A 55,998-nucleotide genomic window follows, 5' to 3' on the forward strand; every position below is an offset into this window, starting at 1 on the left:
GATCTCGACGCGCATGGGGTTCTCTTCACTCCGGGGTTCTCGTGCYCGCGGCGGCCCCCGCCGCGAGCACGAGAACCCCGGAGTGAAGAGAACCCCATGCGCGTCGAGATCTGGTCGGACATCGCCTGCCCCTGGTGCTACATAGGCAAGGCCCGCTTCGAGAAGGGGCTCGCCGCCTTCGCGCACCGCGAGCACGTCGAGGTCGTGCACCGGTCCTTCGAGCTGGACCCGGGCAGGCCCCGGGGCGAGGTCGCCCCCGTCGTCGACATGCTGGCGAAGAAGTACGGCCGGACCCGTGAGGAGGCGCTGGCCATGGAGGAGCACGTCGCCTCCAACGCCCGCGCCGAAGGACTCGGCTACCGCACCGAGGGCCGCGACCACGGCAACACGTTCGACATCCACCGTCTGCTGCACCTGGCGAAGGCCCGCGGCCGCCAGGACGCGCTGCTTGACCTCGCCTACCGGGCGAACTTCGCCGAGGAGCGGTCCGTCTTCGACGCCGCCGTGCTCGCCCGCCTGGGCGTCGAGGCCGGTCTCGACGAGGCCGAGGTGAACGCGGTGCTCGCCGACCCGTCGGCGTACGCGGACGACGTCCGGGCGGACGAGAGCGAGGCGGCCGGCCTGGGCGCGACGGGCGTGCCGTTCTTCGTGCTCGACCGCCGCTACGGACTCTCCGGCGGCCAGCCCGCCGAGGTCTTCACCCAGGCCCTGGAACAGGCGTGGAAGGACCGCGCCCCCGAACCGTCCGCCGCGGCGGACGCGGGCGTCTGCGGCCCGGACGGCTCCTGCGAGATCCCCGCCTGACCACCGGGGCGGGCCGGCCACCTGCCCGCCCCCCCGGGGCCGCCGGGCCCTTCGCGAGCCCGGAAGCGGGAGACCGCGGAAGCGGGAGGACCCGCGCCGGGCCGGCACGGGATCGTGCTGACACCGTGTGGAGCACGCCCTCCGGCACGGGGCGGAAACCGCCCCGGGCCGGAGGGAACAAGCCCGGGGGACGCCGTGGCCGGCGCCCCCGGGAGCCGCGTCAGAACAGGCTGGAGTAGGTGTTCCAGCCGGGACCGAGCTTCACCCTGGGCTTGAAGTTGCCCCTGCCGTCGGCGTCGTAGCGGTACATCGTGCCGTCGGAGGCCCGCGCGAGCAGGTCGGCGCGGCCGTCGCCGGTCATGTCCGACACCACGGCGAACCTGCCGAACTGCCCCCAGCCGGAGCCGATGAGCTTCTTCGCCCGGAACGGCGCCGACGAGACGCCGGTGCCCTCGTAGAGGTAGAGCCTGCCGTCCCTGGCGCGGGCGATCAGATCGCCGCGGCCGTCGCCGCTGATGTCACCGGCGCCGGTGAGGACGTTGAACTGGCCCCAGCCGGAACCGACCCTGAGCTTGGACGCGAAGCCGGTGCCGTTGCCGTTTCCGCGGTGGAGGAACAGCTCGCCCGCCGAGTTGCGGGTCACCAGGTCGCCCTTGCCGTCGCCGGAGAGGTCGCCCGCGCCGAGGACGGTGTCGAACTGGCCCCAGCCGCCACCGAGGTCGTACGGCGCGTTGTCGATGTCGTAGTTGTACAGGTGGCCGTTGTAGATCTGGAGCAGGTCGGCGTAGCTGTCGTCGTTCAGCGAGGACGCGACGGTGATCTTCGCGCCCTTCCAGCCGCCGGTGTCGCTGATCTTCTGACGCGGGGCGAGCGTTCCGTTGTTCCGGTCGTAGTACCACCACAGGGTGCCGGAGCCGTCGACACCGAACACCTCGTTCTTGCCCCACGCCGGGATGTTGCCGGCGTTCGCGAACTGGTTGCGGAAGTGCCAGTCGGAGCCGAACTTGGTGCGCGGCAGGAACTTCCCGGTGCCCGTGGAGACGTAGGTGTACAGGTCGCCGTTGGCGGCACGGGCCATCAGTTCGGCGTTGCCGTCCTCGGTGAAGTCGTCGAGGCTGAACAGCGTGTTGAAGATCTGCCAGCCGTCGCCGACCTTGACCCGGGCCTCGAAGGGACGGGAGGCGTTCCCCGTCCCGCTGTAGAAGAACAGCTCACCGGCGGGGGTGCGGGCGAAGAGGTCCGCGATGCCGTCGTTGTTGACGTCGTTCACGCCGGCCAGCTGGTCGTACTGGGCCCAGCCGCCGCCGATGCCGGCCTTGGACGCAAGCGGCGCGGAGGCGCCGGGGGTGGCGCGGTAGAGGAACAGCTCGCCGGCGTGGTTGCGGGCGAGGACGTCGCCGACGCCGTCACCGGTCAGGTCGCCGGGCGAGAACACCTTGTTGAACTGCTGCCACCCCGTGCCCGACCAGTAGGCGCTCGGGTAGGTGGTGTCGTTCGCGAAGGCGGTGAGCCGGCCGGTGGACGACAGGGTGAAGTGCACCGGACCGTCCGACCGCAGCCCGGCCACCGAGAAGATGTCCTTGTGGACGTGAGCGGACGTGCCGTCGTAGGGGTCGTGCAGACCGAGCACGGACGGGTTGTTGCCGTCGAACGTGTGCACCCAGACGCTGCCGTCCAGGCCCTGGGAGATCAGGTCGGACCAGCCGTCGCCGTTCACGTCGCTGCGCGGGGCGGCGAGGGGCGCGCCCTCGTCCTGGGCGCTGATCGCGCCGCGCTTCGCAGGGCTGCGCTTCAGCGTGCTGGTGGGCTGCTGCTCGCCGGCGCCGGGTACGGGCCGCTCCACGGAGGGCAGCGGCACCGGGGCGTCGTCGGCGTGCGCGGCGGGAGCGGCGAGCAGCATGCCCGCCGCGAGCGCCAGGGCGGTGCAGGCGGCCACGCGGGTGCGGCCGCCGGAGAATCTGTTCGGGCCGGCCGCGGGGCGGCCGGTTTCCATGGACGTCAAGGTCCCCCCTCGGGAATGTGCACGGCACGGCCGCGTCCGGGGCGCCGCGGGAGCGGCCGCCGGCGGGCGTGCGGTGGTGAGCACTGGTGTAGACATGCCGGCCGCCCCGAGGGATGTACGGAGAAGACGATCAATTCACGAACCGTCGTCGACCGGGGCCGTGCCGGCACTCGGGCGTCCGGGTCACGCGGGCGCGGTCGGTGGCGTGGCCGCTGCGTCCAGGGCGCGGACGAAGGCGATGCCGGCCCGCCCGCCGAGCACCACGGGCCCGGTGGGGGTGAAGCCGGTCCGGGTCAGGACCGTCAGGGACGCGCGGTTGTCCTCGGTGGTGGCGGCCCGCAGTTCGGTGAGCCCGTAGACGTCCGCCGCCCGTGCGCAGACCTCCCGCACGGCGGCGGTCGCGAGCCCGCGCCCGGCCGCCTCCTCGGCGATCCGGTAGCCGAGTTCGGCACCGCCGTCCGCGACGTCGACGAGGTTGACGCGCCCGACGACGCGGCCGTCCTCGACGAGGACGTGGAAGTGGCACAGGCCGGCCTCCTGTTCGGCCAGGAGCGCGGCGTGACGCTCCTCGAACCGGGTGAAGTACGCGTCGCCGCGGTCCGGTATCGACGCGGCGAACCAGGAGCGGTTGAGCAGTTCGAAGCGGAGCAGGGCGGCGGCGTGATCGGCGCGCAGGCGCTCGAGGACGGGAGCGGGCATGCGGGCACCCTATGGGCCGCGCCCCGCGCGGTGCACCGCGATTGACCCCGGGCCCGTGGCGGCGGAGGGTGTGCGCATGGAGAGCACACAGAGCGGGACGGGTCCGCACCCCCTGGCGGCCGCCGAGTTCGCGCCGTCGTCGACGTACCTGAACACCTCCGTGTGCGGCCTGCTGCCCCGCCGGTCGGTCCGGGCCGTGAACGCTCTCGCCCAGGAGCTCGCCGACGGCAGACGGGGCGGCTCGGGGGAGTGGGACGAGGTGGAGGCGGTCCGCGCGTCCTTCGCCCGGATCGCCGGGGTCGACGCGTCCCGGGTGGCCCTCGGCGGGTCCGTGTCGGTGCACGTCGGGCTGATCGCCGCGGCCATGCCGCCCGGTGCGGAGATCCTCTTCCCGGAGGGGGAGTACGCGTCGGTCATCACCCCGTTCACCGTCCGCGGCGACCTGCAACTGCGCTACGCGCCGCTGGAGAAGCTGGCCGAGGCCGTGCGCCCGCGCACCGCGCTGGTGGCCCTGTCGTCGGTGCAGTCCGCCGACGGCCGCGTCGCCGACCTCGCCGCGGTGCGCGCGGCCGCGGCCGCGCACGGGGCCAGGACCCTGCTGGACGCCAGCCAGTCGGCGGGGTGGCTGCCGTTGCGGGCGGGGGAGTGGGACTACACGGTGACGGGCGGGTTCAAGTTCCTGCTGTGCCCGCGGGGGGTCTCGTTCCTGACGGTCTCCGCGGGGGCGCAGGAGACGCTGCCGCCGGTGCACGCGGGCACCTTCGCGGCCGAGCGGCTGTGGGAGACCGCGTACGGGCCGATCGGTGAACTCGCGTACTCGGCCCGCCGCTACGACGAGCCGCCGGCCTTCCTCGCGTACCACGCCGCACGGCAGTCGCTCGGCCTGGTCGAGGAGGTGGGGGTGGCCGCGCTGCACGCCCACGCCCTTGCGCTGGCCGGCCGGTTCCGTGCGGGCCTGGCGAGCCTGGGCCGGGAGGCGGTCTCCGACACGTCGGCGGTGGTCGCGGTTCCCGGGCTCGGGGACGGCACGGCCACGGCGCTGGCCGCTGACGGGATCGTGGTCTCGGTGCGGGCGGGGCGGCTGCGGGCGGCCTTCCACCTGTACAACTCGGCGGCGGACGTGGACCGCCTGCTGGACCGCCTCACGCCCTGAACCGCCTGCGCGCGCCGCGCCACAGGCCGGTCCGGTGTCCGTCACCCGTTCCGCGGCACAGGCCCGCCCGGCGGCCGGTCACCCGTGCCGGTCCACCCGGCCCGCGCCCCGAGCCGCCCCTGCGTTCCGCGGCGCTGCCGCGCGCCCGGCCGCCCGTCAGACGCGCTGGGCGTCGCCGCCCGCGAGGCCCCGGGCCTCGGGGCAGTCGGCCGTCTCCGTGCAGAGGTTGCCCTCGACCTTGGCCAGCAGGCGGGCGAGTTCGTGCCGCTCGTCCGGGTCGAGACCGGCGAGGGTGCGCTCCTCCAGCTGCGTCCAGGCGTTCGACACGTCGGTGAGCAGGGCGCAGCTGCGTTCGGTCGCCTCGACCATGACCGCCCGGCGGTCGGAGGCGTCCGGGCAGCGGCTGACGTGGCCGGTCTGTTCGAGGCGCTGGAGCATCTTGGTCACGGTCGACGGGTCGAGCCCGACTTCCTTGATCAGCTCGGACTGGCGCACCGGGCCCGCCCCCCACAGCCGCATCATCAGGAATTCCTGGCCCGGGTAGAGGTCGAGGGCCTTCAGCAGCTTGCCGGCCGCGATGCGGTGGAGCCGGGCGACGCGGGACAGGGCGTGGCTGACCGGGCCGCCGCGGGCGGCGAGGGGCAGCGTCTCCGTACAGGCGGGGTCTGCCTGCGTCTCGGGCGCGGCGGTCATGGTGCCTCCTGAGCCGCGGGCCGAGGGCCTGCGGCGCTGTTCTGCCGGGGGAGCCGGGGGCGGTCGGGCCCCCTCGGTCCTGCTCGTCCGGATCCTGGCGGGTGCGCGGCACCGGACGGAAGACCTTCGTTCATGATGCTGCCACACAGTTTAGCTTGGTCGGCCAATGAACGGTGTGTACAGTGTCTCCCGAGCCAATTGATTGGCCGACCACATAACCGTTTGGGGAACGCTCATGACCACCGCATTCGACCCGGTCCTGCTCGGCGGCAAGCGCCTCGCCAACCGCATCGCCCTGGCGCCGATGACCCGCAGCCGCGCCTACGGTCCCGGCCTGACGCCGACGCCGTCCGTCGTCGAGTACTACCGGCAGCGGGCGAGCGCCGGCCTGATCGTCACCGAGGGCATCCAGCCCTCCGTGGTGGGCCAGGGCTACCCGGACACCCCCGGGCTGCACAGCCGTGAGCAGATCGCGGCCTGGCGCGAGGTCACCGACGCCGTGCACGCCGAGGGCGGCACGATCTTCGCGCAGCTGATGCACGCCGGCCGGATCGGCCACCCCGTGCTGCTGCCCGACGGCCTCACCCCCGTGAGCGCCTCCCCGGTCGCCGCGAAGGGCCAGGTCTACACGCACGACGGCCCGTTCGACTTCGTGACCCCCGTGGAACTGGACGCCGACGCCATCCGCGCCACCGTCGCGGACTTCGCCGCCGCGGCCCGGGCAGCCGTCGAGGCCGGCTTCGACGGCGTCGAACTGCACGGGGCCAACGGCTACCTGATCCACCAGTTCCTCGCGCCCAACACCAACCTGCGCACCGACGAGTGGGGCGGCAGCGACGAGAACCGCATCCGCTTCGCCGTCGAGGTGGTGCGCGCCGTGGTGGACGAGATCGGCGCCGAGCGCACCGCCCTGCGCGTCTCGCCGGGCAACCCGTACAACGACATCGACGAGCCGGAGCCGGACGCCGTCTACACCACCCTCGCGCAGCGGCTGGAGCCGCTGGGTCTGGCGTATCTGCACATCATCGAGTCGGTGCCCGGCCAGCGTGAACTGGTGAACACGCTGCGCAAGCTGTTCTCCGGCACGGTGGTCCTCAACGCGCTCAGCGACGGCCCCACCGGGCCCGAGGCGCTCGCCCTGATCGAGGACGGCACCGCCGACCTGATCTCCTACGGGGCGCTCTTCCTCGCCAACCCCGACCTCCCGGCCCGGCTCGCGGCCGGCGGCCCGTACAACACCCCCGACCCGGCCACGTTCTTCGGGGGCGACGACAAGGGCTTCACCGACTACCCGGCCCTCGTCTGACCGGCCCGTCCGATCGGTCCGGGTCCGTCCGGTCCGCATCCCGTCGTTCCGTCCGCGCACCCGCCGCGGCCCGGCCGCGGCTCACGGGCACACGCACGAGCGGGGCCGGCCTCCGAAGGGGGAAGGAGGCCGGCCCCGCTCGTGCGCCCCCGCGGGGCCGTCGCCACCGGGGGTGCGCCGGGCCGTCAGCGCACCGGGGTGAAGTCGCGGGCGCCGATGAAGTCGGGCCGCGGCACCGGTGCGGCGAACGGATCCACCGCGGTGTTCTCCACGCTGTTGAACACGATGAACACGTTGCTGCGCGGATACGGGGTGATGTTGTCGCCCGAGCCGTGCATCGCGTTGCAGTCGAACCAGGTCGCCGACCCCGCCCGGCCGGTGAAGAGCCGGATGCCGTGGGCGTCGGCGAAGCCGGTCAGCGCCTCGTCCGACGGCGTGCCCGCGTCCTGCATCTGGAGCGACTTCTTGTAGTTGTCCTTGGGCGTCTCACCGGCACAGCCCAGGAACGTCTTGTGGGAACCCGGCATGATCATCAGACCGCCGTTGGTGTCCCGGTTCTCGGTCAGGGCGATCGAGACGGACACGGTCCGCATGTTCGGCAGCCCGTCCTCGGCGTGCCAGGTCTCGAAGTCCGAGTGCCAGTAGAAGCCCGAGGCGCCGAAGCCCGGCTTCACGTTGATGCGCGACTGGTGCACGTACACGTCGGAGCCGAGGATCTGCCGGGCCCTGCCCACCACCCGCTCGTCGCGCACCAGCGCCGCGAAGACCTCGCTCAGCCGGTGGACCTCGAACACCGACCGCACGTCCTGGGACGTGGGCTCGATGATCGAGCGCTCGTCGGCCCGGACCGCCGGGTCGGCGATCAGCCGGTCCAGCTCGGCCCGGTAGAGGGCGACCTCGTCGTCGCCGATGAGCTGGTCGACGGTGAGGAAGCCGTCGCGCTCGAAGCCCGTCAGGTCGGCGGTGGTGATCGGCCCCGGCGTGCCCGGCGCGGACCACACGACCGGGTCCTGGCGCGGGGTGGTCACCTCGGTGGCGCCTCGGGTGGGATACAGATCGGTACGTGCGGGTGCGGTGGTCATGGTCAGCCCTCCTCCGTCAGCAGCGGGTACACACCGTTCTCGTCATGGTCCTCCCGTCCGGTCACGGGCGGGTTGAAGACGCAGACACAGCGGAAGTCGGTCTTCGGGCGCAGCGTGTGCTTCTCGTGCCCGTTCAGCAGGTACATGGTCCCGGGCTCGATCCAGTGCGTCTCGCCGGTCTCGTCGTCGGTGAGCTCGGCCTCGCCCTCGACGCACAGCACGGCCTCGATGTGGTTCGCGTACCACATCGACGTCTCGGTGCCCGCGTAGAGGATGGTCTCGTGCAGGGAGAAGCCGACCTTCTCCTTGGCGAGCACGATGCGCTTGCTCTCCCAGGTGCCGGACGCGGACCTCACATGGCGGTCGGTGTTCTCGATGTCCTTGAACGATCGGACGATCACGGTGGTTCGGTACCTCTCTGTGGTGTGCGGTCAGGCGGTCTCGCGGACGGCGCGCGCCAGGATGCGCAGGCCCTCGTCCAGTTCGTCGGCGGACACGGTCAGCGGCGGCAGCAGCTTGACGACCTCGCTCTCCGGGCCGGACGTCTCCAGCAGCAGCCCCAGCTCGAAGGCGCGGGCGCAGACCTTCCCGGCGCGCGCCTTGTCGTCGAACTCCATGCCCCAGACCAGTCCGCGGCCGCGGAAGCTCACGCCCTCGCCGCCGAACTCGTCGACGACCGACAGCAGCGCCCGCTCGACCTGCTCGCCGCGGGCGAGGGTCTGCTTCTCCATCTGGCCGTCGGCCCAGTAGGTGGTGAGCGCGGCGGCGGCCGTCACGAAGGCCGGGTTGTTGCCGCGGAAGGTGCCGTTGTGCTCGCCGGGCTCCCAGATGTCGAGCTCGGGCCGGAACAGGCAGAGCGACATGGGCAGTCCGTAACCGCTGATCGACTTCGACAGCGTGACGATGTCCGGCGTGATGCCCGCCTCCTCGAAGGAGAAGAAGGCGCCGGTGCGGCCGCAGCCCATCTGGATGTCGTCCACGATCAGCAGCATGTCCTGCCGCTCGCACAGCTCCTTCAGCGCGCGCAGCCACTCGGGCCGGGCGACGTTGATGCCGCCCTCGCCCTGGACCGTCTCCACGATCACGGCGGCGGGCTTGTTGAGGCCGGAACCCTGGTCCTCCAGCAGCCGCTCGAACCACAGGAAGTCCGGGACCTGGCCGTCGAAGTAGTTGTCGAACGGCATCGGGGTGCCGTGCACCAGCGGGATGCCGGCGCCCGCCCGCTTGAAGGCGTTGCCCGTGACGGCGAGCGAGCCGAGCGACATGCCGTGGAAGGCGTTGGTGAACGAGACGATCGACTCGCGCTGCTTCACCTTGCGGGCCAGCTTCAGCGCGGCCTCCACCGCGTTGGTGCCCGTCGGCCCCGGGAACATGACCTTGTAGGGCAGGTCGCGGGGGCGCAGGACGATGTTCTCGAACGACTCCAGGAAGGCGCGCTTGGCGGCGGTCGCCATGTCGAGGCCGTGGGTGATGCCGTCGCGCTCGATGTAGTCGATGAGGGCGCGTTTGAGGACCGGGTTGTTGTGGCCGTAGTTGAGCGAGCCGGCGCCGGCGAAGAAGTCGAGGTAGGTGTGGCCGTCCTCGTCGTGGAGGTAGCTGCCCTGCGCGCGGTCGAACACGGCGGGCCAGCCGCGGCAGTAGCTGCGGACCTCGGACTCGAGGGTCTGGAACACACTCAGGGCGGGCGGGGTGATGGTCACAGAAGTCTCCATGGGTGGGGGGTCAGGCGGCGATCGGACCGATGCGGTACAGCACTTCCGGCTGGTGCGTCCCCTCGGGGAACAGCTCGCCGTCGAAGAGGACTTCGCGGCTCAGGGGCGCGTCGTGGCGCTGTGCGTAGGAGGTGAACAACCGGTCGGACGCCGTGTTGTCCGGCGTGATGGTCGTCTCGATCTCACGGACCCCGCGTCCTTGGGCGACCTTGGCCGTCAGGGCGTCGAGCAGGATGCCGGCCAGACCCCGGCCGCGGTGCGCCTTGTCGACGGCCACCTGCCAGACGACGAGCGCCTCCGGGCGGTCGGGTCGTACGTAGCCGGTGACGAAGGCGATCGGTTCACCTCCCGGGCCGCGCGCCACGACGGAGGTGGCGGCGAAGTCACGGCACCACAGCAGATAGCTGTACGAGGAGTTGAGGTCCAGGACCTCCGAGTCGCGGGCGATGCGCCAGATCGCGGCTCCGTCCTCCACTCGCGGGGTGCCGATCTCCAGAGGCTCCGTGGACTCCATCGGTCCAGGGAATTCGTCTCGGGCTCGTACAAGGTCTTCCTGTGCGGCGGTCATGTGAATTGAATTTACCGAGCAAATTTCAAAATTGCATCGCCTGCAGGGGTTGGGCGACGGAGCGATCCGTGTTATCGCGCGGGCGCGGGCCTCGCGCGGGCCACTGGGAAATCCCCCATGTTTGTGGGGATATAACCGGGCGAAGCGAACTCTGTGTGGTGTCCATCACACCTTGGACCGTCCCGGTGACGGTCCCGGATTGCCTTCGAAACGATAGGGATCGAGGCGTTTAGGGCCCATGATCGGGGGCAGCAGAGTGTGGGGAGATATTCACCCGAATTTGCTCTGCGCGTTTATCGGCAACGCTCTGTGAATTTGCTCGCCGCGCCTTTCGGTGTGCCTTCGGCACGCGTTACCGGGGGCTTTGCGCGCGGGCCTGCGAAGCCGCCGCGCGAAAAGCCCCCGGAGGTGTCACCAGGCTTCGCCGGCGGCCCGCCGGGCGCCTTCCAGGTCCACCTCGCGGCCGTGCGCCGCCAGGGCCGCGCCCAGCGCCGCGAGAGACGACTGCACCGCGCCGCGGGTCGCGTCCACGCCGTAGTGGTTGACCCGGATCATCTCCTTCGCCAGCGCCCCTCCGCCCGCGATCAGCGGCAGCGCGGGATCGGCCGCGAGGGCCGCCGACACGAGGTCCCGGGCGTCGACGCCCTCCGGGGCCCGCAGCGTCGTGGCCACCGGCGCCGCCTCCCGCGCCTCGTGCACGTACGGGGTCAGTCCGCCGCCGAGGGCGGTCGCGCCCGCCCTGGTGGCCGCGGCGGCCGACGCGTGCCGTGCCGTCACGGCGTCCAGCCCCTCCGACTCGATCCGCTCCAGGCACGCCTCCAGCGCCAGCATCTCCAACTGGGCCGGAGCGTGCAGCAGCGCCTTGCGGCCGCCGTCGATCCAGCGCTCCTTCCAGTCCAGGAGCGAGAGGTACGAACTGCGCGGCGCGTCCGGGTTGGCGGCCATCCGCTCCCATGCGCGGGCGCTCACCGACACCGCGGAGACCCCGGCGGGGCCGCCCATCGCCTTCTGCGCCCCGATCACGCACAGGTCGACGCCCCAGGCATCGGGCAGCAGCGGTTCGGCGGCCACCGAGGCCACCGCGTCCAGCATGAACAGCGCGCCGTGGTCCCGCACCGCCTCGCCGATCTCCGCGACCGGGTTGGTGTTGCCCGTGGCGGCCTCCGCGTGCACCAGGGAGACGAAGTCGATCTCCGGGGTGGCGGCCAGCGCCTCGGCCACCATGCCGGCGGTGACCGCGGTGTGGAACGGGACCTCCAGGTCCACCACCCGGGCCCCGCAGGCGCGTAGCCAGTTGCCGAAGGTCTGCCCGTACGGGCCGGTGACCACGTTCAGCGCCGTGGAGCCGCGCCGCGCGCCGCCGCGGATGCAGCCCTCCAGCGGGAGGAGCGCCTCGCCCTGCGTGATCACCACGTCCTGCTCGGTGTCCAGCAGGGCCGCGACCCTGCGCTCGATGGCGGCGAAACGGGCTGCGGTCAGCGGGGCCAGGTCCAGCAGGGGGTGCGTCACGGCGTCGCTCGGCTCTCTCGGTCGTCCGGTCGGTGTTCGGTCTCGCGACCGAGCGTACCGAGCGCCTCGTACAGTGCCTGACATGAGCGATCACACGGTGCTGCACGTGAAGGGGCGGGTGCTCGTCGGGCCCGACGAGGCGCGCGACGAACTGTGGGTGGTGGACGGCCGGATCACCTACGACCGCCCCCGCGCCGAGGCGGTCACCGTCCAGGGATGGGCGCTGCCCGGGCTGGTCGACGCGCACTGCCACGTCGGACTCGACCGGCACGGTCCGGTCGACGCCGCCACCAGCGAGAAGCAGGCGCTCACGGACCGCGAGGCGGGCACCCTGCTGATCCGCGACGCGGGCTCCCCGTCCGACACCCGCTGGATCGACGACCGCGAGGACCTGCCGCGCATCATCAGGGCGGGCCGGCACATCGCCCGCACCCGCCGCTACATCCGCAACTACGCCCACGAGATCGAGCCCGGCGAACTCGTCGCGTACGTCGGCCGGGAGGCCCGGCGCGGTGACGGCTGGGTCAAGCTCGTCGGCGACTGGATCGACCGGGAGGCGGGCGACCTGACCGCCTGCTGGCCCGCCGGCGCCGTGCGCGAGGCCATCGCCGAGGCACACCGGCTCGGCGCCCGGGTGACCGCGCACTGCTTCGCCGAGGACTCGCTGCGCGACCTGGTCGAGGCCGGCATCGACTGCGTCGAGCACGCCACGGGCCTCACCGACGACACCATCCCGCTCTTCGCGGAGCGGGGCGTCGCCATCGTCCCCACCCTGGTCAACATCGCCACGTTCCCGGACCTCGCGGCGGGCGGCGAGGAGAAGTTCCCGCGCTGGTCCGCCCATATGCGCAGGCTGCACGCGCGCCGGTACGACACCGTGCGCAACGCCTACGACGCGGGTGTGCCGGTCTTCGTGGGCACCGACGCGGGCGGGTCGCTGGCGCACGGCCTGGTGGCGGACGAGGTCGCCGAACTCGTCACGGCCGGCATCCCGGCCGTCCGGGCGCTCTCCGCGACCACCTGGGGCGCCAGGAAGTGGATGGGCCGCCCGGGGCTGGAGGAGGGCGCCCCGGCGGACCTGGTCGTCTACGGCGAGGATCCGCGGGCGGACGTGCGGGCGCTGGCGGCGCCGCGGCGGATCGTGCTCCGGGGCCGCGTCGTCGGCTGACCGCCCGCAGGACGGGAGGCCGCAGCGCCCGCGGCACCGTGTTGACCGGCCGTGACCCCGTGCGCGCCACCGTCGTTGAAGCACCTTCCGCGTGCGCCCGCCCCGACGACCGGCGCACGGCCTCGCAGGGGTGACGGACGGGGGCGGAGGGAACGCGCGTGCCACTGGAATCGAATAGGGACGCGGAAACCCCACGTTAGGGTGAACTCACGTCAGGTGTCTGTCGGTTCACTCTCCGTGCGTAAGGATTCGGTTGTCTTCGCCGCCCGCCCACGTGTCCCCGTGGGCGGCCGCGGCACCGTGTCTCCCGTGGGGGTTCCACCACCGTGAACAGCAACACCTTCCGTACGTCCGCCCGCGTGCCCGCGCGCCGGCTCGCGGCGGCGACGGCCGCCGCCGCGCTGATCGCCGGACCGCTCGCCCTCGCCGCGCCCGCGCACGCCACCGGCGGCAAGGGCCGGGCGGGCGCGGTCGTGCTCCGTACGGGCCTGGACGTGGCCCTGCTCGACAAGACGGTCCACGTCCCCCTGAAGGCCACGCTGAACGAGGTGCAGGCCCCGGCCGGCGCGGAGAAGACCGCGCTCAGCGTGACCCTGGACGGGGTCGACAAGGGGCGGCCCGTCCAGGTGCTGCGCGCCGACGTGGCCACCGCGAAGGCGTCCGTCGAGGGCCGCAGGGCCGAGGCGTCCAGCAAGCTCGTCAAGGCGCGGGTCCATGTCCCCGGACTCCCGCTGCTGTCCGTGATCGAGGTCGAGCAGGTCACCTCGAAGGCGGTGTGCGAGGCGGGCGAGCAGCCCGTGGCCACCTCGAACCTGCTCGGGCACGTGAAGGTGCTCGGCAAGAAGGTGACGCTCGGCGCCGCCGGTCCCACCGTCGTCGAGGTGCCCGCCGTCGGCACGGTCTCCCTCGAACTGTCCACGACCCGCACCACCTCGACCACGGCCGCCGCCGCGGCCCTGAAGCTCGACGTCTCGGTCGACCCGCTGAACCTCAACGTCGCCGAGGTCACCGGCGGGATCACGCTCGCCGAGGCGACCTGCACCTCGCCCGCCGGGGCGGTCGCGCCCGAGGAGCCGGCCGAGCCGCAGGAGCCGGAGGAGGCCGCGCCCCCGGCCGAGGAACCCGAGCAGCCCGGCCGGGACATCGCGGCGCAGTCCGCCGAGGAGCCCGAGGCGAACCTGGCCGCGACCGGCGGCAGTTCGGCGACGCCCTACATCGCGGGCGGCGCGGGCCTGCTGCTGACCGCGGGCGCCGCGGCGATCGTCGTCACCCGCCGCCGCTCGCGCGCCGAGGGCTGACGGACCGCACGCGCCCGGTGCMCGKGCACCGGGCGCGTGCCGGGGCGGCCGTCCCGCCTCCGCCGGGCCCCACCGAGGGGGAGGGGCCCGGCCCGCGAGCGCGAGGCCGCCCCGGGAGTGCGGCGCGGCGTGAGGTGGCCCCTGCCCGCGCCGCGCCGCACCCCCGGCGGCGTCAGCCGACCGCGGTCAGCGCCTGGTCCAGGGCCAGCAGGAAACGATTCGTCGTGGCCCGGTCGCGCACCGCCAGCCGCAGCCACTCGTCGTCCAGCCCGGGAAACGTGTCCCCGCGCCGGGCGGCGAACCCGAGCGACCGCAGCCGCTCGCGCACCTGGCCGGCCCGCCGCACCCGGATCAGCACGAACGGCCCCGCCGCCTCCTGGACCGCCCGTACCTCCTCGAACTCCGCGAGCCCCGCCAGCAGATGGGCCCGGTCCGCCGCCGTCCGCACGGCGGCCTCCTCCGCCTCCGCCAGCGCGCCGGCCTCCATGCACGCCTGCGCGGCGACCAGCGCGGGTGTGGACACCGGCCACAGCGGCTGCGCCCGCTCCAGCGCCGCGATCGTGCCCGGCTCGGCCAGCACGTACCCGACCCGCAGCCCCGCGAGGCCCCAGGTCTTGGTGAGGCTGCGCAGGACGACCAGGCCCGGCACGTCGGTGCGGTCGGCGAGCGCCTCCGGCTCCCCGGGGGCCGCGTCCATGAACGCCTCGTCCACGACCAGGTACCGCCCGGGCCGGGCGAGCGAGGCGATCGCCGCGGCGGGGTGCAGGACCGAGGTGGGATTGGTCGGGTTCCCGACGACGACCAGGTCCGCCTCCTCGGGGACGGCGTCCGGTTCGAGCCGGAAACCGTTCTCCTCGCGCAGCAGGACACGGCCCACCTCGTGGCCGGCGTCCCGCAGCGCGGCCTCCGGCTCGGTGAACTGCGGGTGCACGACCACGGGCCGGCGGACCCGCAGCGCGCGGGCGATCAGGACGAACGCCTCGGCCGCGCCCGCCGTCAGCAGGACCCGGTCCTCGGGCAGCCCGTGCCGGCGGGCCACGGCGGCACGGGCCGCCCGCCCGTCGGGGTACGCCGCGAGCGAGCCCATGGCGTCGGCGATGCGCTCCCGCAGCCAGGGGGGCGGGGTGCCGGTGCGGACGTTGACGGCGAGGTCGACCAGCCCCGGCGCCCCGTCACGCACTTCGGCGTCCCCGTGGTGCCGCAGGTCGTGGCCGCCCGGCGGCGGGCCGGACTGCCCGGCGCGGTCGTGGTGGTCAGCGCGCGTGTACATGGCCGCCGCCGTGCAGGGTGACAGGAGGACGGAACACGGATCTCTCCTCGACATGTGGGGGGTTGAACAACACGAGCGTCATCATTCCGTCTGCCGTCCCGTCGCGGCAGATGCCCCGGGACCCCCGGCGACCCTGCGGGCGATGGCACATGTCACACCCGCCGGCCTTCCCACGGGACGCGACGTGCGCTTGCGGACCACCAGTTCACCGCCCCCGGCGAGCGCCGCCGCCTCGGCGACCGAGGGCGTGCCCACGGCCGCGAGCACCGCGGCGGAGCCGCCGGCGCCGGGCACCGCGGCCAGCCGGGCGGACGTGTACGCCGTCACGGGCACCCCCAGCCGTGCCGCGGCCGCCACGACCCCCGGCTCCGCGGCCTTCACGTCGAGCGTCGCCAGCGCGGTCACCTCGGCCGCGCCCAGCCCGGCCGCGCGCAGCGTCCCGAGCATCAGTCCGCCCGCGAGGCCGAGCACCAGATGCCGGCGGTCGGTGACGCGGTGCGCCATCCAGCCGCCGAACAGCGTCATCAGGAACGCGCCCACCAGCCCACCCCCGCCTCCGTCCGGAGCGCCGGGGAGGCCCTCGCCGTCCACCGGGCCCGCGGAGACGCCGTGGTGTCCGCCGCCGTGCGGGCCGCCGCAGCCGGGAGCGCCGGCGCCGCCGGGGCTCCCGGCAGCCGTTCCGGTCATGTCGTCAGGCGTCGCACCCATCGTCATACCGCCTCCCGGGCCGCGGAGGCCGCCGCCGAGGACGTGCCGCCCCGCGCGCAGGAGGCGCCCCCGGCACCGGCACGGCCGCCGTGCGCGGCCGAACCCGTCAACGCGCCCACCGCCGGGCCCCCGGGCGGCCGAGGTGCGCCGCGCACCGGGCGCCCGCGGCCACTTCGCGGGCAACCGGGTGAACGGGCCCGGCAGCGGTGTGCGCCGGGGCGTGCCGATGGGCTAGCAAGGGCGCATGGCGGTGTTCGTCGCGCTCGGCGCGTTCCTGATGACGCTGTTCGGCGGCTGGATGGCGCACCGCGTCACCGACCGCCGGCATCTGGTGCTCGGCCTCGCGGGCGGACTGATGCTCGGGGTGGTCGGCCTCGAACTGCTGCCGGAGGCACTGGAGTCCGCGGGGCACGAGGTGTTCGGCGTGCCCCAGGCACTGCTGCTCTTCGTCGCCGGCTTCCTCACCGCCCACCTCGTGGAACGTCTGCTCGCCGTGCGACGGGCCGCGCACGGGGCCGACCCCGGGGCGCGGGTCCCGCAGGTGGGGCTGACGGCCGCGGCGGCCATGGTCGCGCACAGCCTGATGGACGGCATCGCGCTCGGGGCCGCCTTCCAGGTGGGCGGCGGCATGGGCGCGACCGTCGCCCTCGCCGTCATCACCCACGACTTCGCGGACGGCTTCAACACGTACACGATCACCAGCCTGTACGGGAACACCCGCCGCAAGGCCACCCTGATGCTGTTCGCCGACGCGCTCGCCCCCGTGCTGGGGGCGGCCTCCACCCTGCTGTTCGCCCTGCCCGCGGAACTGCTCGGCAGCTACCTGGGGTTCTTCGGCGGCGCGCTGCTCTACCTCGCGGCGGCGGAGATCCTGCCGGAGGCGCATCACCGGCACCCCGCCCGTTCCACGCTGCTGTGCACCGTCGGGGGAGTGGGCTTCGTCTGGCTGGTGGTCGGTCTCGCCGAATGACCGTCCGGGCGGCGGCACCCCGTTCATGCCCCGGCCGCCCCCGCCACCCCGGCGCCGCCCGCGTCCCGCACGCCCGTGCCCCCCGCCCGGCGCGGTCCGGCGGAGGCGCCGGGGCGCGGCCCCGGGACGCCCACGCCCGCGCAGGCCGCCACGAAGCGCGTCGCGACGTCCGGACGCTGCGCCCAGTGGGTGTGCAGATAGCTGGCGTGCACCCCCTGCTGCGCGAAGCCCTCGACCCGCCGCTCCGGGCGCACCATGCCCCAGGCCGGGACCGGCCCGGAGCCGGGCTCCAGCACGGTGCGGTGGAACTCGTGGCCGCGCAGTCGCGTCCCGGCCGCGGCCAGCGGGCTGTCGGCGACCGCGACGGCCTCCCGGTAGCCGAGCGTCAGCCGGCCCGTCATCCGGGCCTCGGCGTCCAGGACCCCGCACATCGGCTTCCCGTCGAGGGACTTCGCCAGGTACAGCAGCCCCGCGCACTCGGCCGCGACCGGCGCCCCGGACCGCGCCAGGGCGGCCACGGCCCGGCGCAGGGGCTCGTTGGCGGACAGCTCGGGCGCGTACACCTCGGGGAAGCCGCCGCCTATGACGAGGCCGCGGGTCCCCTCGGGGAGCCGCTCGTCGCGCAGCGGGTCGAAGGCGGCCACCCGCGCGCCGGCCGCCCGCAGCAGCTCGACGTGCTCGGCGTAGGAGAAGGTGAACGCCGCCCCGCCGGCGACGGCCACCACCGGCCGCTCCCCGCCCGCGGCGGGCTCCGTGGGCGCCCCGCCCCGTGCCGCGGTCAGCGGGTCCCAGGGGGTGTCCGTGAGCGGCGGCGCGGAACGCGCCAGCGCCAGCAGTGCGTCCAGGTCGCAGCCCAGGCGCACCTGTTCGGCCTGGGCCCGCACGGCGTCCACCGCGTCGGTGTGCCGCTCGGCCACGGGCACCAGGCCCAGGTGCCGCGACGGAGTGGCCACGTCGGCGGCCCGCCGCAGCACCCCCATCACCGGTACGCCGGACTCCTCCAGCGCCTCCCGCAGCAGGGTCTCGTGCCGGTCGGTCGCGACCTTGTTGAGGATCACCCCGCCGATCCGCACCCCGGGGTCCCACGACGCGAAGCCGTGCACCAGCGCCGCCACCGACCGCGACTGCGACGAGGCGTCCACGACCAGCACCACCGGCGCCCGCAGCAGCTTGGCCACCTGCGCCGTCGATGCCAGCTCGCCCTGTCCGGCGGCTCCGTCGTAGAGCCCCATCACGCCTTCGACGACGGCCAGTTCGCAGCCGCGCGCGCCGTGCGCGAAGAGCGGCGCGACCAGGGCGGTGCCGCACTGGTAGGCGTCGAGGTTGCGGCCGGGCCGCCCGGTGGCCAGGGCGTGGTAGCCGGGATCGATGTAGTCGGGGCCGACCTTGTGCGGGGACACGGCGAGGCCACGCCCGGCGAACGCGGCCATCAGGCCCGTCGCGACCGTGGTCTTGCCCGCCCCGGACGACGGCGCGGCGATGACGAGACGTGCTACCACTCGATGCCCCGCTGGCCCTTCTGCCCCGCGTCCATCGGGTGCTTGACCTTGGACATGTCGGTCACCAGGTCCGCGAAGTCGATCAGTTTCTGCGGCGCGTTGCGTCCGGTGATCACCACGTGCTGGGTTCCCGGCCTCCCGCGCAGCACCTCGATCACCTCGTCGGTGTCGATCCACCCCCAGTGCAGCGGGTAGGCGAACTCGTCCAGCACGTACAGCCGGTGCGTCTCGGCGGCCAGGTCCCGCTTGACCTGCTCCCAGCCCTCGCGCGCCTTGTCCTCGTTGGACGGCTCGCCGTCGGCGGGCGCCCGCTGGATCCACGACCAGCCCTCGCCCATCTTGTGCCAGGCGACGGTGCCGCCCTCGCCGCTGGCGCCCAGTACCTTCAGCGCGTTCTCCTCGCCGACCTTCCACTTGGCCGACTTGACGAACTGGAACACCCCGACCGGCCAGCCCTGGTTCCAGGCCCGCAGCGCGAGCCCGAACGCCGCCGTCGACTTGCCCTTCCCGATGCCCGTGTGCACGAACACCAGGGGACGGTTGCGGCGCTGGCGTGTGGTGAGCCCGTCGTCCGGCACGACGGTCGGCTGTCCCTGTGGCATTACGCGGCCCTCCTGGCGGCGGAAACTTCTCTGACGTCCCTGACGAGACCGGCGATCGCGTCGGCGCGCAGCTCGTCCAGGGTGACGGCGGTGCCGCCGAGTTCGCCGGCGAGCGTGCCGGCCAGTCCGAGCCGTACGTACCCCGACTCGCAGTCGACGACGACGGCGGCGGTGCCCTCCGCGGCGTGCAGCCGCGCCGCGCGCAGCGCCAGCGCGAAGGCGTCGCCCCGGCCGGTGGCCCGCCCGTCGGTCACGATCACCAGCAGCGGCCGCCGGGACGGGTCGCGCAGGCGCTCGATCCGCAGCGTCTCGTGCGCCTTCAGCAGCCCTTCCGCGAGCGGTGTGCGCCCCCCGGTCGGCAGCGACTCCAGACGCGCGGCGGCCGCGTCGACGGACGACGTCGGCGGCAGCGCCAGCTCGGCCCCGCCCCCGCGGAAGGTGATCAGACCGACCTTGTCGCGCCGCTGGTAGGCGTCGAGCAGCAGCGACATCACCGCGCCCTTGACGGCGCCCATCCGCTGCCGTGCCGCCATGGACCCCGAGGCGTCCACCACGAAGAGCACGAGGTTGCCCTCGCGTCCCTCGCGGGTCGCCTGCCGCAGGTCGTCCCGGCGCACCACCAGCCCGGGTCCGGTGCGCCCCCGGGCGCGCTGATGGGGCGCCGCCGCCTGCACGGTCGCCGCCAGATGGAGTCGGGTGAGCGTGCCCTGGGGCCGGCGGGAGCCGGTGGTGCGCCCGTGCTCGGTCCGCGCACGGGACCGCCGTCCCGCGGCGCCCTCGCCGAGCCCGGGCACGCTCAGCATCTTCGTGCGGTACGGCTCCGAGGCGCCGACGGGCCGCTGCTCCCCGGGGCCGGGCGCCGGCGCGGGGGAGGGCGCCCGGTCCTCGGAGCCGGCGGCCGGGGTGTCCTGTCCCTGCCCCTGCGGCGGCACCCCGCCGCCGGGGCCGCCGTCCGGCCCCCCGTCGCCGGGGCCCCCGTCGCCCGGGCCGGGGTCGGGGTCCGGGTCGGGGTCCTCACCGGACTGCTCCAGCGCCTCGTCGAGCTTCGACTCGTCCAGACCGGGCGCGTCGAAGGGGTTGCGCCGCCTGCGGTGCGGCAGCGCGAGCAGCGCGGCCCGCCGCACGTCCTCCTCGGCGACCTCCGTGCGCCCGTCCCAGGCGGCCAGCGCCGTCGCCGTGCGGGCCATCACGATGTCCGCCCGCATCCCGTCCACCTCGAACGCGGCGCAGGTGGCGGCGATCTGACGCAGCACCGCGTCGCCGAGCACCACCTCGGGCAGCAGCGCCCTGGCCGCGACGATCCGTGCCCGCAGCGCCGCCTCGTCCTCCGCCCAGCGCGCCGCGAAGGCGGCCGGGTCGTCGTCGTACGCCAGCCTGCGCCGCACGACCTCGACCCGCTGGTCCGGATCACGGGAGGCCGCGACCTCCACGGTCAGCCCGAAGCGGTCCAGCAGCTGCGGCCGCAGTTCCCCCTCCTCCGGGTTCATCGTGCCGACCAGCAGGAAGCGCGAGGCGTGCCGTACGGAGACGCCCTCCCGCTCCACGTACGACGCCCCCATGGCGGCGGCGTCCAGCATCAGGTCGACGAGGTGGTCGTGGAGGAGGTTGACCTCGTCCACGTAGAGGATCCCGCGGTGCGCCTCGGCCAGCAGGCCCGGCTCGAACGCCTTCACGCCCTCCGCGAGGGCCCGCTCGATGTCCAGCGCGCCGACCAGCCGGTCCTCCGACGCGCCCACCGGCAGCTCCACCATCGGTGTCGGCCGGCTCACGGCGGCGGCCTGTGCGTGGGGCCCGTCCGGGCACTCGGGGTCCGGCGCCTCGGGACGGCAGGCGAACCGGCATCCCGCCACCACGTCCATGGCGGGCAGCAGACCGGTCAGCCCCCGCACGATCGTCGACTTGGCGGTGCCCTTCTCGCCCCGTACGAGCACACCGCCGATGGCCGGTGAGACGGCGTTGAGCAACAGGCTCAAGCGCATGTCGTCCATCCCGACGACCGCCGTGAACGGATAGGGGATGCTCATCGCCTGCTCACTCCTTCACTCGTTGCCTCGACGTCCCTGGGTGCCCCCGCCCGCCAGGGGCCCTGTGCCGCCCGCGACCCCGCGGCGGCCCTCCTCGCGCCGCCTGGTCCGCCCGCGGCGGCGCCCACCGCGCCTCCGGGCCCGCCCGCGCCTCTCACCGCGCCGCCGGCGCACCGGGCGGGACGAACGGCAGGCCCGCCGGGGGCCCCTGCTCGATCAGCCGCAGCAGCGCGTCCGTGTCCGCGTGCTCCTCGATCAGGTCGCCCAGCCGGTCCAGCTGCTCCTCGCGCAACGCGGCGAATCCGGTGTCGGGCGCGGGCACGAAGCGCCGCCCGGCCTGCGCCGCCACCTGTCGCAGGAACGCCCGGCGGAAGCCGTCGCTCTCCAGCGAACCGTGCCAGTGCGTGCCCCACACCGACCCCACCCGGCAGCCGTCCAGGAAGGGCTCGCCGCCCAGCACCTCGGCCACGCCGTGGTGGATCTCGTATCCCTCGACGCGCTCGCCCAGTGCCTCGCCCACCGGCCGGGCCAGCGTCTTCTCGCGGGCGAACCGTACCCGCACGGGCAGCAGCCCGAGTCCTTCGACCTCGCCCGCCCGGGACTCCACGTCGTCCTCGATGTGCGCGCCGAGCGCCTGGAAGCCGCCGCAGACGCCGAGCACCGGCCGCCCCTGCGCCGCCCGCCGGGCGAGCGCGGCGGCGAGCCCGCGCTCACGCAGCCAGGCGAGCGCCCGGACCGTGCCGCGGGTGCCGGGGACGACGACGAGGTCGGCGTCGACGAGCTCCTCGGGGCGGTCCACGAAGCGGACCACGACGCCGGGTTCGGCGGCCAGTGCGTCCACGTCGGTGAAGTTGGACATCAGCGGCACGGCGCAGACCGCGACCCGGAGCACGTCCTCGCCGACCGGCGGCGCGACGACGGACTCGCGGACGGTGCCGCGCAGCGACACCCGCAGCCCGTCCTCCTCGTCGATGCCGAGGCCGTGCGCGTACGGGAGGACCCCGTAGGTCCGCCGTCCGGTCAGGCCGTGCAGCATCTCCAGACCGGGCTCCAGCAGCGTCACGTCGCCGCGGAACTTGTTGACCAGATAGCCGGCGACCAGGGACTGGTCACCGGCGTCCAGCAGCGCCGTGGTGCCGAAGAACTGCGCGAACACCCCGCCCCTGTCGATGTCGCCGACCACCAGCACCGGCAGCCGGGCGGCCCGCGCGATGCCCATGTTGACGATGTCCGTGCGCCGCAGGTTGATCTCGGCCGGGCTGCCCGCCCCTTCGCAGATCACCGCGTCGTAGGTGGCGCGCAGTTCGTCCAGGCAGGCCATCACCGGCTCGAACAGCTCCCGCTGCCGGTTGCCGTGGTAGCCCCGCGCGCTCATCTCCCCGACGGGTCGGCCCATGAGCACGACCTGACTGGAACGGTCGCTCCCGGGCTTGAGCAGCACCGGGTTCATCAGCGCCGTCGGCTCCACCCGCGCTGCCTGCGCCTGCATCGCCTGCGCCCGCCCGATCTCCGCGCCCTCGCGCGTCACGAACGAGTTCAGCGACATGTTCTGGCCCTTGAAGGGCGCGACCTTCACGCCCTGCCGCACCAGCCACCGGCAGATCCCGGCGGTCACCACGCTCTTGCCCGCGTCCGACGTCGTCCCCGCGACCAGCAGTCCGCCGCTCATGTCCGCCTCCCCCTCGTCGCCGCGCGGACCAGGCGGGCACCCGCGCAGACCGCCAGCGTCAGTACGCCGACACGGCGCGACAGCCGCACCGCCCGGTCGATGTCCCCGAACTCCACGGCCCGCCCGCCGCCGTTGAGGACGGGCCGGTGCTCGACGCGCCCGGCGTACGACAGGGTCCCGCCCAGCCGCACGCCCAGCGCGCCCGCGAACGACGCCTCCACGGGGCCCGCGTTGGGGCTCGGGTGCTTCCCCGCGTCGGCCCGCCAGGCCCGGACGGCGCCCCGCGGATCGGGGCCCGCGAGCACCGCGAGCACGGCCGTGAGCCGGGCGCCGGGCCAGCCGGCCACGTCGTCGAGGCGCGCGGAGGCCCAGCCGTAGCGCAGGTACCGGGGCGATCGGTGACCCACCATCGCGTCCAGGGTGTTGACCGCCCGGAAGCCGAGCAGCCCCGGCACGCCGGCGACGGCGCCCCACACGAGCGCGCCGACGACGGCGTCGGAGGTGTTCTCCGCGACGGACTCGACGACGGCACGGGCGATCTGCCGCTCGTCGAGGGCCTGCGGGTCGCGGCCGCACAGATGCGGCAGCCGGGCGCGGGCGGCGCCGAGGTCCCCGGCCGCGAGCGCGTCCCCCACGGCACGCGCCTCCCGCCCCAGCGTGGTGCCGCCGACGACGGCCCAGGTGGCGGCGGCGGTCAGGGCCACGGACGCGGCGGGGGAGCGGCGCACGGCGCGTGCGGCGAGCAGGCCCGCCCCGATCGCACCCCCGGCGCACACCGCGGTGTGCAGGGCGCCCCGGCCGCGGTGGTCACGCCACAGCAGCCGTTCCACGGCGCCGGCGGCCCGCCCGAAGGCGGCCACGGGGTGTCCGCGGCGCGGGTCCCCGAGCAGCAGGTCGGCGGCGAGGCCGGCGGCGGCTCCGTACGCGAACGTCCGGTCCACAGATATCCGTTCGGCACACATGGGGTCAGCGACCCCAGGGGTGGCGTCCGGCGGGCAGGGCTGAACCGCAGCCAGGCATGACGACGAGTCCTCACTCAGGGTCCGCGCCCTGGTTCGACGTGACCGGCGGTGAGAGTTCCTGGCTCCCCGGGAGAGCTCCCCGGGTCACAGTGGCGGGACCGCGCCGGATTCGCACCGGACTTCCTCTGCTGCCGCCGTATTGGCCCCGGCAGTCCACCACGCCCGCGTACGCCCGTCAACTCACCCTTGACCTGCGGCGGGACAGTGTGCCGAGACCCACACCGCGGACAGCGCGGGAGCCGGGCGCGACGGCACCGCGCGGGTGCCGCCACGCCCGGCTCCCGGACGTGCTCCGGGCCGCAGGGCGGCCGGGCGTGCGGCCGTCAGACGACGACCAGGTAGATGCCGAACGCGACGGCCGCCGCGCACAGCGCGAAGCAGGCGTAGGCGCCGGTGCGGGCCAGGGCCGCGGAGCCGCCGGACCGCCCGGCCGGGTCCTGCCTGCTGAGGCCGATGATGCCCAGGGTGAACAGGCCCACCAGGGCGACGGTGGCGACGAGGCTCACGCCGAACACGGAGCCGAGAGCTGCCCAGTCGATCTTCATGCTGATGCTTCCTTACACCGTGGCCGGGCGGGCCGGCTCGGTCTCGGCCGGCTCGGACGCCGGGGCCGGGATGGTGGTCTTGATCTCGCCGGCGGGCGGCGGGGCGACGGCGGCCATGGCCGTGGTGACGACACCGGCCGGCTCCTCCTCGCCCGGCTCGACGTCGTTGACGTTGGTGTGGTCGACGACCTGGCGGCGCGAGACGATCCAGATCGCGAGGCAGGACGCCACCAGGAAGACGGCGACGACGGCGACGCCCCAGTCGCCCTGCTTGGTGACGAACTCCGAGGCGGCGGCCACCAGGCCGGCGGCCGGCAGGGTCAGACCCCAGGCGACGAACATCCGGGTGGCCGTGGACCAGCGGACCACGCCGCCCTTGCGGCCGAGGCCCGCGCCCATCACGGCGCCGGAGCAGGAGTGGGTCGTGGACAGCGAGAAGCCGAGGTTCGAGGAGGCCAGGATGACGCTCGCGGCGCTGGTCTGGGCGGCGAAGCCCTGCTGCGGCTGGAGGTCGGTGAGGCCCTTGCCCATGGTGCGGATGATGCGCCAGCCGCCGAGGTAGGTGCCGAGCGCGATGGCGACACCGGCGGAGACGATGACCCACAGCGGGGGGTTCGAGCCGGGGGCGACCACGTTGCCGGCGACCAGGGCCAGCGTGATGATGCCCATCGTCTTCTGGGCGTCGTTGGTGCCGTGCGCCAGGGAGACCAGGCCCGCGGAGGCGATCTGACCGGCGCGGTAGCCCGTGGCCGTGGCCTTGGCGTCGGTGTTCCTGCCGAGCTTGTACGTCAGCCGGGCCGCCAGCATCGCGCCGATACCGGCGACGAGCGGGGCGGCGATCGCGGGGATCAGCACCTTGGTGACGACGACGCCGCCGTTGACGCCGGAGAAGCCGACGGAGGCGACGGTGGCGCCGATGAGGCCGCCCATGAGCGCGTGCGACGAGCTGGACGGCAGGCCGACCAGCCAGGTCAGCAGATTCCAGAGGATCGCGCCGACGAGCGCCGCGAAGATGACTTCAGGTGAGATGCCTGATTCGTCGACCAGTCCGCTGGAGATCGTCTTGGCGACCTCCACGGAGAGGAACGCGCCGACGAGGTTCAGAACGGCGGACATGGCCACCGCGGTCTTGGGCTTCATCGCGCCGGTCGAGATGGTCGTCGCCATCGCGTTGGCGGTGTCGTGGAAACCGTTCGTGAAATCGAACACGAGCGCTGTCACGATCACAATCGCGAGCAGCAAGGTGATGTGTTCCATTTACCCAGGCAATCGTTTGACGTCATTGACGTGTGGACCGTAGGCAACCTGGATGAACGGAAGATGAACTGGGCCGGGCGCTGTGGTGTCCGCAAGTGGCGTCAAGAGGTTCCGTTTGCCGTCCCGCGCCGCCGCCGACCGCAGGGGGCGTTCACTCGAACACCCTGCGTTGCGCACGCCCCGTCGGACCCCCGGTGACGCGCCCGGCGGCGCCGCCGGGAGGCGGCCTGGCAGGATCGCCCCATGACCGCTCAGGCACACGGCGATGCGATCGAACAGGCGTGGCGGGAGCTGGTGGCGACAGCCCGCCGGACCGCCGCCGAGGGTCTCGTCGTCGGCACGTCCGGAAATGTCTCCGTACGAGTGGACGGCGATGTCGTCCTCGTCACCCCCAGCGGGGTCCCCTACGACCGGCTCGGCCCCGGCGACGTCCTCGGGGTCGACCTGGACGGCAACCGGGTCCTCGGGACCATGGTGCCGACCAGCGAACTCCCGCTCCACCTGGCGCTGTACCGGCGGACCGGCGCCCGGGCCGTCGTCCACACCCACGCGGTGCACGCCACCGCCGTCTCCACCCTGGTCCCCGAGCTGCCTCCGGTCCACTACATGACGGCCGCCCTCGGCGGCCCCGTCCGGGTCGCCCCCTACGCCCTCTACGGCACGGAGGAACTGGCCCGGAACATGCTGGCGGCCCTGCGCGACCGCACCGCCTGTCTGCTGGCGAACCACGGCACCGTGGCCCACGGGGACACCCTCGGCCAGGCGTACGACCGCACGGCCCAGCTCGAATGGATGTGCCGGCTCTGGCTCACCGCCTCCTCCGTCCCCGGCCGCACCCCCGCGCTGCTCTCCGACGCCCAGCTCGCCGATGCGGCCACCCGGTTGCGCGACTACGGCCGGCGCCCGCCCGACGCCCCTCCCGCCTGACTCCCCACGGGCCGGGCGCCCCGCTCCGGGGGCGCCGGGCCGCCGGAGCGACGGCCGTCCACTGGCAGTCGTCGCCCACCTTGCCGACACTGGAGCGGTGCGCCCGGCTACAGCGACGGCAGCGGCCGTCACCACCCTGATCGGCGTCGGCGCGGCCTCGGTCGCCGCAGGACGCTACGTGAGCAGCGCCGCGCTCGGAGCGCCCGCCCGACGCGCGCTGCCCGGTGATCCGCGGCTGACCGTGCACGGGACCGAACCCGGCAGGATCACGCTCACCCGCAGCCTCGCCTCCCTGCGCCCCGGGACCTACGGCCTCACGGGCTCCGGTGTCCACGCCGTCGTCGGCCCGGTGCTCGGCGGCGCCGCGGCGTCGGCCGACACCGTGGTGCGGCGGCTCGACCGGGCGGTCGACGGCCTCGCCCCCGGAGCGCGGGTCCGCATCACCCCCCAGCTCCACGAGGGCGACCCGGCGACCGCGCTCGGCATCCCCTTCTCCGACGTCCTCGTCCCCGGGGAGCTCGGCGGCCTCCCGGCCTGGTACGTCCCCGGCGCCCGCAGCACCTGGGTGATCACCGTGCACGGGATCGGCACCACCCGGGAGCACCCCCTGAACCTCCTCGGGTTCCTGCGCGGGCAGCGGTTCCCCGTGCTGAACCTCGCCTACCGCGGCGACCTCGGCGCCCCCCGGCCGCCGGACGGCCTCAGCCACCTCGGCGACTCCGAGTGGCGTGACCTGGACGCCGCGATCCGCCACGCCGTGCGCAACGGCGCCGAGCGCGTCGTGATCCACGGCTGGTCCACGGGCGCGGCCATGGCGCTGCGCGCCGCGGTCGGCTCGGGGCTGCGCGACCGGATCAGCGGACTGGTCCTGGACTCGCCCGTCCTGGACTGGGAGGCGACCCTGCGCGCCCTGATCACCGCCCGCCGCACACCCGCCCCGCTGCTCCCGCTCGCCGTCCGCGCCGCGCAGGGCCGCACCGGACCGCACGCCGGCCGGCTCTCAGGGGCCGCGGACCCCCTGGCCGTCCGGATCCCGACGCTGATCTTCCACGGCCCCGACGACACCCTCGCCCCCTGGCGGGGCTCGCGGCGCCTCGCCGACGAGCGGCCGGACCTGGTCACCCTGCACACCGTGGACCACGCCCCGCACGGCGCCATGTGGAACGCCGACCCCACCCGCTACGAAGAGGTGCTCCGGCGCTTCCTCACCCCCCTCGCCTGAGGGCTGTCCCGCACTCCCCGGCGGGCGCGCGACGACAGCCGCGACACCTCGCCGCGTCGTCGAACCGCCGGAATGCGCCCGGTGCGAGGGCGGCCCGCCGCCTTGCGATGCACCGCATCCGGCGCCGCGCGCCGATCCACCCGGCATCGCGGGACAGCCCCCGGGGCGCATGGCGCGAGCAGCGCCCGGCGCCCCGAGGGCCGGCGGGCCTTTCGCCACCCGTCCCCGGGACCCTCGCCCGCACGGCGCCGTGCCGGTCCCCGGCGGCCCGCGGGGGACCGGCACGGGGCCCGGGGGAGGGCTCCGGAAGCCGTCCCGTGCCGTTCCGTTTGGGCTTTCGGGCCGTCAGCGGGAAGACTGCTCCCGTGACGTCCCGAAAGCCTGATGAGCAATTGGCGCGCAACTCCAGACTCCGTCTCGTCCGCCCGCGTCCCATGGCCAGTGCGCGACGGGCCGTGACGACCCGGCGTACCCGCCCGGCGACCCGCCCGCCGGAGGGCACGCCCGCCCCCGCCGAGCTGGCCCGCCAGGCCCGCTCGGTCCTCGCCGACGCCGTGCGCATCGCACGCTGGGCCGCCGTCGAACGCGGTCCCGCCGCGGCCCGCTCGGTCCCCGAGGCACGGCAGCGTGCCGCCGCCGCGCTGGACCTGACCCCGGAGGAGGTGCGCGCGGGCTGGGACCGCGCCCGGCTGGCCGGTCTCATCGAGATGCACGGCGACGCCGCCCGCCCCGGCTGGCGGCTGCACGCCTGGGACCGCGACGACATGGCGGTGCTGCGCGGCTGGGTGGCGCTCTTCGACGCCTGGTCGCTGGCCCACCCCGCCCCCGCCGACGTGGCGCCCACCGCCGTGGCCGAGGTGGTCGAGGCCGTGCCGCAGGTGCTCTCCCTGCTGCAGCTCTCGGCCGGCCCGGTCCCGACGGAGACCCTCCTCGACCTCCTCCAGCAGCGCGTCGCCGAGCTGCGCGAGGAGCGCTGCGAGGTGCCCTCGGCCCCGGCGTCCGAACCGGCCCGTCCCGCGGCCGGCGAGGTCCCCGTGTCGGCGCTGCTGGACTGGTCCCTGGAAGGACTCGCCTCCGTGGGCGCGCTGACCCTGGACCGGGGCCAGGCCACGCTCACTCCGCTGGGGAACTGGGCGGTGTGGGTCAAGCTGGAGCAGATCTGCGTCGCCGCGCAGAGCCCGGCCGGCAACATCGAGCAGTCCGCGGAGGACATGCTGCGCGGCTGCGCCCGCCTCACGCCCGGCCCCGCCCGCGCCGAGTACCGGGCCTGGATCGCGGCCCGCACGGTGGCGGGCGCCGTCGGCGAACTGCTCGGCGTCGCCCGCGGCGAGGACGCCCTGCTGCGGGGCCTGGCCTTCGAGGCGCTGCGCGTCGTCGGAGCCCCGGCCGAGCCCGAGGTGCGGGCGGCCGCGTCCGAACCGTCGCTGCGCCCCTACGCCCTGCTCTGGCTCGCCGAGTACGACGGCGCCGACCCGGAGGACGCCGCCGACGTCCTCACCCGCGAGGAGGCGACCTGGCTCTGGGTCGACACCGCGGCGGCCGTCGCCGACCACGGCGAACCGCAGCTGCTCCTGCGCCACCTGGACTCCGCGGTGCAGGGCACGGTCCCCGCGCTGATCGAGGAGGTCCGGGCCGGCGGGCACCCCCGCACGGTCCAGGTCCTCGTCGCGCTCGCGGCCGCCCACCCGGACCCGGCGCTCGCCAAGGCGGTGCGCCGCGCGGCCTTCCAGGTGCACACCGGCGGCGTCTGACCCCGGCCGCACCGGGGGCCGCCCGCGTCTACGACGAGCCGGCCGCCCCCGGTGCGTACGTGCCGAAGCTCCAGATGTTGCCCTCCAGGTCGCGCGCCATGTAGTCGCGGGCGCCGTAGTCCTGGTCGGCGGGCTCCGTCACGATCTCCGCGCCGTGCCCGGCGGCCCTCGCACGGTGCGCGTCCACGTCGTCGACGTGGACGAAGACGCCGACGGGTCCGGCGTCCCGCATCAGCGCGTCGAACTCGCTCCCGGTGCCCCTGCTGCCCAGCATCACCATGCCGTTGCCGAAGGCGAGCTCCGCGTGGGCGACGGAGCCGTCCTCGTTCTCGTACATCGCGTGGACGGTGAAGCCGAAGGCCTCCGTCAGCTGCCGGACGGCCGCCTTGGCGTCCGCGTAGACCAGCGTGGGACAGATGCTCGGTGACTGCGGCATGGCGTGCGCTCCTCGCCCGTTCGGCTGATGGGTGTGACCCAGGTCTCAGTCTGGCACCGGCCGCCGCGGTCCGGCGCCCGACGCCGCCGGTGCGCCCCGCCGGTGCGCCGGGTCAGCGGAAGGTGTCGCAGCGGGCCGTGTCCCCGGTGCGGAAGCCCTGCCGGAACCACGCCTGCCGCTGCCCGGCCGACCCGTGGGTCCAGGTGTCCGGTGTGACGCGGCCCTGGTGGCGCTGCTGGATCCGGTCGTCGCCCACCGCGGCGGCCGCGTCGAGGCCGTCCAGGATGTCCGCCTCGGTGAGCTCGGTCAGCAGCGGCCGCCCCGTCGTCCCGTCCGGGGTCGTCGTCGCGTGGCGCGCCCACACCCCCGCGTAGCAGTCCGCCTGCAGCTCCACCCGGACGGCGGCGGAACCGGCGCCCTGCCGGCCGTCCTGCGCGCGCCCGAGGACGCCGGTGAGGTTCTGCACATGGTGGCCGTACTCGTGCGCGACGACGTACGCCTGCGCGAACGGGCCGCCGGTGGCGCCGAACCGGTCCCGCAGGTCGCCGAAGAACCCGAGGTCCAGGTAGACCTGCCGGTCGCCCGGGCAGTAGAAGGGCCCCACCGCCGAGGTGGCGGCACCGCACGCCGTCGCGACCCGGCCGGTGAACAGCACGGTCCGGGCGTCCGCGTACCGGCCCTGACGGCGACGGAACTCGGCGCGCCAGTAGTCCTGCACGCTGTTGACCACCGCCACGATCCGGCAGTCCTCGCGGGCGTCGGCGTCGGAGCCCCGCCGGCAGGCGCGCGCCACCTCCGCCTGCGAGGACGCCGTGACCGCCGGCTCCTCCTCGCCGGACGACAGCCCCAGCTGCTCGGGGCCGACCCCGAAGAGGAGGCCGAGGACCAGGGCGACGAGCCCGGCGATGCCCCCGCCGACCGTGGCCCGGCCGCCGGGGACGCGGCCGCGCACGTCGCCGACCTCGGAGGTGTCCAGTCGGGCGTCGTCGTCGAACCGCACGGGCGACCTCCGTCCTTCGGCGGCGGCCGTCCGCCGTTCCCGGCGAGTATCGGCCGGTACGCCCCGGCCCGCCGCCCGCGCTCCGGTACGTCCGGGCGTGCGCGGGGCGTGTGCCGCGGCCGCGTCGCGCGGCGTGGCGCCGGTCACGGTGCGCCGGACCCCGGGAAAACACTTGCCGTGCCCCGTTAGACTGGCCGTATGGCAATTCTCCTTGTGCCTTAGACGGCGTCGAAGCGTCGCTCACCCGTCCCTTCCGCCGTCCATACCGCCCTGGAGTCTTCCCCCGTGATCACCGCATCCGGTATCGAGCTGCGCGCAGGCGCACGCGTCCTCATCGAATCCGCCTCCTTCCGCATCGCCAAGGGCGACCGCATCGGTCTCGTCGGCCGCAACGGCGCAGGCAAGACCACCCTCACCAAGTGCCTGGCCGGCGAGGGCATCCCCGCGGCCGGCACGATCACCCGCTCCGGCGAGGTCGGCTACCTCCCGCAGGACCCCCGCACCGGTGACCTCGACGTGCTCGCCCGCGACCGGATCCTGTCCGCCCGCGGCCTGGACGCCCTGATCCGCAAGATGCGCATGAACGAGGAGCGCATCGCCACCGGCCAGGGCGCGACCCGCGACAAGGCGCTGCGGCAGTACGAGCGCCAGGAGACCGAGTTCCTCACCAAGGGCGGGTACGCCGCGGAGGCCGAGGCCGCCACGATCGCCGCCGCGCTGGGCCTGCCCGACCGGGTGCTCGGCCAGCCGCTGCACACGCTCTCCGGCGGTCAGCGCCGCCGTGTCGAGCTCGCCCGGATCCTGTTCTCGGACGCCGACACCCTGCTCCTCGACGAGCCGACCAACCACCTCGACGCCGACTCGATCGTCTGGCTGCGCGACTACCTGAAGACCTACCGCGGCGGGTTCATCGTCATCTCCCACGACGTCGACCTCGTCGAGACGGTGGTCAACAAGGTGTTCTACCTCGACGCCAACCGCTCGCAGATCGACGTCTACAACATGGGCTGGAAGCTCTACCAGCAGCAGCGCGAGGCCGACGAGAAGCGCCGCAGGCGCGAGCGCCAGAACGCCGAGAAGAAGGCCGCCGCCCTCAACTCGCAGGCCGACAAGATGCGCGCCAAGGCGACCAAGACCGTCGCCGCGCAGAACATGGCCCGCCGCGCCGAGCGGCTGCTGGCCGGCCTCGACGACGTCCGGGTCGCCGACAAGGTCGCCAAGCTGCGCTTCCCCGACCCCGCGCCCTGCGGCAGGACACCGCTGACCGCCGAGGGCCTGTCGAAGTCGTACGGCTCCCTGGAGATCTTCACCGACGTCGACCTGGCCATCGACAAGGGCTCCCGGGTCGTCATCCTCGGCCTCAACGGCGCCGGCAAGACCACCCTGCTGCGGCTGCTCGCGGGTGTGGAGCAGCCGGACACGGGCCAGGTCACCCCGGGCCACGGCCTCAAGCTCGGCTACTACGCCCAGGAGCACGAGACCCTGGACCCGGACCGCACGGTCCTGGAGAACATGCGCTCCTCCGCGCCCGATCTCGACCTGGTCGAGGTGCGCAAGACCCTCGGGTCCTTCCTCTTCTCCGGCGACGACGTCGACAAGCCGGCCGGTGTGCTGTCCGGCGGCGAGAAGACCCGTCTCGCGCTCGCCACCCTGGTCGTCTCCTCGGCGAACGTCCTGCTGCTCGACGAGCCCACCAACAACCTCGACCCGGCCAGCCGCGAGGAGATCCTCGGTGCGCTGCGCACCTACAAGGGCGCCGTCATCCTCGTCACCCACGACGAGGGCGCCGTCGAGGCGCTGGAGCCGGAGCGGATCATCCTGCTGCCGGACGGCGTGGAGGACCTGTGGGGCGCGGACTACGCGGACCTGGTGGCCCTCGCCTGACGCGCGCCGGGGCCCGGTGGGGCCCCGATGATCCACTCCGTATGGATCATTCGGCCTACGAGTGCTCCGTCATCTGTGTGAGGACGTCTCGTACCGCGGCGTGGCGTGTGGCGGACGGGTGCGCTCCGCTCCCTGCCCCGGCCTTGCCGCAGAAGGCGCCGCTGACCAGCAATTTCGGCCCCGCGGCTGGATCTTTTCGTCGGTGGACACGAGTGGAATATTGCATTCCGGTCGTGATGACCGGGCGTCCCGTTCCCAAGCGTTCCGTACTGACCCTGTCGAATGGGTGGCCAGGATGCCCGGGAGGGGTGATCATGAGAAGTCCAGAGCGCACTTCCCATGAGGAGGCACGGGTGGCCGAGACTCTGAAGAAGGGCAGCCGGGTGACCGGCGCCGCGCGCGACAAGCTCGCGGCAGACCTGAAGAAGAAGTACGACTCCGGGGCGAGCATCCGGGCGCTGGCCGAGGAAACCGGCCGCTCCTACGGATTCGTCCATCGGATGCTCAGTGAGTCCGGAGTCGTCCTGCGTGGACGCGGCGGAGCGACGCGGGGCAAGAAGGCCGCGTCGGCCTGACCTCCGCAACAGCAGAAAGGCTCCTTCGGTACACCGGTTCTTCTGCGGTGGCCACCCGGGCGGCCGGTCGGCCCCCCGGGTGGTTACTGTGCAGTAGCTCATTTCCACGGGCATCACTGCACCGAACCGGAGGCGTCCCATGACTTCGCTCGACCCTGTGCTGGACAAGGACGGCGTACGACTCACCGTCGACGGCGCCGTCGCCACGGTGACCCTGACCAAGCCGGACAAGCGCAACGCCCAGGACTTCGCGCTGTGGCGGGCGTTGACGCAGGCCGGCCGGTCGCTGCCGGGCGACGTGCGGGTCGTGGTGCTGCGCGGCGAGGGCAAGTCCTTCTCCGCGGGGCTCGACCGGCAGGCCTTCACCCCCGAGGGCTTCGACGGCGAGCCGTCGTTCATCGACCTGGCGCGCGGGACCGACGCGGAGACCGACGCCGCCATCGCCGCGTTCCAGGAGGCGTTCACCTGGTGGCGGCGGCCGGACATCGTCACGATCGCCGCGGTCCAGGGGCACGCGATCGGCGCCGGCTTCCAGCTCGCCCTCGCCTGTGACCTGCGGGTCGTGGCCGAGGACGTGCAGTTCGCCATGCGCGAGACCGCGCTCGGCCTGGTGCCCGACCTGACGGGCACCCACCCCCTGGTGTCCCTCGTCGGCTACGCCCGCGCGCTGGAGATCTGCGCGACGGGGCGCTTCGTCCACGCCGAGGAGGCCGAACGCACCGGGCTCGCCAACCTCGTCGTCCCGGGCGCGGAACTCGACGCCGCCGTGCGCGACCTCGCCGCGGCGCTCCTCGCCGCGCCCCGCGACGCCGTCATCGAGACCAAGGCGCTGCTCCAGGGCGCCGCCGGGCGCACCTACGACGAGCAGCGCGCCGCCGAGCGCGCCGCGCAGACCCGCCGGCTGCGCGATCTCGCGGGCCTCTCCGACTGAAACGGCCCCACGCGGCCGGCACCGGCCGGTGGCTGCCGGACCCCGTGGCCCGGACGCGCGGCGAGAACGCCGCGCGTCCGGGCCACCGCCTTGTGCGGGCAAACGGGTGGCGCCGTTCCTCCGGTCCGCCGCATCCCCGGAGCGCGACGGGGCAGCCGCACTTAGTGTGGGCAGGGGCTCTGCCCCGTGTCCGGTCCGGACACGGGGCGGGATCAGGCCCGGGGGAGGAATTCCACACCCGGAAAGGATCACGCGATGAGCGAGTCAGGTGACCGCCGGCCCCTTGGGGCAGGCGACCAGACGGGTGACTCCCGCAGGACGTCCGTCAGCAAGCGTCCCGAGGCCGGTGTGCGCGGACGCACGACCATCGCCGACGGGGTCGTCGAGAAGATCGCGGGCCTCGCCGCACGGGACGTCGTCGGCGTGCACGCGATGGGCAGCGGCCTCTCCCGCACCTTCGGCGCGGTACGCGACCGTGTCCCCGGCGGCGGCAGCGGACGGTCCAACGTCAGCCGCGGGGTCAAGGCGGAGGTCGGCGAGGTCCAGACGGCCCTCGACCTGGAGATCGTCGTCGAGTACGGGGTGTCCATCTCGGAGGTCGCGCGTGCCGTACGGGAGAACGTCGTCGGTGCCGTCGAACGGATGACCGGTCTCGAAGTCGTCGAGGTGAACATCGCCGTCAGCGATGTGAAGCTGCCCGACGAGGAAGAGGACGAGCCGGAGCAGCGTCTCCAGTAGAGGAGCTCCACATGAGCATGGCCGTGGTCGGCATGGTGGTCGGCATGGCTCTCGGATTCGCCGGATACTTCGGCGGATTCGGGGCGTTCGTACTGGTCGCCGCCCTGGGGGCGGTCGGCTTCGTGGTGGGCCGGTTCCTCGAGGGCGATCTCGAGGCGGGCGACTTCTTCCGGGGCCGCGATCGCGGCGAGAGGCAGAGGTGATCCGTGATGACGGCCGCTGAGGGCTCCGCCGGAGGCGGGGGACGCGTGGCGGCCGCCGAACGCGGATCGACCACCGTCGCCGATCGTGTCGTGGCGAAGATCGCCGCCCAGGCCGCACGCGAGGCACTGGGCACAGTCCCCCCGGGCGGCGCGGCGCCGCACGCCGCCGTCGTGGTGCGCCACGACACCGCCCAGGTGCGCGTCAGCCTTGAACTCGACTACCCCTCCGACATCGGCGAGCGGTGCGCCTCCGTCCGCCGCCGTGTCACCGAACGGGTGACGACCCTGGCCGGCATGGACGTACCCGAGGTCGCGGTGCAGGTGGAGCGTCTGCACTCGCTCCACACGCGGCGCGGGGCGAAGGAGAGGATCCGATGACCGAGCCGGAGCCCCCGGGCGGCGAAGGAGCCTCGGAGGCGGGACGGCCCGTCGCCGGGACGGACCAGTCCGCCGTCGCCGGGACGGACCAGTCCGCCGTCGACCACCGGCCGGCACCCGCGGGGAAGGTCGCCACCGGACGCTTCTGGTCCGCACGGCGCGTCCCCGCCGCGCTGGTCGCGGCCGTCGTGCTCGGCGCCGCCGGCCTCCTGCTCTACGACGTCGCCGCGGTACGCGCCGACCGGCCCGCCATGGAGTGGCGGCGCCGGCTCGCCGACCACCTGGCCGACTGGCGGCTGGACGAGGTGGGGGTGCTCGCGGTCTCCGCCGCCGTCGCGCTCCTCGGTGTGCTGCTCCTCGCCCTGGCCCTCACGCCCGGGCTGCGGGCCCTGCTGACCATGCGGCCCGGCCGCGCCGGGGTGCGCGCCGCGCTCGACCGGGACGCCGCCGCGCTCGTCCTGCGGGACCGGGCGATGGAGGTCTCGGGTGTCCAGTCCGTCCGGGTGAAGATGCGGCGCTCCAAGGCGTCGGTGCGGGCCCGGTCGCATTTCCGGCCCGTGGACGAGGTACGCGCCGATCTCGACAAGGCCCTCGGCGCGGGGCTGAAGGAACTCGGTCTCGCCCGGCCGCCGGCCCTCGCCGTCCGCGTGGGACGGCCGCCGGCCGGGAAGAAGTGAGGACACATGCTGCGCGCTGTGAACCGGGTCGTGCTGGCCCTTGCCGGGCTGGTGCTCCTGTGTACGGGAGGGGCGGTGGTCGCCGCCGGAGCCGGTCTGGACGTCCCCTCGTGGTGGCCCTGGTCGGGCCCTGACGACGTCCTGCTCAGCGACGCGGACCGCACCCGCTGGCGGGACGAGGGCTGGTGGTGGCCGGTGGTCATCGCCGTGCTGGCCGTCCTCGTGGTGCTCGCCCTGTGGTGGCTGCTCGCCCAACTGCGCCGCGCCCGGCTCTCCGAGGTCCTGGTGGACAGCGGCGACGGCGAGGGCGCGGTGCTGCGGGGGCGTGCCCTGGAGGACGCGATGGCGGCCGAGGCCGGGTCCCTGGAGGGCGTCTCCCACGCCCGGGTGCGGCTGGCCGGCCGCCGCAGGACCGCCCCCGAGGCGAGGGTCCTGCTCCGCCTGGAGCCGCACGCCGCTCCCGCCGAGACACTGACCCGGCTCGTCGACGAGGCGGTCGGGCACGCCGGCCGGTCCGCGGGCCTGTCCGAGTTGCCGGCCGAGGCCAGGCTGAGGGTGTCGAAGCACGGGGCGCAGCGGGTGACCTGACGGCCCCACGCCGGTCCGCACGACACGGGACGCGGCCCCTCCCCCGGGAGGAGCCGCGTCCCGGTGCGTCAGAAGCCGTGCCGGGAGCCGCCGTCCACGGGCACCATCACGCCCGTCAGGTACGAGGCGGCGGGGGACAGCAGGAACGCCGCCACCTTGCCGAACTCCTCCGGGGTCCCGTACCGGCGCAGCGGGATGCGGGACTCGTTCGCGGCACGGGCCGCCTCCGGGTCGCCGGAGAGCGCGTCGAGCTCGCGGACCCGGTCGGTGTCGATGCGCGACGGCAGCACACCGACCACCCGGATGCCCCGCGGCCCCAGTTCGTCCGAGAGGGACTTGGCGAAGCCGGCGAGACCCGGCCGCAGGCCGTTGGAGATGGTCAGGCCCGCGATGGGCTCGTGGACGGAGCCGGACAGCACGAAGCCGATCACCCCGCCGTCGGAGAGTTCGGCGGCCGCCGTGCGGGCCAGACGCACCGCGCCGAGGAAGACCGACTCGAACGCCGACTGCCACTGCGCGTCCGTGGTGTCGGCGACGAAGCCCGGCGCCGGACCGCCCACGCTGATCAGCACGCCGTCGAAGCGGCCGAAGTGGGCCCGGGCCGCCGCGATCAGACGCCCGGCGCCCTCCGGGTCGGCGTTGTCCACGGCGAGCCCCACCGCGTCCGGTCCGAGCCCGGCCGCCGCGTCGGCGACCGTCTTCTCGTCCCGTCCGGTGATGACGACCTTCGCGCCGTCCGCGACGAGCTGCCGGGCCGAGGCGTTGCCCAGCCCCCGGGAGCCGCCGGTGACGACGTAGACGCGGTCCTTCAGTCCAAGATCCATGGCCCTATCCTGCCGTGTCGTGCTTCTGCAGGGCGAGGGCGGTGTTCACCAGCCCGATGTGGCTGAACGCCTGCGGAAAGTTGCCGAGCTGGCGGCCGGCGACGGGGTCGTACTCCTCGGACAGCAGCCCGAGGTCGTTGCGGAGGGACAGCAGCCGCTCGAACAGCTCGCGGGCCTCCTCGTGACGGCCCGTCATGCACAGCGCGTCGGTCAGCCAGAACGAGCACGCCAGGAACGTGCCCTCGTCGCCGGGCAGGCCGTCGACCGAGACGCCCTCGGTGCTGTAGCGGCGGACGAGCGGGCCGCTGCCGAGCTCGGCCTGGACGGCGGCGATGGTGCCGAGCACCCGGGGGTCGTCCGGCGGCAGGAAGCCGACGTGCGGGATGAGCAGGGTCGCCGCGTCCAGTTCCTTCGAGCCGTAGGACTGGGTGAAGGTGTTGCGCTCCGGGTCGAAACCCTTCTCGCACACCTCCCGGTGCACCTCGTCGCGCATCGCCCGCCACCGGTCGGCATCGCCGTGCAGGCTGCGGTCGGCCTCCAGGGTGCGCACGGCGCGGTCCGCGGCGACCCAGGCCATGACCTTGGAGTGCACGAAGTGACGGCGGGGCCCGCGCACCTCCCACAGGCCCTCGTCGGGATCGCGCCAGGTGGACTCCAGGAAGCCCAGCAGACTGAGCTGGATGTTCCAGGCGTGCCGCTCGGTCTTCAGGCCCGCCTCCCGGGCGATGAAGAGCGAGTCGATGACCTCGCCGTACACGTCGAGCTGGAGCTGGTTGGCCGCGTCGTTGCCCACCCGGACGGGGACGGAGCCGCCGTAGCCGCCGAGCCAGCTGAGCTCGAACTCCGGCAGCCGCCGCTCGCCCGCCAGCCCGTACATGATCTGGAGGTCGGCCGGGTCGCCGGCCACCGCGCGCAGCAGCCAGTTGCGCCACTGCGCCGCCTCGTCGAGATAGCCGACCGCGAGCAGCGCCCCCAGCGTCAGGGTGGAGTCACGCAGCCAGCAGAACCGGTAGTCCCAGTTCCGCACGCCGCCCAGCTCCTCGGGCAGCGAGGTCGTCGGCGCGGCGACGATGCCGCCCGTGGGGGCGTAGGTGAGGGCCTTCAGGGTGATCAGCGAGCGCATGACCGCTTCGCGGTAGGGGCCGTCGTAACGGCACCGGGAGGCCCACTCCTCCCAGTCCTCCAGGCAGTGCCGCAGGGATTCGTGGGGGTCGACGAGATCCGGACGGCTCTGGTGCGAGGGGTGCCAGGTGAGGATGAACGACACCGACTCGCCGGCGCGGACGGTGAAGGAGGAGCAGGTGGAGAACTGCTGCCCCCACGTCTTGACCTCCGGCTCGCTGCGCAGCCACGCCGAGTCGGGACCCGCGACGGCCACCCGGTGCCCGTCGGAGCGGCGCACCCAGGGCACCACGCTGCCGTAGTCGAAGCGCAGCCGGAGCGTCCCGGCCATCTCGACGCTGCCGCTGACGCCCTCCACGATCCGCACGACGTCGGGTGCCTCGTCGCGCTGGGGCATGAAGTCGAGGATCTTCACCGTGCCCGTGCGCGTCTCCCACACGGTCTCGAGGACCAGCGAGTCCCCGACGTAGCGGCGCCGGGTGCAGCGGCCCGCGTCCTTGGGTGCGATCCTCCAGTGGCCGTTCTCCTCGTCGCCGACGAGTGCCGCGAAGCAGGCCGCGGAGTCGAAACGGGGCAGGCACAGCCAGTCGATGGAGCCGTCCGCACCGACCAGCGCGGCGGTCTGGAGATCGCCGATGAGGGCGTAGTCCTCGATACGTTGGGTCACGCTCTGGCGTGTTCCCGCAGGAGAAGGGCGTTAAGCAGCCGCGGTGACCGGCTCCGGCGCGTTCTGCCCGGAAGCGGCCGTCCTGTCCCGCTTCTCCCGGCGGACCAGAATCACCCAGCCGAGGGGCACGGCGGCGGCGAACAGCCACCACTGGACCGCGTACGCCATGTGCGCCCCGATGGATCCGTGGTCGGGTGCCGGGATCTGCTCGGGGCCCGCGTCGCCGGACGCGGGGGCGGTCTGCTCCAGGTAGCCGCCGAGCACCTCGCGGCCGAGCAGCTCCGCCTGCTGACCGCTGTTGATCAGCATGACCTGACGCGGCGGCAGTCCGGCCAGGTCCTTGATACCGCTGGCGCCGGTGGTCTCGTCCGCCTTCAGCCGCCCGGTGACGGTCACCGTCCCGCGCGGCGGGGCGGGCACCTCGGGGAACGCCTTCTGGTCGTCGGCGGCCGGGACCCAGCCCCGGTTGACCAGGACGACCCGCCCGTCGGTGAGCACCAGCGGGCTCAGCACATGGAAGCCGACGCGGTCGTCGGCGTTGGTGCGCCGGCGCACCACGACCTCGTGCCCGGGGTCGAACGTGCCGGTCGCGGTGACCGTGCGCCAGTAGTCGGCGCGCGGGACGGTGCGGCCGGGGGAGGTGAGCTCGCCCACGGGCACGGCCCCGGCGTCGAGGTTCCGTGCGACCAGCTCGTTCTGCGCGACGCGGTGCTGGTGGCGGTGCAGCTGCCAGAAGCCGAGCTCGACCATCGAGGGGATCAGGACGAGGGCGAGGAGGGTGAGGATCACCCACTGCCGGGACAACAGGAAGCGGTACACGGCTTCGACCGTACCGGTAGCCGCGGCGGCCGCGGACAAGGGGGTCCCGTCCGCGGCCGCCGGTGCGTCACACCCGGTCGACGATGCCCGCCCTCCCTTCCGCGCGGGCGCAGTGGGCGCCGCAGTACCAGTGGCCCTCGACCTCGACGCCCTGGCCGATGATCTGGACCCGGCAGTGCTCACAGATGGGCGCCATGCGGTGGATGGCGCAGGAGAAGCAGTCGAAGACGTGCACCGCGCCCTGCGCGTGCACCTCGAAGGACATGCCGTAGTCGTTTCCGCAAACCTCACAACGTGCCATGCGCCACAGGGTGAAACGCTTCGTCTCCGTGGGCGGGAGGACGGCGGGCGAGTCGTGCCGCATTCACTCCGATGCGGGTGCGGGGCCCGGCGGCCGGCCCCGCGCGGCGCCGGAAGCGGCCGGCAGGACGTCGCCCAGCAGCTGGGTGAAGGCCGCCTCGTCCACCACGGGCGTGCCGTAGGCCGCCGCCTTGACGGCCTTCGACGTCGAGGCGTGCGGGTCGTTGGTCACCAGCAGGCTCGTCAGCCGGGACACGCTCGTGGCCACGTGCAGGCCCGCCTCGACCGCCCGGTCCTCCAGCAGCTCGCGCTCCGTGGACGTGTCGCCGGAGAACGCCACCCGCATGCCCTGCCGCAGCCGCCCGCCCGGCGCGTAACGCCCCGGGTTCGGATACGGGCACGGCGGCCGCTTGCGTGACGGGCGCCAGCTGCTGTGCCCGTACGAGGACTGGTAGCCGACCCGCGGGGCCGCCGGGGCGTCGGACCACTCCGTCAGCGGCAGGCACTCCAGCAGCGGCAGGCGCACTCCGTCGCGGGCCGCCGCGTGGAGGCTCGGCCGGAAGGCCTCCGCCAGCACCCGGGCGTCGTCCAGGGCGTGGTGGGCGCGCTGCTGCACGACGCCGAAATGGGCGGCGAGCGACTCCAGCTTGAGGTTCGGCAGCGGAAGGCGGAGCTCCTTGGCGAGCGCGATGGTGCACAGCCGCTGGCGGGTGGGGGCCTCGCCGCGTGCGCGCGCGTACTCCCGGGAGATCATGCCCCAGTCGAACGAGGCGTTGTGCGCGACCAGCACGCGGCCCTCCAGACGCGACGACAGCTCCGCGGCGATCTCGCCGAACAGCGGGGCGCCTTCCAGCACATCGCTCGTCAGACCGTGGATCCACACCGGGCCCGGGTCCCGCTCGGGGTTGACCAGCGTGTACCAGTGGTCCTCGACTCCGCCGCGGGCGTCGAGCCGGTAGACGGCGGCGGAGATTATCCGGTCGTCGCGGGCGAGTCCGGTGGTCTCCACGTCGACGACCGCGTACCCGGAGGGGTACGCGGCCGGCCACGTCGTCGCTGCGGTCGTGCGGTCGTCGAGCATGGTCACAGAGAATACGGGCCGCCACCGACAGCATTCGCCCGCCCCGTCCGCCGCCGCCGGGCCGCGTCCGCCCCGGCGGCAAGCCCCGCTCGCGGTCGGCGGGTTGACGCCACGGGCCCGGCCGGGGGAGAGACCCTGCCGGGGCGCGACGGACGAGAGCCGCGGCCCCGGATCCGGGACGCGGCCCGGCGGGGGACGTCCCGGGCGGGGGGACGAGGAGAACGGGACGTCCCCCGTCGCCGTGGTCCCGGCACCCGCCTGCACCGCCCCGCGCGGCGGTCCTCGGGGCGAGTTCCCCGTCGGCGGCGGGAAGCGCATGCGCGAGCGCCGCCTTCCCGGCAGGACTCCGGGAAGGCGGCGCTCGCCGGCCCGGAAGGCGGGCCGTGCCGGTCGCCGGAGGCCGAACTCGACGGAGTCGGGAGGCTGCTGACCGACCGGGGGCCCGGCCGGCGTCGCTCGGGCGGCCGCCGCCGGCTCACCGGGCGTGGACGCCCTGCGCACCCGGGCGCGGGTGGTGCCCGGCATCGGCCCGGACGAACTCACCGCCCCGGCACGCGGCGGGCGTCTCGGGCGTCCTCCTCCCGGGTCGCCGCCGACCGGCGGGAGGAGGACGCGCGGCCGCACGCGACCGTGCCTCCGGTGCTCGCCGCGCGGGCCGTCACCGGCTGCCGGCGCGCGCGTCGGCGCCGTCCCGGCGAGGGGGCCGCCTGCACCGCGGGGAGCCTCCTGGGATCCGCGGGTGTCCGACGACGGGCCGGGCCCGGGAGCGACCGTCCCGGCCGCCGAGCCAGGGGCGGACCGATCGGTTCCGCCGTGGGGGAGGGGGAGGCGTACCGTGTGCGGGGTACACCCGTCCCACCCCGCTAAGGACCTCGCATCATGCGCGCCACCGTCATCCACGCCCCGCACGACATCCGCGTGGAAGAGGTGGCCGACCCCGTCGTCCGCCAGCCCGCCGACGCCGTGGTGCGGGTGCTGCGGGCCTGCATCTGCGGCAGCGACCTGTGGGCCTACCGCGGTGAGTCGGCGCGGCAGCCCGGTCAGCGCATCGGGCACGAGTTCCTCGGCGTCGTCGAGGAGACCGGTGCGGAGGTGACCGGCTTCGCGCGCGGCGACCTCGTGGTGGCGCCCTTCGTGTGGTCCGACGGCACCTGCGACTACTGCGCCGAAGGACTCCAGACCTCCTGCCCGCAGGGCGGTTTCTGGGGGTCGGTCGGCTCCGACGGAGGCCAGGGCGAGGCCGTGCGGGTGCCCTTCGCCGACGGCACCCTGGTGAAGCTCCCCGCCGACGCCGCGTCCGACGACCGGCTGCTGACCGCGCTGCTCGCGCTCTCCGACGTGCTCGGCACCGGGCACCACGCCGCCGTGGGCGCGGGGGTCACCCGTGGCTCGACGGTCGCCGTCGTCGGCGACGGCGCCGTCGGCCTGTGCGGGGTGCTCGCCGCCCGGCGGCTGGGCGCGGAGCGCATCATCGCGCTCGGGCGCCACACGGCCCGCACCGACATCGCCCGCGCCTTCGGCGCCACCGACGTCGTCGCCGAGCGGGGCGAGGCGGCCGTGGCCGCCGTGCGCGAACTGACCGGCGGCCAGGGCGCGCAGGCCGTGATCGAGGCCGTCGGCACGGAGCAGTCGATGCGCACGGCCGTCGGCATCACCCGGGACGGCGGCGCGATCGGCTACGTCGGCGTCCCCCACGGCAGCGGGACCGGCCTCGACCTGTCCCTCATGTTCGACCGCAACATCGCGCTGCGCGGCGGGGTCGCGCCGGTCCGCGCGTACATCCCCGAGCTGCTCCCCGACGTCCTCGACGGCACGGTCGACCCCTCTCCCGTCTTCGACCTGACGGTGCCCCTCGACGGGGTGCCCGGCGGCTACCGGGCCATGGACGAGCGCACCGCGCTGAAGGTCCTCGTCACCCCCTGACGCCCGGCGACGCCCCGGTCAGGCGCGCCAGGCGGGGGCGTCCGCGCCCAGGAGGCCGGAGGGGGACGCCCAGTCGGCGGGGCCGCCGACGTAGGCGACGGCCGGAAGGGCGTGGCGGAGGCTGCCGCGCGGGGTGGCCCGCTCGGTGAGCCAGGGGCCGGGGGTGTACGCCCCGGTGCCCGCCGGCGGGCCGGCGGGCAGGCCCTGGGTCAGCCAGGCGGCCGTCTGCGCGAGGGCGACCTCCACCAGCCGGGCGCCTCCCGCCGTGTGCTGGTCCGTCAGCGACCGCAGCACGCCCGCGGCCAGCAGGTACCCGGTGCCGTGGTCCAGCGCCTGGGCCGGCAGCGCACCGGGCGAGGTCGCGTCGCCCTCCTCCAGGGCGATGCCCGACGCCGCCTGCACCAGGCTGTCGAAGCCGCGCCGGCCCGCCCAGGGACCGTGCCGTCCCCACGCGGAGAGCCGGGCGACCACCAGCCCGGGGCGCCGTCCCGCCAGCGCCTGCGGGGTCAGGCCGAACCGGTCCAGCGCTCCCGGGCGGTAGCCGGTCAGGACCACGTCGGCCGAGGCGAGCAGTTCCTCGAAGGCCGCGCGGTCCGCGCGCCGCGCCAGGTCCAGCAGGGCCGACCGCTTGCCGAGTCCCGTGTCGTCGTGGGCCTCCTGGCTCTCGGGCAGACCGGGGGAGTCGATGCGCAGTACGTCCGCCCCCAGCAGCGCCAGGGTGCGGGACGCCACCGGCCCCGCCAGCACCCGGGTGAGGTCCAGCACCCGCAGACCGGCGCAGGGCAGCCCGGGGCCGCCCGGCGCACGCCGCGGGCCCTCGCCGCCGATCCGGTCCGTCACCAGCAGCGGCCGCCCGGCCACCGCCGCGCCCTGGGGGTGGGCCGCCCACTCCTCGGCCGTGCGGACGGCGACGGCGAGGCCGCCCGCGGTGCACACGGTCTCCTCGACGTCCCGTGCCCGCCTGCCGCCGAGCGTCGCGGCGACGTCGGCGACGCCCCCGTCCGGCAGCGTGTCGGTGTCCTTCGGCAGACCGAGCGCGGCGAGCAGACGCCCCCTGTGGTGCGGGTAGTTGGCGTGGGTGCGGACCCAGCCGTCGGCCGTGCGCCAGAAGCGCGACAGCGGCGCGAACGTCGTCGGCGCCACCCCGTCCACCCGCACCAGCCGGTCGCCGAGGAACGCCGTGGTGACCGCGCCGTCGTCGACCCGTACGGCGGGGACCCCGCCCCCGTCGCGCAGGGCGGCCAGCTCGGCGGCGGCCAGCGAGCAGACCGCCACGGTGGACCGGGCCAGTTCCTCCACCGGCAGCCGGGACGGGAGCGCGCCGGCCCCCGTGAACGTCACCCGGTCCAGCAGGGCCGGGTCGCCGCCGAGGGCCGCCCAGGCCCCGGCGGTGCCGCTCGCGGGGTCCGCCGGGTCCCGGGGCGCGCCGGGAGATGTGTGAGTCATGCAGGCAGTGTGCCACCGGCCGGGCACGCGAAGAGGCCCGGTGCGTCACCGCACCGGGCCCCCCTGGTCAGACGTCGCGACTACCGGCGCACGGCGTCCAGGGCGTCGGCGACGCCCGTGCCGTAGAAGCCGTTGTCCCGCTCGCCGCCCTCGCACACGGCGTCGACGGTGCCGTCGCCGTTGATGTCGTACGGGTTGGTGCACGGCCTGTCGTCGGCCTGGGCGTACAGCAGACCCTTCACCAGCGCCGGAGGCGCGTACGGGTGGGTCGACTTGATCAGCGCGACGACGCCCGCGACGTGCGGGGAGGCCATCGACGTGCCGGCCTTGTAGCCGAAGCCGCCGCCCGGGAGGGTGGACAGGATGCGGCCGTCGACGGCGGGCGCGTCCGGCGCCTGGTAGCGGGTCGCGTCTCCGCCGGGGGCGGAGATGTCGACGACGCCGAGGCCGTAGTTGGAGTACGAGGCCTTCAGGTCCTTCGCGCCGAGCGAGGAGACCGTCACGACGCCCGGCAGGAAGCCCGGGATGTCCAGGCACTCGCGCGGGTTGATCTTCCGCTCGACCGGCGTGGTGTCGTTCGGGCTCGACGTGTCCGTGATCTCGTCCGCCGCCAGGTCACGGGCGGTGTTGCCCGCCGCCGCGACGTTCACGGTGCCCTTGCCCTCCGCGTAGCGGGTGGCGCGGGCGACGGCCTCGACCAGGGCCTTCTGGTCGGGGTCCTTCTTGCAGTTGTACAGCCACGGGTCCGTGTAGTAGCTGTTGTTGGTCACGTCGACGCCGTGCTCGGCCGCCCACACGAAGCCGCAGACGACGGCCTCCGTGTAGAAGAACCCGTCCGGCTGCGAGACCTTGATGCCCGACACCTTCACCCCGGGCGCGACGCCCGTGATGCCGGTGCCGTTCTTGGCGGCGGCGACGGTGCCCGCGACATGGGTGCCGTGGTCCGACTCGCCGGGGCCCGGGCGCCAGGCGCCGTCGGCCGTGTTCGGCGCGCCGCCCACGCAGCTGACCGAGGCCGCGCGGTCGAAGTTGGGCGCCAGGTCCGGGTGGGTGTCGTCGACACCGGTGTCGATGACACCGACCGTGACCCTCTTGCTGCCGAGCGACTTCTCGTGCGCCTTGTCCGCCTTGATGGCGGGCAGGTCCCACTGGAGCGGCTCGAGCGGGTCCTGGCCCGCGACCGCGTCGGCGGCCGCCGCCTTCGCCTCCTCGGCGCTCAGCGGACGCTCCGAGTCGATGGCCATGTCGCCGGCCGTCGAGATGGGGGCGGTGCGGGTCGCACCGGCCGACTCGACGCCGCGCACCTGACGGATCGTCTGTCCGAACGCAGGGTTCTGCGAGTGGACGACGATGACGCCTATCTGGTCGTACGCGTACACGATCGTGCCGCCGGCCTCGGCTATCGCCTTCTTGACGGCCTTGGCGTTGCCGTGGCCGCCCTTGACGTTGACCACGTAGGACAGCTTGGGGCCGTCCGTCGACACCGCGGCCGGGACATCACTGGTGACAGCCGCCGACGCCGTACCCGTCGGCAGGAAGCCCAGCGAAGCCGTGAGCGCCAGACCGGCGGGCAGCGCGAGCGCACGCCGTCGTCTGGATCCCAGATGAGCCATGGGTTCTCCACATCATCCGTGACAACCGCCCAGACACCCCTTGCGAATGGGCGCGTTCATGACGAGTGAAGCTATCGCTGATCATGTCGGCACTTCAATGGATCCGGGCAACGGATGCCACGGGAAGGACACGAAGCCGGCAGGAAAAAGAACCGGCGTGAACCGGTTCGGCGCGCACGCCGTGCCGTTGTCAGGGAGTGGAACAGCAACCGGCCACCCCCGCCCGCAGCACCTCCCTGACCCCGATCACCGCACCCGCGTCGCGAGGAGATTCCGTGACCACCGATGCACCGCCGCCCCCGGGCGGCTCGGACACCAGCCCGGCCCAGCCCACGACGGAGCAGTTCGTCCAGGTGCAGGAGAGTCCGGAATTCGGCGAACTGCGCAGTACGTACCGTTCCTTCGCCTTTCCGCTGACCGTCGCCTTCATCGCCTGGTACCTGCTCTACGTCCTGCTCTCGAACTACGCGGGCGGCTTCATGGGCACCAAGCTCTTCGGCAACATCAACGTCGCCCTCGTCCTCGGCCTCGCCCAGTTCGCCACCACCTTCCTCATCGCCTGGTTCTACTCGCGGCACGCGGCCGCGAAGCTCGACCCGAAGGCGGACGCCATCAAGTCCCGTATGGAGGCCGACGTATGAGCCCCGCCCTGCACCTCGCGGCGGAGAACGCCACCACCGAGCACCGGCCGCTGATCATCACCCTCTTCGCCGCCTTCGTCGTGGCGACCCTCTTCATCACCGTGTGGGCCGGACGCCAGACCAAGGACGCCTCCGACTTCTACGCGGGCGGCCGCCAGTTCACCGGCTTCCAGAACGGCCTCGCCATCTCCGGCGACTACATGTCCGCCGCGTCGTTCCTCGGCATCGCCGGCGCCATCGCCCTCTTCGGCTACGACGGCTTCCTCTACTCCATCGGCTTCCTGGTCGCCTGGCTGGTCGCCCTGCTGCTGGTCGCCGAGCCGCTGCGCAACTCGGGCCGCTACACGATGGGTGACGTGCTCGCCTACCGGATGCGCCAGCGCCCGGTCCGTACCGCCGCCGGCGCCTCCACCATCGTCGTCTCGATCTTCTACCTGCTCGCGCAGATGGCGGGCGCGGGCGTCCTGGTCTCCCTGCTGCTCGGCATCACCAGCGACGCCGGCAAGGTCGCGATCGTCGCCCTGGTCGGCCTGCTGATGATCGTCTACGTCACCATCGGCGGCATGAAGGGCACCACCTGGGTCCAGATGGTCAAGGCCGTCCTGCTCATCGCCGGCACCCTGCTCATCACCTTCATGGTGCTGTGGAAGTTCAACTTCAACATCTCCGACCTGCTCGGCAAGGCCGCCGAGAACAGCAAGCACGGCGCGGCGTTCCTGGAGCCCGGGCTGAAGTACGGCGCCACCGAGACCTCGAAGCTGGACTTCATCTCCCTCGGCATCGCCCTGGTCCTCGGCACCGCCGGTCTGCCGCACATCCTCATCCGCTTCTACACCGTCCCCACCGCGAAGGCCGCCCGCAAGTCCGTGAACTGGGCCATCGGCATCATCGGCGCCTTCTACCTGATGACCATCGCGCTCGGCTTCGGCGCCGCCGCCATCGTGGGACCGGAGACGATCACCGAGTCCAACAAGGCGGGCAACACGGCCGCGCCGCTGCTCGCGCTCCACATCGGCGGCGTCGACTCGGCGGGCGGGGCCATCCTGCTCGCGGTGATCTCCGCCGTCGCCTTCGCCACCATCCTCGCCGTGGTCGCCGGCCTCACCCTGGCGTCCTCGTCGTCCTTCGCGCACGACATCTACGCCAACGTCATCCGCCGGGGACAGGCCACCGACAAGGAGGAGGTCCGTGCCGCGCGCTGGGCGACCGTCTTCATCGGCATCGTCTCCATCGCGCTCGGCGCCCTCGCCCGCGACCTGAACGTCGCCGGCCTGGTGGCCCTCGCCTTCGCCGTGGCGGCGTCCGCGAACCTGCCGACGATCCTCTACAGCCTGTTCTGGAAGCGCTTCACCACCCAGGGCGCCCTGTGGTCGATCTACGGCGGCCTCGCCACCTCGGTCCTGCTGGTCCTCTTCTCCCCGGTGGTCTCCGGGAAGGCGTCCTCGATGTTCCCCGACGCCGACTTCGCCTGGTTCCCGCTGGAGAACCCGGGCCTGATCTCCATCCCGGTCGGCTTCCTGCTCGGCTGGCTCGGTTCCCTGCTCTCCAAGGAGGAGCCGGACAAGGGCAAGTACGCGGAGCTGGAGGTGAAGTCCCTGACCGGCGTCGGCGCCCACTGACCGGACGGGAACACCACGGCGCGCGGCCGTGTCGTAGGGTCCTACGACACGGCCGCGCCATGGCTCGTGTCAATCGGACCGGTTCACCGACGGCGCTCTGGCGTAGGCTCGAAGGCGTCGTTTCCACGAACGGGGAGGGGGCCCACAGTGCTCATCGACACCTATGGCCGGGTGGCCACCGACCTGCGCGTCTCCCTGACGGACCGCTGCAACCTGCGGTGCACGTACTGCATGCCCGAAGAGGGCCTGCAGTGGCTGGCGAAGACCGATCTGCTCACCGACGACGAGATCGTGCGGCTGATCCGCGTCGCCGTCACCGACCTCGGCATCGAGGAGGTGCGCTTCACCGGCGGCGAGCCCCTGCTGCGCCCCGGACTCGTCGGCATCGTCGAACGGGTCGCCGCACTGGAGCCGCGCCCCCGGATGTCGCTCACCACCAACGGCATCGGCCTCAAGCGCACCGCCGCCGCGCTCCGCGACGCCGGTCTCGACCGGGTCAACGTCTCCCTCGACACCCTGCGTCCCGACGTCTTCAAGACCCTCACCCGCCGCGACCGCCACCACGACGTGCTCGACGGACTCGAAGCCGCCCGTGAGGCGGGCCTCACCCCGGTCAAGGTCAACGCCGTCCTCATGCCCGGCCTCAACGACGACGAGGCCCCCGACCTGCTGGCCTGGGCCGTCGAGCACGAGTACGAGCTGCGCTTCATCGAGCAGATGCCGCTGGACGCCCAGCACGGCTGGAAGCGCGACGGCATGATCACCGCCGGTGACATCCTGACCTCCCTGCGCACCCGGTTCACCCTGACGCCCGAGGGCGACCAGGCACGCGGCTCCGCACCCGCCGAACGCTGGCTCGTCGACGGAGGACCTCAGCGCGTCGGCGTCATCGCCTCCGTGACCCGCCCCTTCTGCCGCGCCTGCGACCGCACCCGGCTCACCGCCGACGGGCAGGTGCGCACCTGTCTGTTTGCCACCGAGGAGACCGATCTGCGGGCGGCGCTGCGCTCGGGCGCGCCGGACGAGGAGATCGCCCGGATCTGGAAGCAGGCCATGTGGGGCAAGAAGGCCGGATCCGGACTGGACGACCCGTCCTTCCTCCAGCCCGAGCGGCCCATGTCAGCCATCGGCGGCTGATCCTCCGGCGGCCTGGTGGCGCTGCCACTCGGCCAGCGCCACCACGTCCTTGAGGAAGCCGCGCACCCCGAGGAACTGCGACAGGTGCTCGCGGTGCTCCTCGCAGGCCAGCCAGGTCTTGCGGCGCTCGGGCGTGTGCAGCTTGGGATTGTTCCAGGCGAGGACCCAGACGGCCGCCGTGCGGCAGCCCTTCGCGGAACAGACCGGGGTTTCGTCACTCACCGGATCATTGTCGCAACATGGCGACGCCGAGCAGCCACGGGGGGAGCTGCCCGGCGTCGGTCCGTCGCTCCGACGGGGGATGCGGAGCGCGTACGAAGTATGTCACGGGTAACGGCTCGGCGGGCACCGGAACTTCATGATTGATCTGAGGTTTTCTTGAGGTTCTCGGACTGTCCGGTTTCCGGGCGTCCGGCTGCGGGGAGCGCCGCCACCGCCGGGTGCGCGGGCCCCGGCAGATACGCCGAGGGGAGCGAAGGCGCGTTCTCCCGGCCCGCGTTGGCGATCACGACGGAGATGTACGGCAGCAGGACGCCCAGCGCCAGCGCGATCACGGCCACATGCCGCTCGACGTTCCACAGCACCGCGGCCAGCACCACCGACACCGTCCGCACCGACATCGAGATCACATAGCGCCGCTGTCTGCCGCGCACGTCGTCGGTGAGGCCCTGGCGCGCGCCCGTGATCCGGAAGACCTCCGGCTCGTCCCGTCTGTGCATCCCGCTCCACCACCCGCATCCCGCGCCGGACATTCCCGGACGGCCGTCCCCGGCCGTCACCCCACGGTACGCCGGGGTCCCCGCCTCCACGAGAGGGGGTCGGCCCCGGGACCGGCCCGGTGCGTGCGGCCCTCCCCGACGTGCGGCCCGCCGCACACGGGCAGAGACTGTCAGGCGTAACGGCTCACACGGAGCGGTTCGAGGAGGCGGACATGGGCTGGTTGTGGGCGATCATCGTGGGATTCGTGCTCGGCCTGATCGCGAAAGCCATCATCCCGGGCAAGCAGCACAGCCCTCTCTGGCTGACCACGATCTTCGGCATCATCGGCGCGATCATCGGCAACGCCCTCGCCAGGGCCTTCGGCATCGACGAGACCGCAGGCATCGACTGGGGCCGTCACGTGCTCCAGCTCGCGGCCGCGGTCGTCATCGTCTTCCTCGGCGACATGGCCTACGTCTCGGTGCGGGGCGGCAAGAGGGAACGGGCGTAGACCCGGCTTCCGGACACGGCTGACGGCTGCGGCCGGGAGGGTGCGAAGCCCTCCCGGCCGCAGCCGTCCGGTGTGTCCGGGGTCAGCCGGCCGCGACCTCGACCGCCGCCAGGTTCCTCTTGCCGCGGCGCAGCACCAGCCAGCGCCCGTGCAGCAGGTCGGCCGCGTCCGGCACGGCGTCCTCGGCGGTCACCTTCACGTTGTTCACGTAGGCGCCGCCCTCCTTCACCGTACGGCGCGCCCCCGACCGGCTCGGCGCCAGGCCGACCTCGGTCAGCAGGTCGACGACCGGGAGCAGCTCGGACACCCGGGCGTGCGGCAGCTCCGACAGGGCGGCGCGCAGCGTCGCCTCGTCCAGCTCGTCCAGCTCGCCCTGCCCGAACAGCGCCTTCGAGGCGTTCACCACGGCGGCGCACTGGCCGGCGCCGTGCACCAGCGTCGTCAGCTCCTCCGCCAGCGCGCGCTGCGCGGCGCGTGCCTGCGGGCGCTCGGCCGTCTGGCGCTCCAGCTCCTCCAGCTCCTCACGGGTCCGGAAGGAGAGGATGCGCAGGAACCGGGAGATGTCCCGGTCGTCCGTGTTCAGCCAGTACTGGTAGAACGCGTACGGCGTCGTCATCTCCGGGTCGAGCCACAGCGCCCCGCCCTCGGACTTGCCGAACTTGGTGCCGTCCGCCTTCGTCATCAGCGGCGTCGCCAGCGCGTGGACCTGGGCGTCCGGCTCCAGGCGGTGGATCAGGTCGAGCCCCGCGGTGAGGTTGCCCCACTGGTCGCTGCCGCCCTGCTGGAGCACGCATCCGTAGCGGCGGTACAGCTCGAGGAAGTCCATGCCCTGGAGCAGCTGGTAGCTGAACTCCGTGTAGCTGATGCCCTGTTCGGACTCGAGCCGGCGGGCGACCGAGTCCTTGGTGAGCATCTTGTTGACGCGGAAGTGCTTGCCGATGTCCCGCAGGAACTCGATCGCGGACATGCCGGCGGTCCAGTCCAGGTTGTTCACCATGACCGCGGCGTTGTCCCCCTCGAAGGAGAGGAACGGCTCGATCTGCGACCGCAGCCGGTTCACCCACAGGGCGATCGTCTCCGGGTCGTTCAGCGTGCGCTCGGCCGTGGGCCGCGGGTCGCCGATCTGCCCGGTCGCGCCGCCGACCAGCGCCAGCGGCCGGTGCCCGGCCTGCTGGAGACGGCGCACGGTCAGCACCTGCACCAGGTGCCCCACGTGCAGCGACGCCGCGGTCGGGTCGAAGCCGCAATAGAAGGTGACGGGGCCGTCCGCGAGAGCCTTGCGCAATGCGTCCTCGTCCGTGGACTGGGCGATCAGCCCGCGCCACGTCAGCTCGTCGACGATGTCCGTCACAGTTCTTCCGTCCTCGTACCGTGGTCCGTTTTCATGGATCGTGGGTCAGTCTATGGCCCTCCCGCGGCCCGGAGGCCGGGGGAGGGCACGCGTCAGACGCCCTTGCTCACCGAGCTCATGTTGAAGTCCGGCACCCGCAGCGCGGGCATCGCCGCCCGGGTGAACCAGTCGCCCCATTCGCGCGGCAGCGTCTTCTCCGTCCTCCCGGCCTCGGACGCCCGGCCCAGCAGGCCGACCGGCGACTCGTTGAACCGGAAGTTGTTCACCTCGCCGACCACCTCGCCGTTCTCCACCAGGTACACGCCGTCCCTGGTCAGACCGGTCAGCAGCAGGGTGGCCGGATCGACCTCGCGGATGTACCACAGGCAGGTCAGCAGCAGCCCCCGCCCGGTGGAGGCGACCATCTCCTCCAGCGACCGCTCCCCGCCCGCGTCCAGGATCAGGTTGTCCGCGCCCGGCGCCACCGGCAGGCCGGTCAGGCCGGCGCTGTGGCGGGTGGTGACGAGGCGCTCCAGCTTCCCGTCGCGCACCCATTCCGTCGGCCCCAGCGGCAGCCCGTTGTCGAACACCGAGGCGTCGTCCCCGGAGGAGTGGGCGATCACGAACGGCGCCGACTCCAGACCCGGCTCGTGCGGATTGCTGCGCAGCGTGAGCGGCAGCGGCGACAGCGTCTCGCCGACCCGGGTGCCGCCGCCCGGCTTCGAGAAGACGGTGCGGCCCTCGGCCGCGTCCCTCGCCGCGGACGACCACAGCTGGTAGATCAGCAGGTCGGCGACCGCCGTCGGCGGCAGGAGCGTCTCGTAGCGCCCGGCCGGCAGCTCGATCCGGCGCTCCGCCCAGCCGAGGCGCCGTGCCAGCTCGGTGTCGAGCGCACCCGGGTCCACGTCCTTGAAGTCCCGCGTCGAACGCCCCGCCCACGCCGAGCGCGAGCGGTCCGGCGACTTGGCGTTCAGCTCCAGCGTGCCGCTGGGCTGGTCGTGCCGCAGGCGCAGACCCGTCGACGTGCCGATGTACGTCGAGGTCAGCTCGTGGTTCGCGAAGCCGTACAGCTCACGGCCGCCGGCCCGGGCCCGTGCGAACGCCTCGCCCAGCGCCGGGGCGAAGTCCGTGAAGACCGCCGACGACGTCTCGGCGGGACCGTCGGTGAAGTCGGGGGACGCCGGTACGCCCGACACCAGGGGCTGCGCGTCCTCGGCCGGTCCGGCGCCGCGGGCCGCGTCCTCCGCGGCCCGGACGAGGGTCCGGAGGTCGTCCGCGGTCACGGCGGACCGGGACACCACACCGGACGCGGTGCCCTCGGAGCCGTCGACGGTCGCGACGACGGTGAGGGTGCGGCCGCGGGTGACGCCGTTGGTCGTCAGGGCGTTGCCCGCCCAGCGCAGGTTCGCCGACGACTGCTCGTCGGCGATGACGACGCAGCCGTCGGCCGTGGACAGTTCGAGCGCGCGCTCGACGATCTCGTGCGGCTTGCTGGTACGAGCGCTCATCGACCCGCCTCCTGGGTGGTGTTCAGGATGTTGACGCCCCGGAAGAGGGCGGAGGGGCAGCCGTGGGAGACCGCCGCGACCTGGCCCGGCTGGGCCTTGCCGCAGTTGAAGGCGCCGCCCAGGACGTAGGTCTGCGGCCCGCCGACCTGCTCCATCGACCCCCAGAACTCGGTCGTCGTCGCCTGGTACGCCACGTCCCGCAGCTGCCCGGCCAGCCGGCCGTTCTCGATGCGGAAGAAGCGCTGCCCGGTGAACTGGAAGTTGTAGCGCTGCATGTCGATCGACCAGGAACGGTCGCCGACGACGTAGATCCCGCGCTCCACCCCGCCGATCAGGTCCTCCGTCGACAGCCCGCCCGGATCCGGCTGGAGGGAGACGTTCGCCATCCGCTGCACCGGCACATGGGAGGGGGAGTCGGCGAAGGCGCAGCCGTTGGAGCGGCCGAGTCCGGTGAGCTTCGCGATCCGCCGGTCCAGCTGGTAGCCGACCAGCGTGCCGTCCTTCACCAGGTCCCAGCTCTGTGCCTCGACGCCCTCGTCGTCGTACCCGATCGTCGCCAGCCCGTGCTCGGCCGTGCGGTCGCCGGTCACGTTCATCACCGTGGAGCCGTAGGCCAGCTTCCCCAGCTGGTCGAAGGTCGCGAACGAGGTGCCCGCGTACGCCGCCTCGTACCCGAGCGCGCGGTCGAGCTCCGTGGCGTGGCCGATGGACTCGTGGATGGTCAGCCACAGGTTCGACGGGTCGACGACCAGGTCGTAGCGGCCCGCCTCGACGCTCGGCGCGCGCATCTTCTCGGCCAGCAGGCCCGGGATCTCCTCCAGTTCCGCGTCCCAGTCCCAGCCCGTGCCGGTCAGGTACTCCCAGCCCCGGCCGGCCGGCGGGGCGATGGTGCGCATGGAGTCGAACTCGCCGGACGTCCCGTCGACGGCGACGGCGGTCAGCTGCGGGTGCAGCCGCACCCGCTGCTGCGTGGTGACCGTGCCCGCGGTGTCCGCGTAGAACTTGTTCTCCTGCACGGTGAGCAGCGAGGCGTCCACGTGCGCCACGCCGTCCGCCCCCAGCAGCCGTCCGCTGAAGTCGGCCAGCAGGCCCGTCTTCTCCTCGTCCGGCACCTCGAACGGGTTGACCTCGTACGCGGAGATCCAGGTCTTGTCGGCGTGCACCGGCTCGTCCGCCAGCTCCACGCGCTCGTCCGAGCCGGCGGCCGCGATCACCTTCGCGGACAGCTTCGCCATCGCCACCGCCTGGCCCGCCACCCTGGCGGCGGCGTCCATGGTCATGTCGACCCCGGAGGCGAATCCCCAGGCGCCGCCGTGGACCACCCGCACCGCGTAGCCGAGGTCGGTGGTGTCGGACGACCCGGCGGGCTTGGCGTCGCGCAGCCGCCACGAGGCGCTGCGCACCCGCTCCAGCCGGAAGTCGGCGTGCTCGGCGCCGAGCGCACGGGCGCGGGCGAGCGCCGCGTCGGCGAGCGCGCGCAGCGGCAGCGCGGTGAACGCCGCGTCGATGGAATGAGGCACGGAATGTCTCCTAATCGTCGAGACGTGGTCGCCCCGATCATGTCGCGCCCGGAGGGTCGTTTCCAGCGAGTTCGCGCGGAGGGGAGCGGAGGGTCTTCTGTAGGGACCCCACAGTGCCGGACACACGGCGCTGTCAGGCCCCGATTCTCCGTACGACGTCCCGGACCGATAGTTTGCAGACGTACCAGCCGAAGAGGGAAAGGGTGATCCGTTGAGCCGCTCGGTTCTCGTCACCGGAGGAAACCGGGGCATCGGCCTCGCCATCGCCCGCGCGTTCGCCGCGGGCGGCGACAACGTCGCGATCACCTACCGGTCGGGGGAGCCGCCGGCCGGTTTCCTGGCGGTCAGGTGCGACATCACCGATGCCG

At 73.8% G+C, this 55,998-nt stretch carries 54 protein-coding genes and 1 riboswitch (1 of these 55 cut by a window edge); of the genes, 23 read left to right on the top strand and 31 right to left on the bottom strand.

The window, feature by feature from the left end:
* Positions 1 to 96: 96 nt before the first annotated feature.
* Complete coding sequence (locus EAO77_RS24495) at positions 97 to 804, top strand: DsbA family oxidoreductase (protein WP_147990443.1); 708 nt, start codon at positions 97 to 99, stop codon at positions 802 to 804.
* A 220-nt stretch (positions 805 to 1,024) separates the two neighbouring features.
* On the opposite strand, the gene EAO77_RS24500 is transcribed toward EAO77_RS24495, so the two are convergent.
* Together EAO77_RS24500 and EAO77_RS24505 are read right to left on the bottom strand one after the other, a co-directional pair.
* Entirely contained in the window at positions 1,025 to 2,797 is a 1,773-nt protein-coding gene (locus EAO77_RS24500; RefSeq protein ID WP_261994126.1) for an FG-GAP-like repeat-containing protein, read from the bottom strand.
* A gap of 192 nt (positions 2,798 to 2,989) precedes the next feature.
* Entirely contained in the window at positions 2,990 to 3,505 is a 516-nt protein-coding gene (locus EAO77_RS24505; RefSeq protein ID WP_147990445.1) for a GNAT family N-acetyltransferase, read from the bottom strand.
* 76 nt (positions 3,506 to 3,581) lie between these two features.
* Between EAO77_RS24505 and EAO77_RS24510 the strand changes: the two genes are divergently transcribed.
* Complete coding sequence (locus EAO77_RS24510) at positions 3,582 to 4,658, top strand: aminotransferase class V-fold PLP-dependent enzyme (protein ID WP_147990446.1); 1,077 nt, start codon at positions 3,582 to 3,584, stop codon at positions 4,656 to 4,658.
* Between the two features lie 156 nt (positions 4,659 to 4,814).
* Here the strand turns inward: EAO77_RS24510 and EAO77_RS24515 are convergent, their stop codons facing one another.
* Entirely contained in the window at positions 4,815 to 5,351 is a 537-nt protein-coding gene (locus EAO77_RS24515; RefSeq protein ID WP_147990447.1) for a MarR family winged helix-turn-helix transcriptional regulator, read from the bottom strand.
* Between the two features lie 235 nt (positions 5,352 to 5,586).
* Between EAO77_RS24515 and EAO77_RS24520 the strand changes: the two genes are divergently transcribed.
* Complete coding sequence (locus EAO77_RS24520) at positions 5,587 to 6,657, top strand: alkene reductase (RefSeq protein ID WP_147990448.1); 1,071 nt, start codon at positions 5,587 to 5,589, stop codon at positions 6,655 to 6,657.
* A gap of 185 nt (positions 6,658 to 6,842) precedes the next feature.
* Here the strand turns inward: EAO77_RS24520 and thpD are convergent, their stop codons facing one another.
* From thpD to EAO77_RS24545, 5 genes are all read right to left on the bottom strand, one after another.
* Positions 6,843 to 7,739 carry an ectoine hydroxylase gene (thpD, locus tag EAO77_RS24525; RefSeq protein WP_147990449.1) on the bottom strand — a complete coding sequence of 299 codons (897 nt, stop codon included), beginning with the start codon at positions 7,737 to 7,739 and terminating at the stop codon, positions 6,843 to 6,845.
* 2 nt (positions 7,740 to 7,741) lie between these two features.
* A complete protein-coding gene (locus EAO77_RS24530; RefSeq protein WP_147990450.1) occupies positions 7,742 to 8,140 on the bottom strand; it encodes an ectoine synthase in 399 nt (132 codons plus the stop codon).
* 30 nt (positions 8,141 to 8,170) lie between these two features.
* Complete coding sequence (ectB, locus tag EAO77_RS24535; protein ID WP_147991009.1) at positions 8,171 to 9,439, bottom strand: diaminobutyrate--2-oxoglutarate transaminase; 1,269 nt, start codon at positions 9,437 to 9,439, stop codon at positions 8,171 to 8,173.
* Between the two features lie 22 nt (positions 9,440 to 9,461).
* Entirely contained in the window at positions 9,462 to 10,019 is a 558-nt protein-coding gene (gene ectA / locus EAO77_RS24540; protein WP_187283391.1) for a diaminobutyrate acetyltransferase, read from the bottom strand.
* Positions 10,020 to 10,430: 411 nt separating this feature from the next.
* Complete coding sequence (locus EAO77_RS24545) at positions 10,431 to 11,528, bottom strand: pyridoxal-phosphate-dependent aminotransferase family protein (RefSeq protein WP_147990451.1); 1,098 nt, start codon at positions 11,526 to 11,528, stop codon at positions 10,431 to 10,433.
* Between the two features lie 82 nt (positions 11,529 to 11,610).
* Here EAO77_RS24545 and EAO77_RS24550 point away from each other — a divergent pair, with 82 nt between their 5' ends.
* Entirely contained in the window at positions 11,611 to 12,696 is a 1,086-nt protein-coding gene (locus tag EAO77_RS24550; protein ID WP_147990452.1) for an amidohydrolase family protein, read from the top strand.
* 326 nt (positions 12,697 to 13,022) lie between these two features.
* The gene (locus tag EAO77_RS24555) at positions 13,023 to 13,994 is read left to right on the top strand and encodes an SCO1860 family LAETG-anchored protein (RefSeq protein ID WP_147990453.1); all 972 of its coding nucleotides are present in this window, start codon (positions 13,023 to 13,025) and stop codon (positions 13,992 to 13,994) included.
* A 172-nt stretch (positions 13,995 to 14,166) separates the two neighbouring features.
* Here EAO77_RS24555 and cobC read toward each other — a convergent pair whose 3' ends face one another.
* Both cobC and EAO77_RS41070 read right to left on the bottom strand, forming a co-directional pair.
* Positions 14,167 to 15,264 (bottom strand): Rv2231c family pyridoxal phosphate-dependent protein CobC, encoded by a 1,098-nt coding sequence (gene cobC, locus EAO77_RS24560; RefSeq protein ID WP_261994127.1) that lies wholly within the window; start codon positions 15,262 to 15,264, stop codon positions 14,167 to 14,169.
* A gap of 81 nt (positions 15,265 to 15,345) precedes the next feature.
* Complete coding sequence (locus EAO77_RS41070) at positions 15,346 to 15,951, bottom strand: cobalamin biosynthesis protein (protein WP_315986113.1); 606 nt, start codon at positions 15,949 to 15,951, stop codon at positions 15,346 to 15,348.
* Between the two features lie 265 nt (positions 15,952 to 16,216).
* Between EAO77_RS41070 and EAO77_RS24565 the strand changes: the two genes are divergently transcribed.
* The gene (locus EAO77_RS24565) at positions 16,217 to 16,942 is read left to right on the top strand and encodes a ZIP family metal transporter (protein ID WP_147990454.1); all 726 of its coding nucleotides are present in this window, start codon (positions 16,217 to 16,219) and stop codon (positions 16,940 to 16,942) included.
* Positions 16,943 to 16,965: 23 nt separating this feature from the next.
* Here the strand turns inward: EAO77_RS24565 and EAO77_RS24570 are convergent, their stop codons facing one another.
* From EAO77_RS24570 to EAO77_RS24600, 7 genes are all read right to left on the bottom strand, one after another.
* Positions 16,966 to 18,441, bottom strand: coding sequence for a cobyrinate a,c-diamide synthase (locus EAO77_RS24570; RefSeq protein WP_147990455.1), 1,476 nt, complete (start codon positions 18,439 to 18,441; stop codon positions 16,966 to 16,968).
* Entirely contained in the window at positions 18,435 to 19,043 is a 609-nt protein-coding gene (cobO, locus tag EAO77_RS24575; RefSeq protein WP_147990456.1) for a cob(I)yrinic acid a,c-diamide adenosyltransferase, read from the bottom strand. Before cobO ends, EAO77_RS24570 begins: the two co-directional genes overlap by 7 nt.
* Positions 19,043 to 21,067: a putative cobaltochelatase gene (locus tag EAO77_RS24580; protein WP_147990457.1), complete on the bottom strand. Its 2,025-nt coding sequence runs from the start codon at positions 21,065 to 21,067 to the stop codon at positions 19,043 to 19,045. The genes cobO and EAO77_RS24580 overlap by 1 nt, the downstream gene beginning before the upstream one ends.
* A 154-nt stretch (positions 21,068 to 21,221) precedes the next feature.
* Entirely contained in the window at positions 21,222 to 22,736 is a 1,515-nt protein-coding gene (locus EAO77_RS24585) for a cobyric acid synthase (protein WP_147990458.1), read from the bottom strand.
* Positions 22,733 to 23,683: a cobalamin biosynthesis protein gene (locus EAO77_RS24590; RefSeq protein WP_187283427.1), complete on the bottom strand. Its 951-nt coding sequence runs from the start codon at positions 23,681 to 23,683 to the stop codon at positions 22,733 to 22,735. The genes EAO77_RS24585 and EAO77_RS24590 overlap by 4 nt, the downstream gene beginning before the upstream one ends.
* 127 nt (positions 23,684 to 23,810) lie before the next feature.
* A riboswitch (cobalamin riboswitch) is annotated at positions 23,811 to 23,885 on the bottom strand.
* Positions 23,886 to 24,081: 196 nt separating this feature from the next.
* Positions 24,082 to 24,303, bottom strand: a complete 222-nt coding sequence (locus EAO77_RS24595; protein WP_147990460.1) for a hypothetical protein — start codon at positions 24,301 to 24,303, stop codon at positions 24,082 to 24,084.
* A 12-nt stretch (positions 24,304 to 24,315) separates the two neighbouring features.
* On the bottom strand, positions 24,316 to 25,560 hold the full coding sequence (locus EAO77_RS24600) for an inorganic phosphate transporter (RefSeq protein WP_147990461.1): 1,245 nt from the start codon (positions 25,558 to 25,560) through the stop codon (positions 24,316 to 24,318).
* A gap of 243 nt (positions 25,561 to 25,803) precedes the next feature.
* Here EAO77_RS24600 and EAO77_RS24605 point away from each other — a divergent pair, with 243 nt between their 5' ends.
* From EAO77_RS24605 to EAO77_RS24615, 3 genes are all read left to right on the top strand, one after another.
* Entirely contained in the window at positions 25,804 to 26,487 is a 684-nt protein-coding gene (locus EAO77_RS24605) for a class II aldolase/adducin family protein (protein WP_147990462.1), read from the top strand.
* A gap of 97 nt (positions 26,488 to 26,584) precedes the next feature.
* Complete coding sequence (locus tag EAO77_RS24610; RefSeq protein WP_147990463.1) at positions 26,585 to 27,709, top strand: alpha/beta hydrolase; 1,125 nt, start codon at positions 26,585 to 26,587, stop codon at positions 27,707 to 27,709.
* A gap of 365 nt (positions 27,710 to 28,074) precedes the next feature.
* Positions 28,075 to 29,460, top strand: coding sequence for a hypothetical protein (locus tag EAO77_RS24615; RefSeq protein WP_410088713.1), 1,386 nt, complete (start codon positions 28,075 to 28,077; stop codon positions 29,458 to 29,460).
* Positions 29,461 to 29,488: 28 nt separating this feature from the next.
* Here the strand turns inward: EAO77_RS24615 and EAO77_RS24620 are convergent, their stop codons facing one another.
* Positions 29,489 to 29,896, bottom strand: coding sequence for a VOC family protein (locus tag EAO77_RS24620; protein ID WP_147990465.1), 408 nt, complete (start codon positions 29,894 to 29,896; stop codon positions 29,489 to 29,491).
* A gap of 112 nt (positions 29,897 to 30,008) precedes the next feature.
* Complete coding sequence (locus tag EAO77_RS24625; RefSeq protein WP_147990466.1) at positions 30,009 to 30,896, bottom strand: neutral zinc metallopeptidase; 888 nt, start codon at positions 30,894 to 30,896, stop codon at positions 30,009 to 30,011.
* A 285-nt stretch (positions 30,897 to 31,181) separates the two neighbouring features.
* On the opposite strand from EAO77_RS24625, the gene EAO77_RS24630 reads away from it, so the two are divergent.
* The 8 genes from EAO77_RS24630 to amaP all read left to right on the top strand — a co-directional run bounded on the left by EAO77_RS24630 (position 31,182) and on the right by amaP (position 36,870).
* Positions 31,182 to 32,780 carry an ABC-F family ATP-binding cassette domain-containing protein gene (locus EAO77_RS24630; protein ID WP_147990467.1) on the top strand — a complete coding sequence of 533 codons (1,599 nt, stop codon included), beginning with the start codon at positions 31,182 to 31,184 and terminating at the stop codon, positions 32,778 to 32,780.
* Between the two features lie 353 nt (positions 32,781 to 33,133).
* Complete coding sequence (locus EAO77_RS24635) at positions 33,134 to 33,355, top strand: helix-turn-helix domain-containing protein (RefSeq protein ID WP_005319113.1); 222 nt, start codon at positions 33,134 to 33,136, stop codon at positions 33,353 to 33,355.
* Between the two features lie 139 nt (positions 33,356 to 33,494).
* Positions 33,495 to 34,286 carry an enoyl-CoA hydratase/isomerase family protein gene (locus EAO77_RS24640; protein ID WP_147990468.1) on the top strand — a complete coding sequence of 264 codons (792 nt, stop codon included), beginning with the start codon at positions 33,495 to 33,497 and terminating at the stop codon, positions 34,284 to 34,286.
* Between the two features lie 255 nt (positions 34,287 to 34,541).
* Positions 34,542 to 35,024 carry an Asp23/Gls24 family envelope stress response protein gene (locus EAO77_RS24645; RefSeq protein WP_147990469.1) on the top strand — a complete coding sequence of 161 codons (483 nt, stop codon included), beginning with the start codon at positions 34,542 to 34,544 and terminating at the stop codon, positions 35,022 to 35,024.
* An 11-nt stretch (positions 35,025 to 35,035) separates the two neighbouring features.
* Positions 35,036 to 35,227 (top strand): hypothetical protein, encoded by a 192-nt coding sequence (locus EAO77_RS24650; RefSeq protein ID WP_147990470.1) that lies wholly within the window; start codon positions 35,036 to 35,038, stop codon positions 35,225 to 35,227.
* A 6-nt stretch (positions 35,228 to 35,233) separates the two neighbouring features.
* Positions 35,234 to 35,605 carry an Asp23/Gls24 family envelope stress response protein gene (locus EAO77_RS24655; RefSeq protein ID WP_147990471.1) on the top strand — a complete coding sequence of 124 codons (372 nt, stop codon included), beginning with the start codon at positions 35,234 to 35,236 and terminating at the stop codon, positions 35,603 to 35,605.
* On the top strand, positions 35,602 to 36,282 hold the full coding sequence (locus EAO77_RS24660; RefSeq protein ID WP_147990472.1) for a DUF6286 domain-containing protein: 681 nt from the start codon (positions 35,602 to 35,604) through the stop codon (positions 36,280 to 36,282). The genes EAO77_RS24655 and EAO77_RS24660 overlap by 4 nt, the downstream gene beginning before the upstream one ends.
* 6 nt (positions 36,283 to 36,288) lie before the next feature.
* Positions 36,289 to 36,870 carry an alkaline shock response membrane anchor protein AmaP gene (gene amaP / locus EAO77_RS24665; RefSeq protein ID WP_147990473.1) on the top strand — a complete coding sequence of 194 codons (582 nt, stop codon included), beginning with the start codon at positions 36,289 to 36,291 and terminating at the stop codon, positions 36,868 to 36,870.
* A 68-nt stretch (positions 36,871 to 36,938) separates the two neighbouring features.
* On the opposite strand, the gene EAO77_RS24670 is transcribed toward amaP, so the two are convergent.
* From EAO77_RS24670 to EAO77_RS24690, 5 genes are all read right to left on the bottom strand, one after another.
* A complete protein-coding gene (locus tag EAO77_RS24670; protein WP_147990474.1) occupies positions 36,939 to 37,694 on the bottom strand; it encodes an SDR family oxidoreductase in 756 nt (251 codons plus the stop codon).
* Positions 37,695 to 37,698: 4 nt separating this feature from the next.
* On the bottom strand, positions 37,699 to 39,483 hold the full coding sequence (locus EAO77_RS24675) for a glycoside hydrolase family 15 protein (protein WP_147990475.1): 1,785 nt from the start codon (positions 39,481 to 39,483) through the stop codon (positions 37,699 to 37,701).
* Positions 39,484 to 39,513: 30 nt separating this feature from the next.
* Complete coding sequence (locus tag EAO77_RS24680) at positions 39,514 to 40,302, bottom strand: SURF1 family protein (RefSeq protein ID WP_147990476.1); 789 nt, start codon at positions 40,300 to 40,302, stop codon at positions 39,514 to 39,516.
* Between the two features lie 67 nt (positions 40,303 to 40,369).
* Positions 40,370 to 40,603: a hypothetical protein gene (locus tag EAO77_RS24685; RefSeq protein ID WP_100106509.1), complete on the bottom strand. Its 234-nt coding sequence runs from the start codon at positions 40,601 to 40,603 to the stop codon at positions 40,370 to 40,372.
* Between the two features lie 63 nt (positions 40,604 to 40,666).
* Complete coding sequence (locus EAO77_RS24690; RefSeq protein WP_147990477.1) at positions 40,667 to 41,683, bottom strand: DEDDh family exonuclease; 1,017 nt, start codon at positions 41,681 to 41,683, stop codon at positions 40,667 to 40,669.
* 879 nt (positions 41,684 to 42,562) lie between these two features.
* Here EAO77_RS24690 and EAO77_RS24695 point away from each other — a divergent pair.
* Positions 42,563 to 43,606, top strand: a complete 1,044-nt coding sequence (locus tag EAO77_RS24695; RefSeq protein ID WP_147990478.1) for a zinc-dependent alcohol dehydrogenase family protein — start codon at positions 42,563 to 42,565, stop codon at positions 43,604 to 43,606.
* Between the two features lie 18 nt (positions 43,607 to 43,624).
* Here the strand turns inward: EAO77_RS24695 and EAO77_RS24700 are convergent, their stop codons facing one another.
* On the bottom strand, positions 43,625 to 45,052 hold the full coding sequence (locus EAO77_RS24700) for a CoA transferase (RefSeq protein ID WP_147990479.1): 1,428 nt from the start codon (positions 45,050 to 45,052) through the stop codon (positions 43,625 to 43,627).
* A gap of 80 nt (positions 45,053 to 45,132) precedes the next feature.
* Positions 45,133 to 46,665 carry a S8 family peptidase gene (locus EAO77_RS24705; protein WP_147990480.1) on the bottom strand — a complete coding sequence of 511 codons (1,533 nt, stop codon included), beginning with the start codon at positions 46,663 to 46,665 and terminating at the stop codon, positions 45,133 to 45,135.
* 275 nt (positions 46,666 to 46,940) lie between these two features.
* Between EAO77_RS24705 and EAO77_RS24710 the strand changes: the two genes are divergently transcribed.
* From EAO77_RS24710 to moaA, 3 genes are all read left to right on the top strand, one after another.
* Positions 46,941 to 47,306 (top strand): DUF485 domain-containing protein, encoded by a 366-nt coding sequence (locus tag EAO77_RS24710; protein ID WP_147990481.1) that lies wholly within the window; start codon positions 46,941 to 46,943, stop codon positions 47,304 to 47,306.
* A complete protein-coding gene (locus EAO77_RS24715) occupies positions 47,303 to 48,925 on the top strand; it encodes a cation acetate symporter (protein ID WP_147990482.1) in 1,623 nt (540 codons plus the stop codon). Before EAO77_RS24710 ends, EAO77_RS24715 begins: the two co-directional genes overlap by 4 nt.
* A gap of 147 nt (positions 48,926 to 49,072) precedes the next feature.
* On the top strand, positions 49,073 to 50,062 hold the full coding sequence (gene moaA, locus EAO77_RS24720) for a GTP 3',8-cyclase MoaA (RefSeq protein WP_147990483.1): 990 nt from the start codon (positions 49,073 to 49,075) through the stop codon (positions 50,060 to 50,062).
* Here moaA and EAO77_RS24725 read toward each other — a convergent pair.
* On the bottom strand, positions 50,045 to 50,284 hold the full coding sequence (locus EAO77_RS24725; RefSeq protein WP_147990484.1) for a hypothetical protein: 240 nt from the start codon (positions 50,282 to 50,284) through the stop codon (positions 50,045 to 50,047). The two genes, moaA and EAO77_RS24725, sit on opposite strands and share 18 nt — an antisense overlap.
* A gap of 134 nt (positions 50,285 to 50,418) precedes the next feature.
* Positions 50,419 to 50,781, bottom strand: coding sequence for a DUF3099 domain-containing protein (locus EAO77_RS24730; RefSeq protein ID WP_147990485.1), 363 nt, complete (start codon positions 50,779 to 50,781; stop codon positions 50,419 to 50,421).
* Between the two features lie 212 nt (positions 50,782 to 50,993).
* Between EAO77_RS24730 and EAO77_RS24735 the strand changes: the two genes are divergently transcribed.
* Positions 50,994 to 51,272, top strand: a complete 279-nt coding sequence (locus tag EAO77_RS24735; RefSeq protein WP_147990486.1) for a GlsB/YeaQ/YmgE family stress response membrane protein — start codon at positions 50,994 to 50,996, stop codon at positions 51,270 to 51,272.
* 82 nt (positions 51,273 to 51,354) lie between these two features.
* On the opposite strand, the gene tyrS is transcribed toward EAO77_RS24735, so the two are convergent.
* The 3 genes from tyrS to EAO77_RS24750 all read right to left on the bottom strand — a co-directional run bounded on the left by tyrS (position 51,355) and on the right by EAO77_RS24750 (position 55,630).
* Positions 51,355 to 52,623 carry a tyrosine--tRNA ligase gene (gene tyrS / locus EAO77_RS24740; protein WP_147990487.1) on the bottom strand — a complete coding sequence of 423 codons (1,269 nt, stop codon included), beginning with the start codon at positions 52,621 to 52,623 and terminating at the stop codon, positions 51,355 to 51,357.
* Positions 52,624 to 52,715: 92 nt separating this feature from the next.
* Complete coding sequence (locus EAO77_RS24745; protein ID WP_147990488.1) at positions 52,716 to 54,110, bottom strand: TldD/PmbA family protein; 1,395 nt, start codon at positions 54,108 to 54,110, stop codon at positions 52,716 to 52,718.
* Positions 54,107 to 55,630 (bottom strand): TldD/PmbA family protein, encoded by a 1,524-nt coding sequence (locus tag EAO77_RS24750; RefSeq protein ID WP_147990489.1) that lies wholly within the window; start codon positions 55,628 to 55,630, stop codon positions 54,107 to 54,109. Before EAO77_RS24750 ends, EAO77_RS24745 begins: the two co-directional genes overlap by 4 nt.
* Positions 55,631 to 55,841: 211 nt before the next feature.
* Between EAO77_RS24750 and fabG the strand changes: the two genes are divergently transcribed.
* Positions 55,842 to 55,998, top strand: partial view of a 3-oxoacyl-[acyl-carrier-protein] reductase gene (gene fabG / locus EAO77_RS24755; RefSeq protein ID WP_147990490.1) — the start only. The gene runs 548 nt beyond the window's last position; only the first 157 of its 705 coding nucleotides appear in the window; its start codon is at positions 55,842 to 55,844; its stop codon lies beyond the right edge, outside the window.

It is taken from the genome of Streptomyces sp. T39, from assembly GCF_008042045.1.
Taxonomy (GTDB): domain Bacteria; phylum Actinomycetota; class Actinomycetes; order Streptomycetales; family Streptomycetaceae; genus Streptomyces.

Coding starts and splice junctions, on each gene's coding strand:
- EAO77_RS24495 (WP_147990443.1), top strand. CDS start 97: ATGCGCGTCGAGATCTGGTCGGACATCGCCTGCCCCTGGTGCTACATA.
- EAO77_RS24500 (WP_261994126.1), bottom strand. CDS start 2,797: ATGGAAACCGGCCGCCCCGCGGCCGGCCCGAACAGATTCTCCGGCGGC.
- EAO77_RS24505 (WP_147990445.1), bottom strand. CDS start 3,505: ATGCCCGCTCCCGTCCTCGAGCGCCTGCGCGCCGATCACGCCGCCGCC.
- EAO77_RS24510 (WP_147990446.1), top strand. CDS start 3,582: ATGGAGAGCACACAGAGCGGGACGGGTCCGCACCCCCTGGCGGCCGCC.
- EAO77_RS24515 (WP_147990447.1), bottom strand. CDS start 5,351: ATGACCGCCGCGCCCGAGACGCAGGCAGACCCCGCCTGTACGGAGACG.
- EAO77_RS24520 (WP_147990448.1), top strand. CDS start 5,587: ATGACCACCGCATTCGACCCGGTCCTGCTCGGCGGCAAGCGCCTCGCC.
- thpD (WP_147990449.1), bottom strand. CDS start 7,739: ATGACCACCGCACCCGCACGTACCGATCTGTATCCCACCCGAGGCGCC.
- ectA (WP_187283391.1), bottom strand. CDS start 10,019: ATGACCGCCGCACAGGAAGACCTTGTACGAGCCCGAGACGAATTCCCT.
- EAO77_RS24550 (WP_147990452.1), top strand. CDS start 11,611: ATGAGCGATCACACGGTGCTGCACGTGAAGGGGCGGGTGCTCGTCGGG.
- cobC (WP_261994127.1), bottom strand. CDS start 15,264: ATGTACACGCGCGCTGACCACCACGACCGCGCCGGGCAGTCCGGCCCG.
- EAO77_RS41070 (WP_315986113.1), bottom strand. CDS start 15,951: ATGACCGGAACGGCTGCCGGGAGCCCCGGCGGCGCCGGCGCTCCCGGC.
- EAO77_RS24565 (WP_147990454.1), top strand. CDS start 16,217: ATGGCGGTGTTCGTCGCGCTCGGCGCGTTCCTGATGACGCTGTTCGGC.
- cobO (WP_147990456.1), bottom strand. CDS start 19,043: ATGCCACAGGGACAGCCGACCGTCGTGCCGGACGACGGGCTCACCACA.
- EAO77_RS24580 (WP_147990457.1), bottom strand. CDS start 21,067: ATGAGCATCCCCTATCCGTTCACGGCGGTCGTCGGGATGGACGACATG.
- EAO77_RS24585 (WP_147990458.1), bottom strand. CDS start 22,736: ATGAGCGGCGGACTGCTGGTCGCGGGGACGACGTCGGACGCGGGCAAG.
- EAO77_RS24595 (WP_147990460.1), bottom strand. CDS start 24,303: ATGAAGATCGACTGGGCAGCTCTCGGCTCCGTGTTCGGCGTGAGCCTC.
- EAO77_RS24600 (WP_147990461.1), bottom strand. CDS start 25,560: ATGGAACACATCACCTTGCTGCTCGCGATTGTGATCGTGACAGCGCTC.
- EAO77_RS24605 (WP_147990462.1), top strand. CDS start 25,804: ATGACCGCTCAGGCACACGGCGATGCGATCGAACAGGCGTGGCGGGAG.
- EAO77_RS24620 (WP_147990465.1), bottom strand. CDS start 29,896: ATGCCGCAGTCACCGAGCATCTGTCCCACGCTGGTCTACGCGGACGCC.
- EAO77_RS24640 (WP_147990468.1), top strand. CDS start 33,495: ATGACTTCGCTCGACCCTGTGCTGGACAAGGACGGCGTACGACTCACC.
- EAO77_RS24645 (WP_147990469.1), top strand. CDS start 34,542: ATGAGCGAGTCAGGTGACCGCCGGCCCCTTGGGGCAGGCGACCAGACG.
- EAO77_RS24650 (WP_147990470.1), top strand. CDS start 35,036: ATGAGCATGGCCGTGGTCGGCATGGTGGTCGGCATGGCTCTCGGATTC.
- EAO77_RS24655 (WP_147990471.1), top strand. CDS start 35,234: ATGACGGCCGCTGAGGGCTCCGCCGGAGGCGGGGGACGCGTGGCGGCC.
- EAO77_RS24660 (WP_147990472.1), top strand. CDS start 35,602: ATGACCGAGCCGGAGCCCCCGGGCGGCGAAGGAGCCTCGGAGGCGGGA.
- amaP (WP_147990473.1), top strand. CDS start 36,289: ATGCTGCGCGCTGTGAACCGGGTCGTGCTGGCCCTTGCCGGGCTGGTG.
- EAO77_RS24670 (WP_147990474.1), bottom strand. CDS start 37,694: ATGGATCTTGGACTGAAGGACCGCGTCTACGTCGTCACCGGCGGCTCC.
- EAO77_RS24685 (WP_100106509.1), bottom strand. CDS start 40,603: ATGGCACGTTGTGAGGTTTGCGGAAACGACTACGGCATGTCCTTCGAG.
- EAO77_RS24690 (WP_147990477.1), bottom strand. CDS start 41,683: ATGCTCGACGACCGCACGACCGCAGCGACGACGTGGCCGGCCGCGTAC.
- EAO77_RS24695 (WP_147990478.1), top strand. CDS start 42,563: ATGCGCGCCACCGTCATCCACGCCCCGCACGACATCCGCGTGGAAGAG.
- EAO77_RS24700 (WP_147990479.1), bottom strand. CDS start 45,052: ATGACTCACACATCTCCCGGCGCGCCCCGGGACCCGGCGGACCCCGCG.
- EAO77_RS24705 (WP_147990480.1), bottom strand. CDS start 46,665: ATGGCTCATCTGGGATCCAGACGACGGCGTGCGCTCGCGCTGCCCGCC.
- EAO77_RS24715 (WP_147990482.1), top strand. CDS start 47,303: ATGAGCCCCGCCCTGCACCTCGCGGCGGAGAACGCCACCACCGAGCAC.
- EAO77_RS24730 (WP_147990485.1), bottom strand. CDS start 50,781: ATGCACAGACGGGACGAGCCGGAGGTCTTCCGGATCACGGGCGCGCGC.
- EAO77_RS24735 (WP_147990486.1), top strand. CDS start 50,994: ATGGGCTGGTTGTGGGCGATCATCGTGGGATTCGTGCTCGGCCTGATC.
- EAO77_RS24745 (WP_147990488.1), bottom strand. CDS start 54,110: ATGAGCGCTCGTACCAGCAAGCCGCACGAGATCGTCGAGCGCGCGCTC.